At 66.0% G+C, this 57,054-nt stretch carries 51 protein-coding genes (2 of these 51 only partly in view); 18 read left to right on the top strand and 33 right to left on the bottom strand.

All coding sequences use genetic code 11. The features are described from left to right. Both NA2_RS14170 and NA2_RS14165 read right to left on the bottom strand, forming a co-directional pair. Positions 1–430 carry the 5' portion of a carbohydrate ABC transporter permease gene (locus NA2_RS14170; RefSeq protein ID WP_008597670.1) on the bottom strand. 398 nt of this gene lie to the left of the window's left edge, so 430 of the gene's 828 nt are visible here — the first part of the coding sequence; it begins with the start codon at positions 428–430; its stop codon lies beyond the left edge, outside the window. Beyond that, positions 423–1,325 (bottom strand): carbohydrate ABC transporter permease, encoded by a 903-nt coding sequence (locus NA2_RS14165; RefSeq protein ID WP_051011650.1) that lies wholly within the window; start codon positions 1,323–1,325, stop codon positions 423–425. Before NA2_RS14165 ends, NA2_RS14170 begins: the two co-directional genes overlap by 8 nt. A gap of 265 nt (positions 1,326–1,590) precedes the next feature. Here NA2_RS14165 and NA2_RS14160 point away from each other — a divergent pair, with 265 nt between their 5' ends. Next, positions 1,591–2,874 (top strand): ABC transporter substrate-binding protein, encoded by a 1,284-nt coding sequence (locus tag NA2_RS14160; protein ID WP_008597668.1) that lies wholly within the window; start codon positions 1,591–1,593, stop codon positions 2,872–2,874. A gap of 35 nt (positions 2,875–2,909) precedes the next feature. Here NA2_RS14160 and NA2_RS14155 read toward each other — a convergent pair whose 3' ends face one another. Both NA2_RS14155 and NA2_RS14150 read right to left on the bottom strand, forming a co-directional pair. Continuing rightward, on the bottom strand, positions 2,910–3,854 hold the full coding sequence (locus NA2_RS14155; protein ID WP_157188236.1) for a succinylglutamate desuccinylase/aspartoacylase family protein: 945 nt from the start codon (positions 3,852–3,854) through the stop codon (positions 2,910–2,912). A gap of 80 nt (positions 3,855–3,934) precedes the next feature. Beyond that, positions 3,935–4,978: a D-cysteine desulfhydrase family protein gene (locus NA2_RS14150; RefSeq protein WP_008597665.1), complete on the bottom strand. Its 1,044-nt coding sequence runs from the start codon at positions 4,976–4,978 to the stop codon at positions 3,935–3,937. A 175-nt stretch (positions 4,979–5,153) separates the two neighbouring features. On the opposite strand from NA2_RS14150, the gene NA2_RS14145 reads away from it, so the two are divergent. Genes NA2_RS14145 through NA2_RS14135 form a run of 3 tightly spaced genes read left to right on the top strand, consistent with a single transcriptional unit; the run spans position 5,154 to position 8,030 of the window. Then, complete coding sequence (locus NA2_RS14145; RefSeq protein ID WP_008597664.1) at positions 5,154–5,633, top strand: RidA family protein; 480 nt, start codon at positions 5,154–5,156, stop codon at positions 5,631–5,633. A 14-nt stretch (positions 5,634–5,647) separates the two neighbouring features. Then, positions 5,648–6,553: a MurR/RpiR family transcriptional regulator gene (locus NA2_RS14140; protein WP_008597663.1), complete on the top strand. Its 906-nt coding sequence runs from the start codon at positions 5,648–5,650 to the stop codon at positions 6,551–6,553. A 4-nt stretch (positions 6,554–6,557) separates the two neighbouring features. Further along, a complete protein-coding gene (locus tag NA2_RS14135) occupies positions 6,558–8,030 on the top strand; it encodes a M81 family metallopeptidase (RefSeq protein ID WP_040677939.1) in 1,473 nt (490 codons plus the stop codon). A gap of 24 nt (positions 8,031–8,054) precedes the next feature. Here NA2_RS14135 and ade read toward each other — a convergent pair whose 3' ends face one another. After that, entirely contained in the window at positions 8,055–9,755 is a 1,701-nt protein-coding gene (gene ade, locus NA2_RS14130) for an adenine deaminase (RefSeq protein WP_081582691.1), read from the bottom strand. A gap of 393 nt (positions 9,756–10,148) precedes the next feature. Here ade and NA2_RS14125 point away from each other — a divergent pair, with 393 nt between their 5' ends. Then, complete coding sequence (locus tag NA2_RS14125) at positions 10,149–11,468, top strand: O-antigen ligase family protein (RefSeq protein WP_051011648.1); 1,320 nt, start codon at positions 10,149–10,151, stop codon at positions 11,466–11,468. Positions 11,469–11,499: 31 nt separating this feature from the next. Here the strand turns inward: NA2_RS14125 and NA2_RS14120 are convergent, their stop codons facing one another. Beyond that, complete coding sequence (locus tag NA2_RS14120; RefSeq protein ID WP_008597659.1) at positions 11,500–12,258, bottom strand: class I SAM-dependent methyltransferase; 759 nt, start codon at positions 12,256–12,258, stop codon at positions 11,500–11,502. Between the two features lie 130 nt (positions 12,259–12,388). Between NA2_RS14120 and NA2_RS14115 the strand changes: the two genes are divergently transcribed. Then, on the top strand, positions 12,389–13,654 hold the full coding sequence (locus NA2_RS14115) for a glycoside hydrolase family 5 protein (protein ID WP_008597658.1): 1,266 nt from the start codon (positions 12,389–12,391) through the stop codon (positions 13,652–13,654). 14 nt (positions 13,655–13,668) lie between these two features. On the opposite strand, the gene NA2_RS14110 is transcribed toward NA2_RS14115, so the two are convergent. Beyond that, entirely contained in the window at positions 13,669–14,106 is a 438-nt protein-coding gene (locus NA2_RS14110; protein ID WP_008597656.1) for an Lrp/AsnC family transcriptional regulator, read from the bottom strand. Positions 14,107–14,232: 126 nt separating this feature from the next. Between NA2_RS14110 and rocF the strand changes: the two genes are divergently transcribed. The 4 genes from rocF to ftsZ all read left to right on the top strand — a co-directional run bounded on the left by rocF (position 14,233) and on the right by ftsZ (position 18,186). After that, the gene (gene rocF, locus NA2_RS14105) at positions 14,233–15,153 is read left to right on the top strand and encodes an arginase (protein ID WP_008597655.1); all 921 of its coding nucleotides are present in this window, start codon (positions 14,233–14,235) and stop codon (positions 15,151–15,153) included. A gap of 5 nt (positions 15,154–15,158) precedes the next feature. Next, the gene (locus tag NA2_RS14100; RefSeq protein WP_008597654.1) at positions 15,159–16,244 is read left to right on the top strand and encodes an ornithine cyclodeaminase; all 1,086 of its coding nucleotides are present in this window, start codon (positions 15,159–15,161) and stop codon (positions 16,242–16,244) included. 111 nt (positions 16,245–16,355) lie between these two features. Further along, positions 16,356–16,970 carry a glutathione S-transferase N-terminal domain-containing protein gene (locus NA2_RS14095; protein ID WP_008597653.1) on the top strand — a complete coding sequence of 205 codons (615 nt, stop codon included), beginning with the start codon at positions 16,356–16,358 and terminating at the stop codon, positions 16,968–16,970. 187 nt (positions 16,971–17,157) lie between these two features. Continuing rightward, complete coding sequence (ftsZ, locus tag NA2_RS14090; protein ID WP_008597652.1) at positions 17,158–18,186, top strand: cell division protein FtsZ; 1,029 nt, start codon at positions 17,158–17,160, stop codon at positions 18,184–18,186. A 37-nt stretch (positions 18,187–18,223) separates the two neighbouring features. Here ftsZ and nadE read toward each other — a convergent pair whose 3' ends face one another. From nadE to NA2_RS14060, 6 genes are all read right to left on the bottom strand, one after another. Continuing rightward, on the bottom strand, positions 18,224–19,201 hold the full coding sequence (nadE, locus tag NA2_RS14085; RefSeq protein ID WP_008597650.1) for an NAD(+) synthase: 978 nt from the start codon (positions 19,199–19,201) through the stop codon (positions 18,224–18,226). Beyond that, the gene (locus tag NA2_RS14080; RefSeq protein WP_008597648.1) at positions 19,198–20,739 is read right to left on the bottom strand and encodes a class I adenylate-forming enzyme family protein; all 1,542 of its coding nucleotides are present in this window, start codon (positions 20,737–20,739) and stop codon (positions 19,198–19,200) included. The genes nadE and NA2_RS14080 overlap by 4 nt, the downstream gene beginning before the upstream one ends. An 8-nt stretch (positions 20,740–20,747) precedes the next feature. After that, positions 20,748–21,011 carry an acyl carrier protein gene (locus NA2_RS14075; RefSeq protein ID WP_008597646.1) on the bottom strand — a complete coding sequence of 88 codons (264 nt, stop codon included), beginning with the start codon at positions 21,009–21,011 and terminating at the stop codon, positions 20,748–20,750. Positions 21,012–21,036: 25 nt separating this feature from the next. Continuing rightward, on the bottom strand, positions 21,037–22,977 hold the full coding sequence (asnB, locus tag NA2_RS14070) for an asparagine synthase (glutamine-hydrolyzing) (protein WP_008597645.1): 1,941 nt from the start codon (positions 22,975–22,977) through the stop codon (positions 21,037–21,039). Between the two features lie 42 nt (positions 22,978–23,019). Beyond that, on the bottom strand, positions 23,020–24,129 hold the full coding sequence (locus NA2_RS14065) for a hypothetical protein (protein ID WP_040677935.1): 1,110 nt from the start codon (positions 24,127–24,129) through the stop codon (positions 23,020–23,022). A gap of 234 nt (positions 24,130–24,363) precedes the next feature. After that, positions 24,364–25,749, bottom strand: a complete 1,386-nt coding sequence (locus NA2_RS14060; protein ID WP_008597642.1) for an aspartate aminotransferase family protein — start codon at positions 25,747–25,749, stop codon at positions 24,364–24,366. 316 nt (positions 25,750–26,065) lie between these two features. Between NA2_RS14060 and NA2_RS14055 the strand changes: the two genes are divergently transcribed. From NA2_RS14055 to NA2_RS14030, 6 genes are all read left to right on the top strand, one after another. Beyond that, positions 26,066–27,676 (top strand): ABC transporter substrate-binding protein, encoded by a 1,611-nt coding sequence (locus NA2_RS14055; protein ID WP_040677932.1) that lies wholly within the window; start codon positions 26,066–26,068, stop codon positions 27,674–27,676. Positions 27,677–27,712: 36 nt separating this feature from the next. Continuing rightward, the gene (locus tag NA2_RS14050; protein ID WP_008597639.1) at positions 27,713–28,702 is read left to right on the top strand and encodes an ABC transporter permease; all 990 of its coding nucleotides are present in this window, start codon (positions 27,713–27,715) and stop codon (positions 28,700–28,702) included. After that, the gene (locus tag NA2_RS14045; RefSeq protein WP_008597637.1) at positions 28,699–29,532 is read left to right on the top strand and encodes an ABC transporter permease; all 834 of its coding nucleotides are present in this window, start codon (positions 28,699–28,701) and stop codon (positions 29,530–29,532) included. Before NA2_RS14050 ends, NA2_RS14045 begins: the two co-directional genes overlap by 4 nt. Beyond that, positions 29,529–30,320: an ATP-binding cassette domain-containing protein gene (locus NA2_RS14040; protein WP_008597636.1), complete on the top strand. Its 792-nt coding sequence runs from the start codon at positions 29,529–29,531 to the stop codon at positions 30,318–30,320. Before NA2_RS14045 ends, NA2_RS14040 begins: the two co-directional genes overlap by 4 nt. Beyond that, positions 30,320–31,096, top strand: coding sequence for an ATP-binding cassette domain-containing protein (locus tag NA2_RS14035; RefSeq protein ID WP_008597635.1), 777 nt, complete (start codon positions 30,320–30,322; stop codon positions 31,094–31,096). Before NA2_RS14040 ends, NA2_RS14035 begins: the two co-directional genes overlap by 1 nt. A 95-nt stretch (positions 31,097–31,191) precedes the next feature. Next, on the top strand, positions 31,192–33,870 hold the full coding sequence (locus tag NA2_RS14030) for a bifunctional acetate--CoA ligase family protein/GNAT family N-acetyltransferase (protein WP_008597634.1): 2,679 nt from the start codon (positions 31,192–31,194) through the stop codon (positions 33,868–33,870). A gap of 132 nt (positions 33,871–34,002) precedes the next feature. Here the strand turns inward: NA2_RS14030 and NA2_RS14025 are convergent, their stop codons facing one another. The 7 genes from NA2_RS14025 to NA2_RS13995 form a co-directional block, all read right to left on the bottom strand. Beyond that, a complete protein-coding gene (locus NA2_RS14025) occupies positions 34,003–35,148 on the bottom strand; it encodes an iron-containing alcohol dehydrogenase (protein ID WP_008597633.1) in 1,146 nt (381 codons plus the stop codon). Then, positions 35,145–36,545 (bottom strand): aldehyde dehydrogenase family protein, encoded by a 1,401-nt coding sequence (locus tag NA2_RS14020; RefSeq protein ID WP_040677929.1) that lies wholly within the window; start codon positions 36,543–36,545, stop codon positions 35,145–35,147. The genes NA2_RS14025 and NA2_RS14020 overlap by 4 nt, the downstream gene beginning before the upstream one ends. A gap of 1 nt (position 36,546) precedes the next feature. Further along, positions 36,547–37,914: a glutamine synthetase family protein gene (locus NA2_RS14015; protein ID WP_008597631.1), complete on the bottom strand. Its 1,368-nt coding sequence runs from the start codon at positions 37,912–37,914 to the stop codon at positions 36,547–36,549. A gap of 214 nt (positions 37,915–38,128) precedes the next feature. Next, positions 38,129–39,181 (bottom strand): TRAP transporter substrate-binding protein, encoded by a 1,053-nt coding sequence (locus tag NA2_RS14010; protein WP_008597630.1) that lies wholly within the window; start codon positions 39,179–39,181, stop codon positions 38,129–38,131. A gap of 105 nt (positions 39,182–39,286) precedes the next feature. Continuing rightward, the gene (locus NA2_RS14005; RefSeq protein ID WP_008597629.1) at positions 39,287–40,609 is read right to left on the bottom strand and encodes a TRAP transporter large permease; all 1,323 of its coding nucleotides are present in this window, start codon (positions 40,607–40,609) and stop codon (positions 39,287–39,289) included. Beyond that, positions 40,606–41,115, bottom strand: a complete 510-nt coding sequence (locus NA2_RS14000) for a TRAP transporter small permease subunit (RefSeq protein ID WP_008597628.1) — start codon at positions 41,113–41,115, stop codon at positions 40,606–40,608. Before NA2_RS14000 ends, NA2_RS14005 begins: the two co-directional genes overlap by 4 nt. 57 nt (positions 41,116–41,172) lie before the next feature. Then, on the bottom strand, positions 41,173–41,973 hold the full coding sequence (locus NA2_RS13995; RefSeq protein ID WP_008597627.1) for an N-formylglutamate amidohydrolase: 801 nt from the start codon (positions 41,971–41,973) through the stop codon (positions 41,173–41,175). 168 nt (positions 41,974–42,141) lie between these two features. Here NA2_RS13995 and NA2_RS13990 point away from each other — a divergent pair, with 168 nt between their 5' ends. Next, complete coding sequence (locus tag NA2_RS13990) at positions 42,142–42,981, top strand: MurR/RpiR family transcriptional regulator (protein ID WP_008597626.1); 840 nt, start codon at positions 42,142–42,144, stop codon at positions 42,979–42,981. A gap of 178 nt (positions 42,982–43,159) precedes the next feature. On the opposite strand, the gene NA2_RS13985 is transcribed toward NA2_RS13990, so the two are convergent. From NA2_RS13985 to NA2_RS13925, 13 genes are all read right to left on the bottom strand, one after another. Beyond that, the gene (locus NA2_RS13985) at positions 43,160–43,924 is read right to left on the bottom strand and encodes an isocitrate lyase/PEP mutase family protein (protein ID WP_008597625.1); all 765 of its coding nucleotides are present in this window, start codon (positions 43,922–43,924) and stop codon (positions 43,160–43,162) included. Beyond that, positions 43,911–44,990, bottom strand: coding sequence for a bifunctional transcriptional activator/DNA repair enzyme AdaA (locus NA2_RS13980; protein WP_008597624.1), 1,080 nt, complete (start codon positions 44,988–44,990; stop codon positions 43,911–43,913). The genes NA2_RS13985 and NA2_RS13980 overlap by 14 nt, the downstream gene beginning before the upstream one ends. A gap of 76 nt (positions 44,991–45,066) precedes the next feature. Beyond that, positions 45,067–45,546 carry an SRPBCC family protein gene (locus tag NA2_RS13975; protein ID WP_008597623.1) on the bottom strand — a complete coding sequence of 160 codons (480 nt, stop codon included), beginning with the start codon at positions 45,544–45,546 and terminating at the stop codon, positions 45,067–45,069. 21 nt (positions 45,547–45,567) lie between these two features. Beyond that, positions 45,568–46,860: a TRAP transporter large permease gene (locus NA2_RS13970; RefSeq protein WP_008597622.1), complete on the bottom strand. Its 1,293-nt coding sequence runs from the start codon at positions 46,858–46,860 to the stop codon at positions 45,568–45,570. Beyond that, a complete protein-coding gene (locus NA2_RS13965) occupies positions 46,857–47,339 on the bottom strand; it encodes a TRAP transporter small permease (RefSeq protein WP_008597621.1) in 483 nt (160 codons plus the stop codon). The genes NA2_RS13970 and NA2_RS13965 overlap by 4 nt, the downstream gene beginning before the upstream one ends. Positions 47,340–47,341: 2 nt before the next feature. Then, the gene (locus NA2_RS13960) at positions 47,342–48,340 is read right to left on the bottom strand and encodes a TRAP transporter substrate-binding protein (protein WP_157188235.1); all 999 of its coding nucleotides are present in this window, start codon (positions 48,338–48,340) and stop codon (positions 47,342–47,344) included. A gap of 477 nt (positions 48,341–48,817) precedes the next feature. Beyond that, positions 48,818–49,465, bottom strand: a complete 648-nt coding sequence (locus NA2_RS13955) for a GntR family transcriptional regulator (protein WP_244423651.1) — start codon at positions 49,463–49,465, stop codon at positions 48,818–48,820. Positions 49,466–49,636: 171 nt separating this feature from the next. Then, a complete protein-coding gene (locus NA2_RS13950; protein ID WP_008597618.1) occupies positions 49,637–50,638 on the bottom strand; it encodes an ABC transporter ATP-binding protein in 1,002 nt (333 codons plus the stop codon). A gap of 9 nt (positions 50,639–50,647) precedes the next feature. Next, entirely contained in the window at positions 50,648–51,712 is a 1,065-nt protein-coding gene (locus tag NA2_RS13945; RefSeq protein ID WP_008597617.1) for a Gfo/Idh/MocA family protein, read from the bottom strand. Beyond that, complete coding sequence (locus NA2_RS13940) at positions 51,709–52,548, bottom strand: carbohydrate ABC transporter permease (protein WP_008597616.1); 840 nt, start codon at positions 52,546–52,548, stop codon at positions 51,709–51,711. The genes NA2_RS13945 and NA2_RS13940 overlap by 4 nt, the downstream gene beginning before the upstream one ends. 245 nt (positions 52,549–52,793) lie before the next feature. Further along, on the bottom strand, positions 52,794–53,723 hold the full coding sequence (locus tag NA2_RS13935; protein ID WP_040677923.1) for a carbohydrate ABC transporter permease: 930 nt from the start codon (positions 53,721–53,723) through the stop codon (positions 52,794–52,796). A gap of 64 nt (positions 53,724–53,787) precedes the next feature. Further along, positions 53,788–55,050: an ABC transporter substrate-binding protein gene (locus NA2_RS13930; RefSeq protein ID WP_008597613.1), complete on the bottom strand. Its 1,263-nt coding sequence runs from the start codon at positions 55,048–55,050 to the stop codon at positions 53,788–53,790. A 239-nt stretch (positions 55,051–55,289) separates the two neighbouring features. Continuing rightward, positions 55,290–56,546 carry an ABC transporter substrate-binding protein gene (locus tag NA2_RS13925; RefSeq protein WP_008597612.1) on the bottom strand — a complete coding sequence of 419 codons (1,257 nt, stop codon included), beginning with the start codon at positions 56,544–56,546 and terminating at the stop codon, positions 55,290–55,292. A gap of 441 nt (positions 56,547–56,987) precedes the next feature. On the opposite strand from NA2_RS13925, the gene NA2_RS13920 reads away from it, so the two are divergent. After that, positions 56,988–57,054: the 5' end (the start) of a glucosamine kinase nucleotide-binding domain-containing protein gene (locus NA2_RS13920; RefSeq protein ID WP_008597611.1), read on the top strand. It continues 836 nt past the right edge of the window; only the first 67 of its 903 coding nucleotides appear in the window; its start codon is at positions 56,988–56,990; its stop codon lies off the right edge, out of view.

The following is a 57,054-nucleotide window of genomic DNA, read 5'->3' as shown; positions in this document are numbered from 1 at the left end:
AGAGCACGATCAGCAGGATGTGCGTGTCGTTGAGGCGCAGCGCGTTGGCCACCGGGAACAGCGGAAGCGTGATGACGATCGGCGGAATGAGCCTGATGAAGATCAGGAAGAAGGCGCTGCCGGCCAGCGCGGGATGGCGGAAGCGCGAATAGGCATAGCCTGCCATCGCGCTTGTCAGGACGGCGAGCAGCGTGGCTCCCGTCGTGATGATCACGCTGTTGAGCAGCCCGTCGAAGAAGTCGCTCCACCGTGTCCACAGCCCCGTATAGTTTGACAGGGTCGGCTCGAAGAAGAGGCGCGGGGGCGCCGCGAAGATGTCGCGGTCGGCCTTGAGTGAGGACAGGGCGATCAGCATGATCGGTATCAGCGACCAGCTCAGCACGAGGAAGATCGCGAAACCCTTCAGGAATTTGCGGACGGTCTTACGCATAGGTCGCAAACATCTCCTTGTAGAGGCGGCGCAGGTACCACATGGCGAGGATCAGCGAGGCCACCACGAGCAGCCAGCCGGTTGCCGCGGCTTCGCCGAATGCGTTGTAGCGGAAGGCTTCGAGATAGAGATAAACAGCGAGAACCTCGGTCTGCCGGGCGGGGCCGCCGCCGGTCATGAGCCAGATCTCGGAAAAGAGCCTGAAGGCGAAGATGTAGCGGAACAGCATCGCGATCAGCATCGCCGGCATGAGCAGGGGCAGCGTGATCCGCTTGAACTGCTGGAACGGGCTGGCGCCGTCCACGCCGGCGGCTTCATAGAGGTCCTTGGGGATCGCCAGCCGCGCCGCGTAGAGAATGACAAAGGTGAAGGGCAGGTGCAGCCAGATGCTGAGCAGCGCCACCAGGATCAGCCCATGCGTCGGGTTGACCGACCATTCGAGGTCGGGCAGCCCGAGAAAGGCGAGGAACTGCGTGGCGAACCCCACGTCGTGATCGAACAGATAGCGCCACATGACGACCGCGCTGATCTCACTGACCGCATAGGGTGCTAGAACGGCGGCGAGCATGAACGGCCGGAACGGCACGCCGCTCGCAAAGAGCAGCGCGATGCCGAGGCCGATCAGCAGTTCGAGATGCACGACGATCAGGACGACGACGACGGTGTTGCGCAGCGAACGCCAGAAATACGGGTCGCTCAGCACCTTCACGTAGTTTTCGAACCCGACGAAAACCGGCGCCTGGCCAAATGACGACTTCGTCAGGCTGAGCCATGCGACATACATGACGGGCGCGAAGATCATCGAGATGATCAGCGCGTGCACGGGCGATATCAAGAAGAAGGCTGGTAGGCTTGCCGAAAGCCGCGAGGGCTTCTTCGCAGATCGCAATTTCATCAGCTGGTCCTGTGGTTTCCGCCGAAATGCAGCTTGTGTCGTTGGCGTCGAGGGCGAAAGCGGGTGTCCGCAGCCCCTGTCTTGTGATGTAGTAAAACTAAAAAATATGACCTGTCAACGTGGAAATCCGCTTGCCAAAACGGTGATTTCGTAATTATTCTACAATCCGTCTCGCACAACTGGAGGAGACGTCTCAGGCATAATCCGGCGCACAAGCGAGACCACGAAGCCGGTAGTGAGGGGACGGCCACGAAGGAGAAATCATATGCGCTTGACGAGAAGGGGCTTTCTCGCGGGGACGGCAGCCACCTGCGGTCTGTCCTATATCGGCGGTCCGGCATTCGCCCAGGCTACGGAACTGAATGTTTTCGCGCACCGGGTCCTGCAGAACGTCTCCAAGGGAACGTTGGGCGGAGACGCCACGTCCGCCTTCACAGAGGCGACCGGCGCCAATGTGACCTGGGTCACGTTCGAGACGGGACCGCTGCACGACCGTGTTTTCCGCGAGGCGTCGCTGAGCGAATCCACGGTCGATGTCGCGTTCCTGCTCAATACCTATGCGACGCCGCGCGTGACGGGTCTGTTCGAGCCGCTCGACGCTTATATGGAGAAGGACCCGATCGAGAATTTCGGCGACATTTTCCCTGGTCTGGTCGATGCGGTCACGTTCAACGGCCAGCTCTTCGCAGTGCCTTTCCGGCATGCCACGACGGGCCTGCACTACAATGAGGAAATCTTCGCCGAATGCGGCATTGAGGGGCCGCCCAAGACGATCGAGGAATTTGTCGACATCGCCAAGCGGTGCACCAAGACCCGGCCGGACGGCACGCCGGCGGTCGGGTTCATCATGCCGGGTCTCGCCTATCCAGAGGTGATCTCCTTCGCCCGCGCATGGGACGCAGATTTCATCACGCCGGACATGCAGGTGGTCGCCAACTCGAAGGGGATGGTCGCCGCACTTACGGCAATCCGCGATCTCTACGAGTCGGGCGCCGTGCCACGCAACATGGTCAGCATGAAGGCGGAAGACGCGAACACCTGGATGCAGACCGGGCGGGCGGCGATGAGCAAGGGGTCCTTCAGCCGCAACGCGCTCTACAACGACCCGCAGAAATCGCAGGCCGCCGGCAAGATCAAGACCACGGTGCTGCCGGTGACGGAAGCTCTCCTCGGCAAGTACGAGGTCGCCCCGGCCAAGGTCGAATTCTGGAGCATGGCCATTCCGAAAAACTCCCGCAACAAGGACCTGGCCTGGAAATTCATCAAGTCGATGTCTTCGCCGGAGGCCACCCTGTCGGCCGCGCTCAACGGCAACGGACCTGTGCGCAACGGGACCTATGACGATCCGAGGATCATCGAGAAACTGCCTTACTCGCAGGCGGAGCGCAGGGTGCTCGCGGTCTCGCGCGTTCCCCTGCCGGCTTTCGACGAGGCAGCGCGCGCAGCCGACTATTTCAAGGAAGAGGCGGAGGCCGCGGTCCTTGGCATGAAGACGCCGCAGCAGGCAATGGACGACCTGACGCGTCGGGTCGAGGAACTGCTGCAATAACCCGGGGGGTAGGGTGGGGCTTCGGCCCCCACCCTTTATCGGCCCAACAGCTCGTTGCGGGTCACGTCCTTTGCAAGGTGCAGCAGGACGTCCGCCTGGGCGCATCCAGCTGGCACGCGGCGGCAGACCAGAAGCCCGTCATCGGGCATGGCAAGCGCCTCGAGTTCGCGGTCGGGGCGCTCCAGATCCCAAAGGAAGCCGGCGGCCTCGCCCGCCTGGACGGCTGCGCCCAGGGTGTGCAGGGGTTCGAAGAATCCCGATCCCGGCGCGCGCAGAAAGCCGCCCGGCTCGACGCCCATCAGCCGCGTGTCGGCGGGCTTCGATCCGGGCCGTTCCATCAGGCCCAGATGCGCGAGCACGTTCATCAATCCCCGTTCGGCCACGGCGAGCGTACGCGGCGTGACGCCGCCCCCACCGCCCAGTTCCGTGGCCATCGCGGGAATACCTCTTTCCAGAGCCGTGGAGACCATGGTGCCGCTTGCCTCGGGGCTGCGCATCACCACCGTATGCGGAGCGGCGAAAGCCAGCATCAGATCCAGTGTCTTCTCAGCCAGGGGGCGGTCGCCCGGCAAGCGGCCGAAAGCGCAAGGCAGGTAGTCGAGCGTCTTGCCGCCGCTGTGCAGGTCGACGAGGCAGTCGGCCAGCGGCAGAAGCAGACGGGTGACGCCTTCCGCGACCTGTTCGCTGGGGGAGCCGTCGGCCCTGCCGGGGAAGCTTCGCGCGAGGTTCACACCGTCGATGGGCGAGGTGCGGGTCGCCGCCGCCGAGGCAGCCGGATTGACCACGGGCACCAGAATCAGACGCCCCGACAGGCGGTCGGGATGGATCGCGCGGGCGAGGCGCGAAAGGGCAATCTGTCCCTCATACTCGTCGCCATGGACGCCCGCGGTACACAAAAGCGTCGGACCCGGCGATCCGTTGAGTACAACCACCGGAACATTGATGCGGCCATAGGCGGAGCGGTTATGGGAGTGGGGCACGAACAGGCTCCCGAGGTGGCGGCCCGGTCGGTCGAGCTCGACGTCCAGGCGCGCCGGACCGGCAGCGGGAGGCGCAGCCCTCATCGGGCTGCCCGATGCGCAAACGCCGCGCTGTGCGTGAACAGGCCCGGGGTTCCTCCCGAATGCAGGAAGACCACGGAGGACTTGCCGTTGAGAACCTTGCGGCCGGCCTGTGCGATCAAGGCCGCCATGCCCTTTCCGGTGTAGACGGGATCCAGGACGAGGCCCTCAAGGCGTCCGGCCAGTTCCACGGCGGCGATGCTTTCCTCGGAGGGTATGCCGTATCCGGGGCCGACATGTCCGTCGATGATGTCGAAATCATCAGCGGCGAGGCGCTCGGGTATGCCGAGCGCGCCGGCGGCCTCGTTCGCCGTGGCGATGATCCATTCCCGCAACCGGGCCTCCGGCTGCTGGGCGCTGACGCCGATCACGCGGGTCTTGCAGTTCAGGCGCTTGAAGCCGAGCGCCAACCCGGCAGCCGTCAGGCCCGAACCGCTGACGACCATGATGGCGTCCGGCTGGCGGTCCAGCCGTGTGAAGTCCTTCACCAGTTCGGCCGCGCCGGCCATCCAGCCGACGACGCCGGTGCTGGCGCTGGTGCCGGTCAGTTGCACGATGAACGGCTTTCTTCCTTCGCCGCGGTAGGCTGCTGCGATGTCGTCGAGTTCCGCGCGGATGGCCGGATCCCAGGGGTCCGTCTGGCTGGTGAAGCTTTTCTTCGCGCCAAAGATGCCGTCGAGGAGCAGGTTTCCGACATGCTCCGTGCCCATCTTCGCCCGCAGATGAAGATGGCAGCCGAGGCCGATCTTGGCGGCTGCGCCGGCGAGGGAGCGGCAGAAGTTCGACTGGCTGCCCGCCGTGGCGATCAGCATGTCCGCGCCGTCCTGCAGCGCCTCCGCGAGAATGAAGTCGAGCTGGCGCAGCTTGTTGCCGCCAAGGGCGTAGCCGGCCATGTCCTCGCGTTTGATGTGAAGCGTCTCCAGGCCCAGATGACGGGCGAGGCGGGGCGCGCTTTCGAAAGGCGTCGGCAGGCTGGCCAGCGCCAGGCGTGGCCGCTGTGAAACCTCTTCAACCGAAATCGCGTGGCTTGGCTGTGATGACATGCACTCTCACCTGAAAAATTGTTGCGACACGGGCTTGCATTTGCGCAATCGAATCTTGCCATGTAGATAAATTACGAAGATACTCGCGTCAACGTGGTTCCGGTGCTTCTGATGGCAGCTGGAAACATGGTTCCAAGACATTTGCATCACGATGAAATCCAGGAGTGCCCCAGAATTGACCGCAGCTCACAGTATCGAGAAACGCCTTGCCGAAATGGGCCTTTCTTTGCCTCTTGTCTCTGAATCTAAAGGAAATTACCGATCCTATAAGATCGAGGGGAGCCTGCTTTTCGTATCTGGCCAGCTGTGTGTCGGTCCCGACGGGGCGATCGCTGAAGGGCACAAGGGGAAGATTGGGAGTAAAATTACGGAATCGGAGGGATATGCCGCCGCCCAGCTCTGCCTGCTGCAGGTTCTCGCCCATGCCCGCCTCGCCCTGGGATCGCTCGACCGTCTTCGCCAGTGTGTCAGGCTCGGCGGTTTCGTCAATGCGGAGCCCGATCTTCTGACGCCGGGGGCGGCTATGAATGGCGCTTCCGATATGATTGTTGAGATAATGGGCGAATCCGGCAAGCACAGCCGCACGACCATCGGCGTCGCGACCTTGCCCCTCGGGGCATGCATAGAGGTGGAAGGCGTGTTTGCATTCGACTGACGGAGAGGCTGGGCATGACGACCACAGATGAGATGGAACAGAGGCAGGCCGAGCTCGATGGCGAACGCTTCCTGGATCTTCTTGCCGCCCGCAAGGAGGAGCTGTCGCCTTCTGAAAAACGGGTCGCAGATTTCGTTCTCGAGGTGCCGGACAAGGTGATCCACATGTCGATCGGAACGCTGGCCGAGGCGGTCGGCGTCAGCCAGCCGACCGTCCTTCGTTTCGTGCGCACCATGGGACTGGCGAGCTATCCGGAACTCAAGCTCCGGACGGGACAGAGCATCGTCTCCGGCACGCCCTATGTGCACAGCGAAGTGGCTTCGGACGATCCCCTGGGGCAGATCATCGACAAGCTGCTCGATTCAAGCATCTATGCGTTGACAACGCTTCGCCGCTCGATCGACCAGACGGTTCTCGACAAGGCCATCGAGGTTCTGGCGAAAGCGCAGCGCATCGATTGCTACGGAACCGGCGCCGCGCGCATCCTGGCGATGGAGGCCCAACACAAGCTGATGCGCTTCGGCATTCCCGTCGTCACCTATGACGACACGCATCTGCAGCGCCTGGCGGCCGCGACCCTGCGGCCGGGTGACGTCGCGCTGTGCTTCTCCCACACAGGCATGGTGCGCGATACGGAGGCGATGGCGCTGAAGGCGCGCGAATGCGGCGCGACCGTCGTCAGCATCACGCGGCCGAGCACCGCGCTGTCGGCGGCCTCCGACATCGTGCTTGCCATCGATGCGCGTGAAAACACGGAGATCTATGCGCCGATGTCGTCGCGCGTGGCGCATGCCGTGCTGATCGACATCATCGCGACGGCGATTGCCCTGCGCGGCGGGCCGCAGCTGCTCGAGCGCCTGCGAGCGGCGAAGAACAGCCTTGCCGATTTGCGCATTTCCTCCCAGCCTTCCAGTGAGTAGCCACATGCGGAATCTCCGAGTGTTCGTCGCCTCGCTCGCGACCGAGACGAACACGTTTTCCCCCATTCGCATCGACCGCAGCGCCTTTGAAGACGCTTTCTATGCGCCTCCGGGCAGTCATCCCGAAACCCCGACGCTGTGCTCGGCGGCCTTCGTCGCCGCGCGTCGGCAGGCGCGGCTGCATGGCTTCACCCTGATCGAGGGGACGGCAAGCTGGGCGGAGCCGGCGGGCCTGGTGGCCCGGTCTGCCTATGAGGGGCTGCGCGACGAGATCCTCTATCAGCTGCGCGACGCCATGCCGGTCAATGTCGCGCTTTTCGGCCTTCATGGGGCGATGGTCGCAGAAGGCTATGACGATTGCGAAGGCGATCTTCTGGCGCGGGCGCGGGCGATTGTCGGACCCGATGCGGTCATCGGCATCGAGCTCGATCCGCATTGCCACCTCACCCAGGCGATGACCGATGCCAGCACAGTGCTGGTGACGTTCAAGGAAGTGCCGCACAGCGATTTCCTCGAGCGGGCGGAAGACCTGGTGGCGCTCGCCCTTAGCGCAGCGCGCGGTGATGTCAGGCCGCATGTCACGGTCCTCGATTGCCGTTCCATCGCCAATTTCCTGACCAGCCGCAGCCCCGGCCGCGAACTCGTGGATGACATCCTTTCGATGGAGGGGAAGAACGGCGTTCTGAGCATCTCCATCGTTCATGGATTTCCGGCGGCCGACGTCGCCGATGTCGGGACCAAGGTCGTGGTGATCACCGACGATGCCCGCGAGAAGGGGCGTGCGCTGGCGGCCGAACTCTGTACGCGGATACGGGCGTTCGGAGCCAACCGCATGCCCTACATGCCGGGTCCGGAAGAAGCGATCGATCTGGCGCTGGCAACCAAAGGCGGCCCGGTGGTGCTGGCGGATCGCTGGGACAATCCGGGCGGCGGCGTGGCCGGCGACAGCACGTTCCTGCTTCGCGCCCTGCTGGAGCGTCCGGAGATCGCCGCCGCCGTGGGCGCCATATGGGATCCCGTCGCCGTGACGTTCTGCCTGGCCGCCGGCTCCGGTGCGCGGCTGTCGCTGCGCTTCGGCGGGAAGGCAGCGCCCAGTTCGGGCGCCCCGGTCGATGCGGGTGTCGAGGTTATGGCCGTCACGCCCGACCATGTGGTGCCTTTCCAGGACAGCCGTGTTTCCCTGGGGGCGGCTGCCGCGGTCCGGATTGGCAGGCTCGACGTCGTGCTGGCGAGCAAGCGGGCGCAGACTTTCCATCCGGAAGTCTTCGAGAGCCTTGGAATCAGGCTTTCAGAGAAGAAAATCGTCGTGGTCAAATCGGCCAGCCATTTTCACACGGCCTTCGCGCCGATCGCCTCCGAGATCATCTATGTCAATTGCGGCGGACCCTATCCGCCGGACCCGGCCCGCATCCCCTATCGCCGTATCAGGCGGCCGATCCTGCCGCTGGAAGCAGCGGAACCGGTGTGGATGACGTAAAGCGCTTTGTTGTGCGGCAGGACCTCAGGGCACGATCATGAATTGGTCCACGTCGACCATGCCATGATCGGTGACCTTCAGATGCGGGATGACCGGAAGGGCCAGGAAGGCGAGTTGCAGGAAGGGTTCTTCCAGTGTCACGCCAAGCCCCCGGGCGGCATCGCGTAGGAGGATAAGCTCGGATTTGACCTGCTCGAAAGGCGCTAGGCTCATCAGCCCGGCGATGGGAAGCGCGAGTTCCGCGACGACCCCGCCGGCGCGGGTCACGACGAAGCCGCCCTCAAGCTCCTTCAGCCGGTTGGCCGCCAGCGCCATATCCTCGTAGTCGACGCCGACAACGGCGATGTTGTGATGGTCGTGGCAGACCGTCGAGGCGATGGCGCCCGCCTTCAGGTTGAAGCCGCGCACGAAGCCCGTGGCGATGTTGCCGTTCTTTCCATGACGCTCGATCACCGCGATCTTGACCAGGTCGCGCGCAATGTCCGGCTGCTTGTCGCCGTCGACGGGCTCGATCCTTTCCACCAGATGCTCGGTGATGATCTTGCCCGGCAGGATGCCGATGACCGGCGTTTCGGGCCTGTTGCCTGCGGTGCGGAAGGAGCGCGCCGAGATTTCCGGCGGCCTGACCGACCCGCGCGCCACCGGCGGAACGGTCCGGCGTGCTGCAAACGCTTCGGGCGTCAGGCGAACCCCGCTGCAGATCACCAGTTCGGCGCGGCATTCTGCGAGATCGTCGAGCACGACGATGTCGGCGCGCCTGCCGGGCGCGATCAGGCCGCGATCCTTCAGGCCGAACGCCTCCGCCGCCGAAAGGCTGGCCGCGCGGTAGACTGCGAGCGGTTCCGCGCCCAGCGCGATCGCGGTGCGGATCATGTGGTCGAGATGACCATGCTCGGCGATGTCGAGCGGGTTGCGGTCGTCGGTGCAGAAGGCGATGTAGGGCGAGTTTCGCTCGGTGATCAGGGGGTGAAGGGCATGCAGGTCCTTCGAGACGGACCCTTCCCGAATGAGGATGCGCATGCCCTTGCGCAGTTTCTCCAGCGCCTCGCCGGCGCTCGTCGCCTCGTGCTCCGTGCGGATGCCGGCTGACAGGTAGGCGTTGAGGTCGAGGCCGCTCACCAGCGGCGCATGCCCGTCGATGTGCCTGCCGCGAAAGGCTTCGAGCTTGGCCATCGCTCCCGGATCCTTGTGGATCACGCCGGGATAATTCATGAACTCGGCCAGCCCGATCACCGCGGGATGATCGCGATAGGGGACGAGATCCTCCGCCTCAAGCCGCGCGCCGGCGGTCTCCATCTCGGTCGAGGGGACGCAGGAGGAAAGCTGGACCTTTATGTCCATCAGCGTGTGGGCGCTCGCATCGAGAAAATAGCGGATCCCCTCGATGCCGGCCACATTGGCGATCTCGTGCGGGTCGCAGATCGCCGTCGTCACGCCGTGCGGCCCCACGCAGCGGTCGAACTCGAATGGCGTGACCAGAGAGCTTTCGATGTGCAGATGCGTGTCGATGAAGCCCGGAACCAGCACCTTGCCCGAAACGTCGATCGTTTCCCGACCCTCATAGGACGCGCAGGTCCCGACGATCATGCCGCCGCAGATCGCGACATCGCCGTCGAGCAGGTCGCCCGTGACCAGATCGAGGACGCGCCCGCCCTTCAGCACCAGGTCGGCCGGCTTGCGGCCATGGGCCTGGTCGATCATGTCCGGAAGCGGGGGCAGGGGCATGCTGGGCTCCATCATTCCTCGATCTGCGCCGGGATCAGCGACAGGCTGCTCCGTGGCCACCACTCCCTAGCACATCGCGACGGAGGGCTGCACGGCAATCCATGGTCGAGGCGGTTGCATGGAGCGGGCGGCCTCCGGCGGTGGATGCGCCGGAAACGGCTTCCACTTTCGGGTCCGATGCTCCGCGTGTCCGGGGAAACGTGTTTAACGCGGCCTTAATCGGCGCGGTCCCTTATAGGGGCAACGCACTCATGCGATGGCCGCGCCCTTGACCGAGAACTGCACAGAAGAGCGGGTTTCAATGCTCCCGCATGCGCTGCTTCCAGCAGGGGCGGCCATGCGGAGCGAATTTGCCTGCGGCCTGTGGCATTTCGGAAAGCCGGCCCGATGCGGATGAGCGGCGTGGCAACTCAGCGCGGGGCGGACTATCCGTTCGTCAAACGGCTCCTTGCCGCCGAGCATCTTCCGACGGTGATCGCCACGGTGATCCTCAGCACGCTGATCATCTCCTTCCGGCCCTTCCAGCCGAGCGGCGCGGAGCTGACCGGCAGCGGCGGCGACATCGTCAACCAGCTCGGCTTCGGCGGGCTTGGGGCGCTGTCGCTGGTCTCGCTGTTGACGCTGGTCGACCGGCGCGTGCTGTCGGCCCTTCTCAGCCCGTGGTGGCTGCTGCTTCTCGCCTTTCTGTTCCTGTCGATCCTCAACACGCCCGACCCGACCGCGACGATGCGCAGCGCGGCCTTCAGCGTGATCGGCATCGTGTCGGTGGCGGCCGTTCTGACCCTGCCGCGCTCGGCGGACGCGTTCTGCCGGGTGCTGGTCCTGGCCGGCTTCACGATCATCGGCCTCTCCTATCTGGGACTGGTGATCGTGCCGGAAGCGGCGATCCACCAGGCGGGGGACGTCGAGTACCAGCATTCGGGGCTGTGGCGCGGGGTGTTCACGCACAAAAACATCGCCGGTCCCGTGATGGCGAGCCTTTCCTTTGCCGGGATCTATCTCTGGCGGCGCGGCTGGCGGCGGGCCGGCGGCCTGCTGTTCGTGCTCGCCATGATCTTCGTTCTCAACACCGGGTCCAAGACCACGGCGGGGACCGTGCCGCTCGCCGGCCTGCTGATCGCGCTGCCTGGGATCTTCGGACTGCGCTTTCTCGTTCCGCTCTTCGTCGCTGCCGCGGTCTGCGGCATGGGCGTCGCGACGCTCGGCATCGTCTTCATCGAACCCGTGAAGCAGCTGGCGGCGTCGCTGGCGCCGGACCTCACCTATACGGGGCGCACCGCGCTGTGGGATTTTGCCGGCTCGATGCTCGCCCAGCGGCCGTGGACAGGCTACGGCTTCGAGAATTTCTGGCTGACGGAGACGGTGTTCACCTCAGATCACCCGTTCGACCGGGCCTGGGACGTGCGCGGCACGGTGCACAGCCACAACAGCTACATGGACCTGGCGATCGCCATGGGTTTGCCCGGGCTGGCCGTCGGCATCATCGCGTTCATCATCGTGCCGCTGCGCGACTACATGCGCGCGCCACTGCATCGCGAGAACGTGTTCCTCGCCGACTTCTTCATGATGATCGTGACGTTCGCCCTGTTCAACGCGTTCCTGGAAAGCTTCTTTTTCCGCAGGGCCGATCCGGTGTGGATGTTCTTCGTCATGGCGGCGCTCGGCCTTCGCCTGACGGCGCGCTTCATCGTGCCGGCGCATACGCGGCGTTGATGCTGCGCTCCAGGCCCCGCCTGCCTCAGGTCTAGGGATCGATCTCCATCGCCGCCGCGCGCTTCTGCGAAAACACCATCAGATTGGTGCGCAGGGCCGGAGGCATCAGCCATTGCAGGAACGAGACCACGGCAAAGCCGAGCGTCGTGCCGCCGTGATATTTCGGCGTGCCGTTCGAGATATATCCATGGTGCGACCAGCGTTCCTTGCCGAAGGCGCGCCGGATGCTGCCGGCAGTGTTCATCCGGTAGAATGTCGGGAAGGCGTCCTGCGCCGGGCGCTCTGGCCACACCAGCCGCATCAGGCCGTCCTTGACGATGTCGGGCACCATGTTGTTGCCGATCCCGACATAGCCGTAGGTGTTGGGCGTCAATGCGCAGAACCAGCCGCCGGGCTTGAGGACGCGCTCGATCTCCCGCGCGAAGACCTTCGGGTGTTCGACATGCTCGATGACCCATTCGCAGACGACGATGTCGACGCTGGCATCCGCCAGCGGCAGGGCGCCGCCGGGCTCGATGACATGCGCCTCGTCGAGATGGGGATGCTGCATCACGACCGGATCGACATCCAGGCCGATGACCCGCTTCACCCTGCCCTGGAAATTGCAGAAATTCCTGCGGAACGGCGAGCTTCCGTCGTCGAAGCGCGAGCCGCGTCCTGCGCCCAGATCGGCCAGCACCATGTCGGGGTGCACGAGGGCGTTGATGCGCGTGTAGAAGGCGATGTCCTCATCGTCGCGCGTAAATCCCCCGGCTGCCGTTTCCGGCCGCCATCGGTCAACAACAGTCATCGTCTGCCCCCTGAATAACACCATATGCCGCCCGCAACCGGCGCGTGCACCGTATCTTCAAAACCGCTAAAATTCGTTAATCGGCCGCCTGTATCCTGGCGATGCAGGAGATAGGACAGGGGGCCTCGGCATGGCAAGCAAGACCAAACGATTGAGCGGCAGTCCGGTCGCGGGTCTGCTTGCGATCGCTGCGCTTCTCGGTTGCCCGGCCAGCCCCTCCGAGGCGGCAACCTTCGCGCCGGGCCGCGGCGTCAATCTCGACCTCTGGGACACCTGGCCGAACGAGGCCGACTGGTCGCGCGAGGGCGTTCTGCTCCCTTATCCCGAATGGCGGCGCAAGATCGAGACCGAAGACCTGGCGCTCCTGAAGGGGACCGGGTTCGATTTCGTGCGCATGCCGGTGGACCCGATCCCTTTCCTTTCCCCCAACGCCCGCTCCTTCCGCGATCGCCTGTTCGGCTCGGTGCTGGAGGGGGTGCGGGCCATCAATGCGGCGGGGCTCAAGGTGATCGTCGACCTGCACCCGATTCCGCGCGGGGCGGATCGCTTCGCCGGCGTCGAGGAGATCCTGCGCGACGAGGCGCTGTTCGAACGCTATCTGGACCTGGTGCGGGAGATGGGACGGACGCTTTCCGGGGAAGATCCGGCACAGGTCGCCTTCGAACTCATGAACGAACCCGTCACCGGCTGCGAAGGCGCCGAGGGTGCGGCCTGGGACGACCAGCTCGGCCGCCTCTTCGCCGCGGCGCGTGCTTCCGCGTCCCGCATCACGCTGGTCCTGTCCGGTGCATGCTGGGGATCGGCGGAGGGGCTTGCCGCGCTCGATCCGAAGACCATTCCCGACGACAACATCCTGTGGGGTTTCCATACCTACCAGCCCTTCCTGCTCACGTCGCAGGGCGCGCTCTGGGCGGGTGATTTCATCCGCTACGTGACCGGCATTCCCTATCCTCCCCATGCCCACAAGGCGGAGCTGACAGATGCACTGGAGAAGGCGCGCGAGCGTATCCGCAGCGAGGCGCCTCTGCTGCGCCGCGCGGGCATGCTCGCCTATCTGGACGAACAGATCGCCCTGATCGATACGGAGGCCGAACTCGAGGAGCAGATGGCCGCGCCGTTCCGGGTCGTCGCCGACTGGGCCGACACGCATGCGGTCGATCCCGGTGACATCATCCTGAGCGAGTTCGGGATGATACGGCAGGAATACGAGAACCCGGTCGTCATGCCCGGCGAATGGCGGGCCGCCTATATGCGCGACATGATCGGGCAGGCGGAAACGCGCGGTTTCGCCTGGTCCATCTGGGGTTATGGCGGCGCGTTCGGCATCGTCGAAGAGTTCGGTGGGCGGCGCGCCGAAGACGATGTCCTGCGGATGATCGGAACGCTCGGGGAATAGACCGTCCGGCGACCCTACAGCCGCGCCCTGGTGCTGTGCGGCGTCGCCAGAAGCAGGTTCGTTTCGCTCGCCATGATGCCGGGAATGAGGCGGATGCGGCGCAGCACCGTGTCGAGGTCGGTCAGCGTCGCGGCGCCCAGTTCCACGATGATGTCCCAGCGGCCGTTGGTGGTGTGGATGGTCGAGACTTCCGGAAAGCCGCTCAGCGCATGGATGACGCGGTCCGCCATGCGTCCCTCGATCTCGACCATCATGACGCCGCGCACCGGCGAGCCGACGGCGTCGGCGCGCAGGACCACCGTATAGCCGAGGATCGCTCCAGCCTTTTCCAGACGGGCGATGCGGGTGCGCACGGTGGCGCGCGACACGCCGAGGTCCAGCGCCAGGTCGGAGATGCCGCGGCGTGCGTCGTGTCGCAGCAGCGTTATCAGGCGTTCGTCGAGCTGGTCCATTGTGTCATATCGGGCATCTGATCTTTCAAAACGATAGATCTCTCTGTCGTATTTGGCAAATTGCATTGTTCAAACTGCCGGTGAATCGCGTTCGAATGTTCAGGGTTTCAGGCGCGGGAGACGGCGATGCACTGCAAGATACTGGGCGCGCCCGTTCAGGACGGGGCGGGCCGGATGGGGTGCGAGATGGGGCCGAGCGCCCTCAGGACCGCGGGGCTGGCCGCGGCGCTCGGCGACCTTGGTCACCGGGTGAGCGATCTTGGCACCGTCGTGCCGGCCAGCGCCGGCCCGATCGTCCACGGAAACACCGCCCTGAAGGCGCTGCCGGAAATCGTCGCGTGGACGGCGGCGATCGCTGAGGCAGCCTATGCGGCGAGCGCCGACGGTATGCCGATCTTTCTCGGCGGCGATCACAGCATCTCGGCCGGCACGGTTTCCGGCGTCGCCCGGCGTGCTGCCGAGACCGGCCGGCCGCTGTTCGTGCTGTGGCTCGACGCGCATCCTGATTTCCACACGCTCGACACGACGCAGAGCGGCAATCTGCACGGCGTTCCCCTTGCCTATGCCAGCGGGCAGGCGGGCTTTTCGGGCTACTTCCCCGCCCTGCAGGCGCCGGTCGCGCCGGAGCGCATCTGCACCCTCGGCCTGCGCAGCGTCGATCCCGCCGAACGCGCCGCCCTCCAGGCGGCCGGCGTGACCGTGCACGACATGCGCGCCGTCGACGAGCACGGGCTGGCGCCGCTGCTGCGCGCCTTCCTCGAGCGGGTGACAGCGCAGAACGGGCTGCTGCATGTCAGCCTCGACGTCGATTTCCTCGATCCGTCCATCGCTCCGGCGGTCGGCACGACGGTGCCGGGCGGGGCGACGTTCCGCGAGGCCCATCTGGCGATGGAGATGCTGCATGACAGCGGCCTTGTCAGCAGTCTCGACCTGGTGGAGCTCAATCCCTTTCTCGACGAGCGCGGGCGCACGGCGACCCTGCTCGTCGATCTCACGGCAAGCCTGATGGGACGCCGCATCATGGATCGCCCGACAAGGAGCCATTGACCGTCATGACCGACCCCTTCGCCCACGGCCAGCTCAACCTCGTTCCCTTCGTCAGCGTCCATCACATGATGGAACTGGTCCTGGAGATTGGCGTCGAGCGGTTTCTCACGGAACTGACCGGCTATATCGAGGAGGATTTTCGCCGCTGGGAAGCCTTCGACAAGACGCCGCGCGTCGCCTCGCACAGCCGCGAGGGCGTGATCGAGCTGATGCCCACCAGCGACGGGAAGCACTACGGCTTCAAATATGTGAACGGCCACCCGAAGAACACCCGAGAGGGTCGGCAGACGGTCACCGCCTTCGGCGTCTATGCGGATGTCGGCAACGGCTATCCGCTGCTGATCTCCGAAATGACGATCCTGACCGCGCTGCGCACGGCCGCGACATCGGCGCTGGCCGGCAAGTACCTGGCGCCGAAGGGCGCACGGACGATGGCGCTGATCGGCAACGGGGCGCAGGCGGAGTTTCAGGCCATGGCGTTCAAGGCGCTGCTGGGCATCGACCGGCTGCGGCTCTACGACATCGACCATGCGGCGAGCGAGAAGTGCCTGCGCAATCTTGCCGGGCTGGGCTTCGATATGACGGTTTGCGGCACCGCCGAGGATGCTATGGAGGGCGCGGAGATCGTCACGACGGCAACGGCCGACAAGCAGTATGCGACGATCCTGACCGACAACATGGTCGGCGCGGGCATCCACATCAACGCGGTGGGCGGCGACTGCCCGGGCAAGACGGAACTGCACCGCGACATCCTCACCCGCTCCGACATCTTCGTCGAATACCCGCCGCAGACGCGCATCGAGGGCGAGATCCAGCAGCTCGAGCCGGACCATCCCGTCGAGGAGTTGTGGCGGGTCATCACCGGGCAGGCGGCGGGCCGGCGCGAGGCGGGCCAGATCACCCTGTTCGATTCGGTCGGCTTCGCGACGGAGGATTTTTCCGCGCTGCGCTATGTGCGGGACAGGCTTGCCGGCACCGATCATTATGTGAATCTCGACCTGCTCGCCGATCCCGACGAGCCGCGCGACCTGTTCGGCATGCTGCTGCGGTTTCCAGGCTCCTCGCTTCTGGCGAGCCGCAGGAGGGCCTGATCCGCCGCCGGCGCGGGCGCTGGCCTGGAACCCTCGGCTCGTGTAGGACGGTCGCGGTGCGGTCGTCCCGATCCCATGGACGGCGCGTGTTTCCGGCCGATGGAGCCATTCATGAAACTGTTCTACTCGCCTACTTCTCCCTATGTCCGCAAGGTGCTCGTCAGCGCCCACGAAAAAGGGGTGGCCGAGCGGATCGAGCGGCTCGGTTGCGCGGCAAATCCGATCAACCGCGACAAGACCATCGTCGCCAGCAATCCTTCCGGCAAGGTGCCGACACTCCTGCTCGACGATGGCCGGGTGCTCTACGACAGCCGCGTGATCTGCTCCTATCTCGACGCACTGACGGACACGCCGCGCCTGATGCCGGCGGAGGGCGGGGAGCGTTTCGCGGTCATGACGCTCGAAGCCCTGGCGGATGCGATCCTCGATGCGGCGGTCCTGGCGCGCTACGAAACGGCGGTGCGTCCGCGGGAGCTGTACTGGGATGCGTGGCATGCCGGGCAGATGGAGAAGATCGACAGCGGCCTCGATGCGCTGGCGGAGCAGTGGATGGCCTTGCTCGCGGGGCCGGTCAACGCCGGCGCCATCGCTGCGGCCTGCGCGCTCAGCTACCTCGATCTCCGCTTTCCCGAAAAGGACTGGCGGGCCGGGCGGGAAACGCTCGCCGGCTGGTTCGCCACGTTCTCGGAACGCGAATCGATGCGCATGACGGTCCTGCGGGGCTGATCCGTCTCCCAGATTGCCGTTCGTTACAAAACGTCATCCGGTTTTGCTGCGGCGGCGTGTCCCAGCGGTCCTATAGACGTGTCCCGCCCTTGATCCCGGCGGCGCTCTCTGATTCCTTCAGGCGGTCGAGCCCGCCCGGCGATTCGCAGTCGCCGGCGCCGCGGCTCCCCTAGAAGGACCTCGCCCAATGACGGACAACAAGAAGCCCGAGATCTCGGAGATGCGGCCGAAAATCACCATCATCGGTGTCGGCGGCGGCGGCGGCAACGCCGTCAACAACATGATCGCGCAGAAGCTGGACGGCGTCGATTTCATCGTCGCCAACACGGACGCTCAGGCGCTGACCATGTCGAAGGCCGAACGGCTGATCCAGCTCGGTGCCAATTCGACCGAAGGGCTGGGCGCGGGTTCGCTTCCCGAGATCGGTCAGGCGGCGGCCGAGGAAACCATTGCCGAGATCATGGATCACCTGTCGGGCACGCATATGTGCTTCGTGACGGCGGGCATGGGCGGCGGAACGGGGACCGGCGCGGCCCCCGTGATCGCCGCCGCGGCCCGCAATGCCGGCATCCTGACGGTGGCCGTCGTCACCAAGCCGTTCACCTTCGAGGGCAACCGCCGCATGGCCATCGCCGAGCGCGGCATCGAATTGCTGCGCGAGAGCGCCGACACGGTGATCGTGATCCCCAACCAGAACCTGTTCCGCATCGCCGACGCGAAGACGACGTTCGCCGAGGCCTTCGGCCTTGCCGACAAGGTGCTCTACTCGGGCGTCGGCTGCATCACGGACCTGATCGTCAAGGAAGGCCTGATCAATCTCGACTTCGCCGATGTGCGCTCCGTCATGCGCGATATGGGCCGCGCGATGATGGGGACAGGCGAGGCCTCGGGCGACGCGCGCGCGATGAAGGCGGCTGAGGCGGCCATCGCCAACCCGCTGCTCGACGAAGCCAACATGGCCGGCGCAAGGGGCGTGCTCGTGTCGATCTCGGGCGGTCGCGACATGACGCTGTTCGAAGTGGACGAAGCCGCCACGCGCATCCGCGAGGAGGTCGGCGACGATGCCGAGATCATCGTTGGTGCGATCTTCGACAACAGTCTCGAGGGCACGTTCCGCGTGTCGGTGGTGGCGGCCGGTCTGGCCGGGTCGGACGAGGCGAACAGGTCCGCCGAGCGCCGCGACCCGAACGACTTCCGCGTCCAGACCGTTCACTGACCTGAATTGCCGGGCTGTCCCGCCCGGCATTCCGCGTTCAGGCGACCACCTGCGGCGGCAGGTGCAGGTAGTGGGCGACCTTGCGCTTGGCCGCGATGTCGCGCCAGACCAGTTGCACCTGCTCTTCGCTCAAGCCGGTTGCCCCGGCCACGCCTGCCGCTTCGACGCGATGGTCGAGACCGTAGAGGCACAGATCCATCTCGCGGTAGGGAAGGGCGAAGTAGAACTCCTCCTGGGTCTGGGCGAGTGAATAGGTGTCGGTGGTCGGCGGACGGCGGCGGATTTCCTCCGGCACGCAGAGATACTCGGCCAACTGGTAGACCTGCGACTTGTAGAGATGGGCGATCGGTTTCACATCCGCCGCGCCGTCGCCGTTCTTGACGAAGAAACCCTGGTCGTGCTCGAGCCGGTTCGGCGTGCCGAGCACGGCGTGGTTGAGCCGGTCGGCATGATAATATTCGAACTGCTTGCGGGTGCGCTGCTTCATGTTGGTGGCGGCGACGATGCCGAGATAGACCTCCGGCGTCAGGCGATGCTTTCCGGTCGTGCCGTCGGGCGCGCGCACAACCAGCGAGGAGATGTTGTATCCGCCGGTTTCGAGCGCTCCGGCGATGACGATCTTCGAGCTCCAGCCCTCGCCATATTCCGGAACCACCTGGCGGATGAACGTGTCGCGCCGCGCGTAGCAGCCCATGGCGGCCAGCGCCGGGCCGATGTCCTCGACGACGCCGACGAGGCCGAAGGTTTCCGCGACAAGACGGCCGAGCCGCAGGCTCTCCGGATCGGAATCGTGCTCCGGCATGAACAGGCAGAAGACGCGCTCGGGGCCGACGGCGCGCGCGGCAAGCGCGGCGCAGACGCTGGAATCGATCCCGCCCGACAGGCCGAGCACGAGGCCGCGCTTGCGCACGGCCGCGCGCAACTGCGTGCGCAGGGCTGCGACGATGCGCTCCGTTTCGGCCGCCGGGTCGATCTCCAGCGTGGCGGCCGAGAATGATTGGTCGTTGATGGTCATAAAGCTTGCGTTGCCTCCATGGCGGCAAGGCGGCGGCTGATCTTGCCGCTCGCCGTTCTTGGCAGTTCGGATCTGAAGGTCACCTTTTTCGGCATCATCGCGTCGGGCAGGCGGCGGGCGCAGAACTGCATGACGGCTCGTTCGGTGAGCGCGTCGTCGTCGCGTATGATGAGCGCGTGAACGATGTGGCCCAGCACCGGCTCCGGTTCGCCGAAGACCAGCGCCTCGCGGACGCCGGGACAGGATTGAAGCACGTCCTCCACCTGCCTGGGTGGAACCTTCTCGCCGCGCACCTTGATGATGTCGTCCCTGCGCCCGACGAAATGCAGATAGCCTTCGGCATCGGTGCTAAACAGGTCTCCGGTGTGCAGCGCGATGCCCCTGCCGTCGGGCAGGGCGCGCAGAACGGCATCGGTTGCGGCCGGGTCGTTCCAGTATCCGCGCATCACATGCGGCCCCCGGACGACCAGCTCGCCGGTGACGCCCGCGGCCGCGGGGACGCCGTCCTCGCCGATGACGAAGGCTTCCGTTTCCGGCAGCGCCTTGCCGACCGATCCCGGATGCCGGTCGATTTCGCCCGGCGGCAGGAAGGTGGCGCGGGCGCATTCGGTCAGCCCGTACATCGCGTAGAACTCGGCCTTTGGGAAAAGCGCCCGCAGCGATGCCAGATGGGCCGGGGGCAGGGCGGCGGCGGCATTGGTGATGTAGCGCAGGTCCGGCAGGAAGCCGGCCGGGCTGTCCTTCATCGAGACGAGCATGGCGGCGATGGTGGGAACGAGCGGAAAGCCGGTCACGCCTTCCGCGCGTGCCGTCTCCAGAACGGTCTGTGGAAAGGCGAAGCTCTTCTCCAGGACGAGGCATGCACCCGCACGCACCGCGACGAGGAGCTGGTAGAGGCCGTAGGTGAAGGAAAGGGGAAGCACGCTCAGAACGACGTCGTCCGGCGTGTTTTCCAGATAGTCGCGGATGAGCCGCGACGCGGCATCGACATTGCGATGCGCCATCATCACGCCCTTGGCGCGGCCGGTCGAACCAGAGGTGTAGATGATCAGGGCGAGATCGTTTTCGTCGCCCGCTTCCCTGTCGAGGCGGTGGGATTCCTCCAGGCATTCCTCGAGGGCGACTGCTCCTTCGGGCAGGCTCTCGCCCGCCCTGGCGATGATGCGGGTTCCGGCAAGGGTTCCGCCGGGGTCCGCCTCCTGCAGCAGCGTATGATGGCGGGCGTCCAGCACGATGGCGCCGGGCCGGCAGTCGCCGAGCACATGCGCCAGACCGGGAGCCTTCACGCCGGGATTGAGCGGACAGACCACGGCGCCCGCCTTCAGAACGGCGAAGACCGCGACAGCCATTTCCCAGCAATTATCCATGAACAGCATGACCCGGTCGCCGCGCGCCACGCCCTGTTCTGCAAGGCTTGCGGCGAAGCGCTCGGAAAGCGCATCGAGATCGCCGTAGCGGAGCCGCATCCCGCCGGCGACGAGCGCCGTGGCCTGCGGCATTCTTGCCGCCTGCTCGCGCAAGAGGGTTTCGACGCGCATGGCCGTGGTCAGGCTTCCGCCGCGGCGCGCTTGCGCTCGACGAACGCGACGAGTCTCGCGACGGTGTCGAAATTGTCCGGCACGATCTCGGCATCGGCGACCGAGATGGCGAAGCGCTCTTCTAGGAACAGCACCATTTCCAGAATGCCGGTCGAATCCACCAGGTCCGTTTCGATCAGCGAGATTTCCTCCGCCGGCAACTGGCTCGCATCGCCGAACAGGAAGTTCTCGACGATGAAGGCATGGATCTCGGATTTCACGGAAGCGGACATGCTGGGTTTCCTTGTGGTCTTGGTGCTAGCCTGCACGCAAGGCGGTGTCATGCTGCGCGGCGGCCGCGAACTGGCGGTGCCAGAGCTGCGTTGAAAGGATGCCGACGAAGGCGGCGTTGTCGCGGAAGCCGGTCAACGCGCCCTTGCGGTTCTTTTCCATCAGCCGGCCGGTGGTCTGCGGGTTGAACAACCCCGTCTCCGTGATCGCCGCCGGGGTGAGCGCCGCCAGCAACCCGTCCGCCGCCTCGCCCAGGAAGGCGCTGCTTTCGGGCGCGCGGTAGGGCTGTTTCGGCCGCGAGCCGATGCGAGCGGGCAGAAGGTCGGCGGTTGCGCGGCGCAGCAGATGTTTTTCGCGCAGGCCCCGCAGCTTCATGTCGGCGGGAATGCGGGCGGCGCGTTCGACAAGGCGGTGGTCGAGGAAGGGAAAGCGCGTCTCGATGCCGTGTGCCATCGCCATCCGGTCGCCCTGGCTCGACAGGATGTAGCCGGGCAGCAGGAACCGGGTTTCCAGATACTGGGCCTGGTGCAAGGGATGCCAGCTCCCGAACGCGTCCGGCAGGAGCGCGGCCATCTCGTCCGCCGCGTCGTAGCCGTCCAGCCGCTCGCGCAGCGCGGCCGAGTAGAACAGCTTGGCCCCTGCCGTCGCACGAAAGCGCGGGCGGTGCGAGAACAGCGGGTCGTCCGACCGGTCGGCGCCGACGCCGAAGAATGCGCCGAGATACTCGGGGGTCTGGCGCTGCAGCGTCGACAGATAGGGATAGATGCGCCGGAACAGATGCGGCCGGAGGCGGGACCCCGGCTGGCGGGCGCAGAAGCGGCGGATGCGCGCTTCCTTGAAGATGTCGTAGCCGGCAAAAATCTCGTCGGCGCCTTCGCCGGAAAGCACGGCCTTGATGCCCACGTCCCTGACGAGCCGCGAGAGGCGGTAGAGCGGCGCCGGCCCCGTGCGCAGGACGGGTTGTTCCGCGTGCCGCACCACATCCGCGAAGACCGTGGCGATGTCGCCGGGGCCGCTGGTGATCCGGTGATGCCGCGTGCCGAGCGCTTCTGTCATGATCTGCTGGAACGCGCCCTCGTCGAACGCGTCGTCGGAAAAGCCGATGGCGAAGGTTCTGAGGCCGGCCGGCGCCATGCGCGCGGCCATGGCCGAGACGATGGACGAATCGAGGCCGCCCGAAAGGTAGGAGCCGACCTCGACATCGGCGCGCAGGCGGATGCGCGTTGCATCCTCGAGAAGCGCGCGCGCTTCTTCCGCATGCTCGGCTTCGCTGCGTCCCGCGGCGTCATCGGAAAAATCGAGCGCCCAGTAGGCGTGTTGCCGCGCCGCGCCGTCCTCGACGGTCATCACATGCGCCGGAGGCAGTTCCGCTATCCCGTCGAAGACCGTGCGCGGCGGGATCGGCGCCCACAGGGTGAAGATCTGGTCGAGCGCGATCGGATCCATGCGCGCCTCGATGCCGGGAACGGTCAGCAGCGCCTTCACCTCGGAGGCGAAGTGGAAGCGTCCGCCGTGCCATGTGTGATAGAGCGGCCGCACGCCCATGCGGTCGCGCGCCAGCACCAGACGGCGGCGGGGTTCGTCCCAGATGGCAAAGGCGAAGTCGCCGTTCAGCATGGTGACGCATCCGGCTCCCATCCGCTCGTAGAGGTGGAGGATCACCTCGGTGTCGCTGCCCGTGCGGAAGCGGCAGCCGCGGCTTTCCAGATCGCGGCGCAGCTCGATGTGATTGAAGATCTCGCCGTTGTAGGTAATGTGCAGCGTCCCGTCGGCATTCGCCATGGGCTGCTGTCCGTCGTCTAGGCCGACGACCGCGAGGCGGCGATGCGCCAGCCCAAAGCCGTTTCCGACGTGGATCCCGGCATCGTCGGGGCCGCGATGGGCAATGGCGTCGGCCATCGCCTTCAGCCGCGATGCCGCGTCGTCAGGTGTCAGGCCCGCGCCAACATATCCCGCGATCCCGCACATCAGCGGCGCTCGCCGGGCTGGATGCAAAGGCTGTCGGCGCGGCTAGTCAAAACGGTCTCCGAGCAGGCGCGACCAGGATTCGCCGGCGAAGCCGTTGAAGAAGGCCTGCCCGGCGCGGAACGGCGCGATCAGGCTCTGGTCCCGGGCGTGGACGATGCTCGAAGAGGCGTGGACGAAGGCGAAGCGGCGCCCGAGCATGGCGTCGAGCAAGGCCGGCTGGCTGCGGCCGCGCAGGGCGACCAGCCCGCGCTCGCAGGCATCGGCCAGCATGCTGTCGATCACCGCGCCTTCCTGGCCGGGCAGGGCAAGAACCTGGATGACCCGGCCGATCCGGGCGCGGTCGCCGTAGTAGAGGAACAGGCCGACCGGCGTGCCGTTGCGCGCCAGCACCTGGCGACGGACCATGCCGCCGTAATTCGCCTTCCGGCCGGATTCGGCGACCATGCGCTGCAGATCCGCCTCGGGCCAGTCGGGGTGCAGTGCGTGGAGTTCGACGAAGCGGCGAAACAGGGCGGCGGCCGTTTCCGCGTCGGCGTCGCTGCTCGGCAGGGCCTTGCCGCCCAGCGCCGCTGCGGGAAGATGCGCCCAGCCGGCTCCGGGTGCGATGCGTCCCAGCAGCGCGTCGATCGGACGGGCGAGCGGCGAGATCAGCCGAAGAGGGCCGAAGACGCCTGCCGCCATCTCGGAGACGAAGGCGGTGGGCCTGATGACGCGCAGCCACTCCAGGCTGTAGTCGGGCAGGATCGTGCCGCGCAGCTTGCGCCACATGGTGGTCGAGACGTCATTGGCCGTTTCGGTCAGCGAGAGATCCTGCGGACCGTTCTGAAAGGCGCGCAGGAGGCGGGCGCCGGCATAGGGATCGTCCTCGTGGTCCTCGACCATGAAGCTGCCGCCGATGGCGGCGCGCAACGGTCGTCCCTCGAAGGCCATCCGCATGGGCAGCACGCCCATGAAGCCGGAAACGCTTCCGTCGGCCCGCAGGTGGACCAGCGAAGCGATATCGGGATCGCGGTTGGGCGGGTCGAGGAAGAGCTTCGAGAGATAGGCGATCAGGTCAGGGGACGCAGCGCGCCGGTCCCGGCGCAGGATGCGCTGGAACATCGAAGCGATGACCGGCACGTCCTCCCGTGCCAATGGGCGAATCTCACTCACAGCAACACGCCAATACCGGTTTGCGACTGGCCCCCGTCAGATGCGGCCGAGGTGATGTGTGACTCAAAGTTGTTTAAGAAGTGTTTTTGCCCGCAGGGCGTTGGTGCCCCTTACCCTGCGGAATGCCGGTGTCGAAACGGCCGTGCCGGCTCCCGGCAAAGGATAGCGCTTCCGGTGAACAACGTACCGGAAGCGATGATTGCCGGCCGGCTTCGAAGCCTCCGCGCCGTGCCGTCAGGCCCGTACGGAGCCTTTCGGCAGAGCCGCCAGCGTCTTGTCCAGCCCTATCCTGAACAGCGACAGAAGTTCGTCGATCTCGCCTTCCGTGATGATCAGCGGCGGGCAGAAGGCGATTGCGTCGGTCATCGCGCGGCTGATGAGACCGGCCTCCTGCAGATGCGCATTCACCAGCGCTCCCAGCGCGCCGGGTGTCTCCAGCGCTGTGCGGGCCTCTCTGTCGGTGACGAGCTCGACGGCGGCGATCAGTCCGACGCCGCGCACCTCGCCGACCAGGGGATGATCCGTCAGGGCGTCCAGCCCGTCGCGCAGGCGCCGGCCCATGGCGGCGGCATTGCCGACGAGGTCGCGCTCCTCGATGATCTTCAGATTTTCCAGGGCGACCGCGGCGGCGACCGGATGGCCGCTCGCCGTATAGCCATGGCCGAGCGTGCCGATCCGGTCGCTTTCCTCCATGATCGGTCCGAACACCCGGTCGTTCATCATCAGGGCGGAGGCAGGCAGGTAGGACGAGGACAATTGCTTCGACATCACCATGATGTCCGGTTCGATGCCGTAGGTGGTCGAGCCGAACATGGTGCCGGTGCGGCCGAAGCCGCAGATCACTTCGTCGGCCACCAGCAGGATGTCGTACTTCCGGAGGACGGCCTGCACCTTCTGCCAGTAGGTGGCGGGCGGCACGACGACGCCGCCGGCGCCCTGGACGGGTTCGCCGAAGAAGGCGGCGATCGTCTCGGGACCTTCGGCGAGGATCGTGTCCTCCAGCTCCTTCGCCAGGCGGGTCGCGAAATCCTCCTCGCTTTCGCCGGGCAGCGCCTCGCGCCAGTGGTGCGGGCAGGTCATGCGCAGCACGTCCGGGACGATCAGGTCGAACGAGCGATGGTTGGCGGGCAGGCTGGTCAGGCAGGCGGCGGCGATCGTCACGCCGTGATAGGCGCGGTTGCGGACGATGATCTTCTTGCGCTCGGGCTGGCCCAGCGCGTTGGCGCGGTACCAGATCAGCTTCAGCGCGGTGTCGATGGCTTCCGAGCCGGAGTTCGTGAAGAACGCCTTGCTCATGGGCACCGGCGCCATGCCGACGAGCTTCTCGGCGAGTTCGATCACCGGCCCGTGCGACTTGTGGGTGAAGGTATGGTAGTAGGGCAGCCGCTTCATCTGCTCGGTCGCGGCGTTGACCAGCCGTTCCTCGTTGAAGCCGACGCCGACGCTCCACAGGCCCGCCATGGCCTCGATGTAGCGCTTGCCGTTGTTGTCGAAGACATAGATGCCCTCACCCCGATCGATCACCAGCGGTCCGGCCTCCAGATGCTTCTTCGCATTGGTGTAGGGATGCAGGTGGTAGGCGATGTCGCGGGCTTCGATGGAATTGGGCTTGTCGTTCATGACGTGTCCTCGCAGGCGTTCCGTGCGGTGAGGCCTACAGCATTTTTCGATCGCGTGGAATCACCCGCCCGCCTCGTTTCTCAGCGTTGAAGGACGTCCTCGATGCCGGCTCGCCGCCGGCGTCGTTTTCCGCGCGAGGCGCGCCGCGGGGAAAATTTCTCCCCGCTGGCGTCCGCCGACAGGGTTCTGGCCTATTGTCAAAGCACGCCGGAAGGCGTTCAAATCCCGTATCGAAACGGCGATCAGCAGCAGGCCCTCGGGCCGCTTCCATCGCGATCGTCGGCGCAGGCCGCGCCGCAAGCAATCGGGGGGTCTCATGTCCAGTTTTCAGATTTCACGCCGCGGATTGTTGCAGGGAGCGGCATCCATCGCATTGCTCTCGGCCCTTCCGGGAGCGGTTCATGCCCAGGAGGCGCCGCAGGGCGGCCGGCTGGTGGTCGCGGCGGATTCCGAACCGCGCAATCTGAACCCGGCCATCGTCGCCTCGAATGCCGTGTTCTTCATCTCCTCGAAGGTGATCGAGCCGCTGGCGGAGGCCGCGCTCGACGGCGAGGGCGCGCTGGCGCCGCGCCTGGCGACGAGCTGGGAAGGGGCGGAGGACGGGCTGTCGGTCACCTTCAAGCTGCGCGAGGGCGTTACCTGGCATGACGGCAAGCCGTTCACATCGGCCGATGTCGCGTTCTCGGCGATGGAGGTCTGGAAGCCGCTGCAGAATCTCGGGCGCATCGTCTTCGCCAATCTGGAGGGGGTCGATACGCCCGACGACCTGACGGCCGTGTTCCGCTTCTCCACGCCGACGCCGATCCAGATGATCCGCAACGCATTGCCGGTGGTGACGAGCGTGCTGCCGAAGCATCTCTACGAGGGGACGGACATCGCCAGCAACCCGGCCAACAACGCACCGGTCGGCACCGGCCCGTTCAAGTTCGCCGAGCACCGGCCGGGCGAATATTACCGCCTGACGCGCAACGACGCCTATTGGGGCGAGGGCCAGCCGAAGCTGGACGAGATCATCTTCCGCATCCTGCCCGACCGGGCAGCGGCGGCATCGGCGCTGGAAGCCGACGAGATCCAGCTTGCCGCCTTCTCGCAGGTGCCGCTGGTCGATCTGGAGCGCATCTCCAAGGTGCCGGGGCTGAAGGTGGTGACGGAGGGCTACGAGGCGCTGACCTACCAGCTCGTCGTCGAGATCAACCACCGCAACAAGATCCTCGCCGACCTCAAGGTCCGGCAGGCGATCGCCCATGCGATCGACAGGGACTTCGTCGTCGCGACGGTGTTCCTCGGCTTCGCCGCGCCGGCCACCGGACCCGTGCCGCAGAACGCGCCGGAGTTCTACAATCCGGATGTGCCCGAATACGCCTACGACGTGGACAAGGCCAACGCCCTGCTCGACGAGGCGGGCTATCCGCGCGGAGCGGATGGAAACCGGTTCCAGCTTCGTCTCCTGCCGGCGCCTTTCTTCAGCGAAACGCGCCAGTTCGGCGATTATCTGCGCCAGGCGCTGGCCGATGTCGGGATCGACGTGACCATCGTCGCCAACGACACGCCGGCGCATCTGAAGGCAGTCTACGCCGATCATGATTTCGACATCACGGTCGGCTCGCCGGTCTTCCGCGGCGATCCGGCGATCTCGACGACGATCCTTGTGCAGTCGGGCATCGCCGACGGCGTGTTCTTCTCCAACCAGGGCGGCTATGCCAATGCCGAGCTGGACGCGATCATCGCGGAGGCTGCCGAGACGGTCGACACCGAAGCGCGGACGGCGCTGTACAACGACTTCCAGCGCATCGTCGCCGGGGATCTGCCGCTGATCAACGTCGCCGAATGGGGTTTTACCACCGTCGCGAGCGCACGGGTCGCCAATGTCGGCAACAATCCCCGCTGGGCCGTGTCGAACTGGGCGGATACCGGGCTGCTGCCCTGATCGCAGGCAGCATGGCAGCATGAAGCAGACCCCCGCATGAAACGCGCCTGGACCCTTGTCAGGCGGCGCATGGTCAGCAGCATTCCGGTGCTGCTGATCGTCGTCGTGGGGACGTTTCTGCTGCTCGAGATGGCCTCCGGCGACGCGGTCGATGCCTATCTCGTCTCGCTCGGCGGCGGAGATGCCGGTCTCGCGCAGTCGCTGCGCGAGAGCTACGGCCTCGACCGGTCGGCGCTCGCCCGGCTGTGGCTCTATGTCAGCGCGCTGGCGCGGCTCGACCTCGGCGTCTCCGTCGCCTTCAACAGGCCCATCCTCGACATCATTCTCGAACGGCTGCCCAACACGCTGTGGCTGATGGGCAGCGCCACCGTGCTGGCGTTCACGCTCGGGACGCTCCTCGGCATCGTGGCCGGGGCGAAGCCGGGCGGGGCCGCAGACCGGGCGCTGTCGGTCGGTTCGCTGGCGCTGTACGCCATTCCGAGCTTCTGGCTCGGCCTTGTGCTCAGCTTGGTTTTCGCGGTGCAACTGCGCTGGTTTCCGACGGCCGGCATCGAGACCATCGCCTCGGGCAAGACCGGGCTGGCGCGGGCGCTCGACATCGCGCGGCATCTGGTGCTGCCGGTCGCCGCCCTCGGCATGATCTATCTGGCGCTGTTCCTGCGCATGATGCGGGCCGGGATGGCCGAGGTCTGGCGGCAGGATTTCGTGCTTGCGGCGCGGGCGAAGGGGCTGGCGCGGCGGCGGATCGTGCTGCGCCACGTGGCGCGCAACGCGCTGCTGCCGCTCGTCACCATGCTCGGCCTGCAGGCGGCCACCATGCTCGGCGGCAGCGTCGTGATCGAGAGCGTGTTCGCCATCCCCGGCTTCGGCCGGCTGGCCTATGAGGCGGTGGCGGCCCGCGACGCGCCCCTGCTGATGGGCATCATCGTCGTCAGCGCCGTGCTGGTCATCGTCGTCAACCTGCTGGTCGATCTCGCCTATGCCTGGCTCGACCCGCGGGTGGGAGCAGGGGAGGCCTCGTCATGAAGCGGTTCGTGCTGCGCTTCCTGCGCTCGCCCGAGGGCGTCGCCGGGCTGATCCTGCTCTCCTGCCTCGTCGCGATGGCGCTGCTGGCGCCGGTTCTCTTCCCGCGCGATCCGCTGGCCATCGTCGGTCGGCCGCTCACTGCACCGTTCACCGATGCATCGCTGCCACTCGGTACGGACCGGCTCGGCCGTGACGTGCTGGCCGGGCTGATGCACGGCGCGCGGGCGTCGCTGCTGGTCGGCATCTTCGCCGCGCTCGTGGCGATCCTCGTCGGCGCGGTGGTGGGAACGGTGGCCGGGTTTGCCGGCGGGCTGATCGACGAGGCCCTGATGCGCGTGGTCGACGCCTTCCAGATCGTTCCGGGGTTCCTGCTGGCGCTGGCCTTCGTCAGCGTAACCGGACCGTCGCTACCGGTCATCGTCTTCGCCATCGCGCTGGGGGCGTGGACCGGTCCGGCTCGGCTGGCGCGGGCCGAGGTCCTGTCGATCCGCGAGCGCGATTACGTTGCCGCCGCGCGGGTCATTGGCATGCATCCGGCTGAAATCGCCTTCAAGGAGGTGCTGCCGAACGCGCTGCCGCCGGTGCTGGCGCTCGTGTCGGTGATCGTGGCGAGCGCGGTGCTGATCGAGGCGGCGCTGTCCTTCCTGAATCTCGGCGACCCGAACATCGTCACCTGGGGATCGATGATCGCCGAGGGGCGCAACGTGCTGCGCACCGCGCCCTATCTGTCGATCGTGCCGGGTTTCGGCCTCGTGCTGACGGTGCTCGGGGTCTATCTGTTCGGTGAGGGGCTGGTCGAGGGCATGGCGCATCGCAGGAGGCGGCAATGACCGAGCCGCTCGCCACGCTTCGCGGCGTTTCCGTATCCTACGCGCGGGAGGGGGGTCGGGCGTTCGCCCTCAGGGAGGTCGATCTCGCGATCGCCAAGGGCGAGCGGCTGGCGATCATCGGCGAGAGCGGGTCCGGCAAGAGCACGCTGGCGCTGGCGCTGGCCGGACTGTTGCCGCCGGAAGCCGCGGTTTCGGGTCAAATCGACTGGCCGGGCTTTGCAGAGGGGCCGCGCGCCGGGCGGGACATCGGCATGGTGTTCCAGGATCCCGGCTCCAGCCTGAACCCGGTGCTCACCATCGGCGAGCTGGTTTCAGAGGGGGCCGTGCGTCATCTGCGGCTCGGGCGTGCCGAGGCGCGGCAGCGGGCACTCGACCTGCTTGCGCGGGTGCGCATACCGCAGCCGGAGGCGGCGCTGGATGCCTATCCGCACCAGTTCTCCGGAGGGCAGCGGCAGCGTATCGCGATCGCCTGCGCCATCGCCGCCAGCCCCAAGGTGCTGATCGCCGACGAGGCGACCAGCGCTCTCGACATGATCGTCCAGGCGGAAATCACCGCGCTGCTCGACATGCTGGTGCGCGAGGACGGGATGAGCCTCATCTTCATCACGCACGACATCGCGCTCGCCGCGAAGCTTGCGGACAGTATCGCCGTGTTCCGCGACGCCATGCTGGTCGAGGCAGGACCGGCGCGGCAGGTGCTGGGCCGGCCTGTGCAGGATTACACGCGCAGCCTGATCGCGACGCATATCGATTTCTCCTCGCCGCGGCTGATCGGGGAGCCGGCGTGATGCGGGAGCCGTTCGTCGTCGCCGAAGGGCTGCGCAAGACCTTCCGCAGTCGTGAGCGCGCGGTGATCGCGCTGGACGATGTCTCATTCTCGCTGGCACGGGGGGAAACGCTCGGCCTCGTCGGCCCTTCGGGCAGCGGCAAGTCCACTCTGGCACGGGCGCTGATGCGGCTGGTCGAGCCTGATGGCGGCTCCATCCGGATCGATGGTGAGGACTGGCTCGGCCTCAGCGGCAAGGCGCTGCGCAGGCGCCGGGGCGCCATCCAGATGGTGTTTCAGGACCCGCTTGCGGCCTTCAATCCACGCGCCACCATCGGCGGCGCGCTCGACGATCCCCTGCGCATCCACGGCATGGCGGACCGGGGAGAGCGGCCCCGGCGGATCGCCGAACTCCTGGAGCGCGTGGGCCTGCCTTCCGGTTTCGCCCAGCGCGCGGTGCATGAGGTGTCGGGCGGGCAGCGCCAGCGCGTCGCCATCGCGCGGGCGCTGGCGACGCGGCCGGCGCTGATCGTGCTCGACGAGGCCGTTTCGGCGCTGGACGTTTCGGTTCGGGGCAGGATCCTCGAACTACTGGCCGACCTCCAGAAGAGTGACGGCATCGCCTTTGTCTTCGTGTCGCACGACCTCGCCGTCGTGCGGGTCATCGCGCATCGCGTGGCGGTCATGGATGCGGGCCGCATCGTGGAGACGGGGAACACGCCCGATGTCATCGCCAACCCGCAATCCGCGACGGGCAGGGCGCTTGTCGCTGCCGTTCCGACGCTGAACCTCGGTTAAGCCCGTCGGAAACCGGCGCGGGGTTGCATTCCCACGGGGCGATGCGGCTATACTGCGCCGGGGTGCCGTGATGCTGCGAACCGGAGTTTCCGCCAATGACGATCCGCAATCTCGAGCACGCCGCCCGCCCGAACTCCGTCGCCGTCATCGGCGCTTCGACGCGAGAGGGCGCCGTCGGCAGGATCGTGATGCGGAACCTGATCGAGGGCGGTTTCGAGGGCGCGATCTGGCCGGTCAATCCGAAATATAAGAAGGTGGGCGACCGCCGCTGCTACGCCCGGGTCGGCCAGATACCCGAAGTGCCGGACATCGCCGTGATCGTCACGCCGCCGGAGACCGTGCCGGGCATCATCGCCGAACTCGGCGAGAAGGGCACACGCACGGCGGTCGTCATCACCGCCGGCCTGACGCGCGAGAACGGCTTGCGCCAAGCCATGCTCGACGCGGCGAGGCCGCATCTCTTCCGCATCATCGGGCCGAACACGATCGGCCTGATCGTGCCGCCGATGAAGTTCAACGCCAGCTTCGCCCACATGCAGCCAAAAGCCGGCGGGCTGGCGCTCCTGTCGCAATCGGGCGCCATCGCCACCTCGCTGGTCGACTGGGCGGCGGAGGAGGGCGTCGGCTTCTCGCATATCGTCTCGCTCGGCGACATGGCCGATGTCGATGTGGGCGACTATCTGGAGATGCTGGCCGGCGACGGAAAGACGCGCGCCATCCTGATGTATCTGGAGACCATTCCCAATCCACGCAAGTTCATGACGGCGGCGCGCGCCGCGGCGCGGCTGAAGCCGGTGATCGCCATCAAGTCCGGGCGGCATGCGCAGGCGGCCGAGGCCGCCGCCACCCATACGGGCGCGTTGTCGGGCGCCGACCGGGTGGTGGAAGCCGCGCTGCGGCGCGCCGGCATCCTGCGGGTGCTCGATCTCGGAGAGCTGTTCGACGCGGCCGAGGTCCTGGCGCGCTTTTCCCCACTGGAACAGTCGCGTGTCGGCATCGTCAGCAATGGCGGCGGCGCGGGGGTGCTGGCGGTCGACCGGCTGATCGACTTCGAGGGCGAGCTGGCGGCGTTCTCCGACGCGACGCTGGCGCGGCTCGACAAGGCGCTGCCGCCCAACTGGTCGCATTCCAACCCGGCCGACATCATCGGCGACGCGCCCCCGGACCGCTACAGCGAAGCCGTGCGCGCAGTGGGCGAGGACGAGGGCACCGATGCGGTCCTGGTGTTCAACTGCCCGACCGGCCTTGCCTCGCCGTCGGACGCGGCGCGGGCTGTCGCCGCCCTTGCCGAGCGCGGGCGGATCAACGGCAAGCCGCTGATCACCTGCTGGCTCGGCGAGAAGACGGCGCGCGAGGGGCGGCGCATCCTGCAGGACGCCGGCATCGCCAACTTCGCCACGCCGTCCAGCGCCACGGCGGCGCTGTCCTATCTCGGCGAGTGGTCGCGCGCGCAGAAGGCGCTGACGCGCGTGCCATCGAGTGGCAGCGAGGACGTGCGCGGCGACCGCGAGGCGCTGGCGGCGATCCTGCGCGGCGCGGCCGGCGAGAGGCGGCGCATGCTGACCGAGCCGGAGGCGAAGGCGGCCATCGCCGCCTATGGGATTCCCGTGCCGGCGACTAAGGTGACGAAGACGCCCGAGGCTACCGGAGAGGCGGCCGCGGAGATGCTCAATACCTCCGCGCGGGTGGTGGTGAAGCTCCTGTCGAGGGCGATCAGCCACAAATCGGATGTCGGGGGCGTGGTGCTCGACCTGAAGACACCGGAAGCCGCCGCCGAGGCGGCGCAGGGCATCGTCGCGCGGCTGAAGGATGCGGGTTCGGAAGATGCGCTGGAAGGCTTCGTCGTCCAGCCCATGGTGGTGCGCAAGCATGCGCATGAGCTGATCCTCGGCGTCAGCCAGGATCCGATCTTCGGGCCGGTGGTGCTGTTCGGCGCCGGGGGAACCTCGGTCGAGGTGGTCGACGACACGGCCATCGCCCTGCCGCCGCTCGACGACGTGCTGGCCGGCGACCTGATCGATTCCACCCGAATCGGCAAGCTGCTGGCCGGCTATCGCGACCGCGCGCCGGCCGACCGCGCGGCCATCGCCGGCGCGCTCAACGCCATGTCGCGGATGATCGTCGATTTTCCCTGCATCAAGGGCATGGACATCAACCCGCTGCTGGCGGACAGCGATGGCGTGGTGGCGCTCGACGCGCGCATCGAGATCGAACCGGAGGAAATCGACCGGCAGGGACCGAACCCGGATCTGGCGATCAGGCCCTATCCGGACGGCTGGGAGAAGGATGTGGACCTCGAAGGCCACCGCTATCATCTCCGGCCGATCAAGCCGGCGGATGTGGCGCTGTTCCCGGACTTCCTCGCGCGGGTTTCGCCGGAGGACATCCGCTTCCGCTTCCTCGCGCCGCGCAAGCATTTTCCCGACGAGATGCTTTTGCGCCTGACACAGCTCGATTACGAGCGCGACATGGCCTTCATCGCGCTGCGCGCCGAGGACGGCGAGATGGCAGGCATCGGCCGCCTTTCCGCCGACCCCGACAAGGAAATCGCCGAATACGGCCTTCTGGTGCGCACCGACCTGCAGGGGCACGGACTTGGCTTCGCCCTGCTCAAGCAGCTCATTGACTACGCGCGGGAGGAGGAGATCGGCGCCATCGAGGGGATCGTGCTGTCGGACAATACCAAGATGCTCTCTCTGTGCCGGGAATTCGGCTTCGAGGTGAAGGACGGCGCGTCCGAGCCGGGAGTGATCACGGTGTCGCTGGGGTTGTAGATGGTGGCGTCGTAAGATCGCCCCTCACCCTTACCCGACCGGGGTCGAGCCACGGGTCTCGACCCGTCCTTCGGACCCCCGCTTGCGGGAGAGGGGGGCTTGCGGATGAGGGGCGGGCGCCTGCCGCTTCCCTCAGATACACGCCTCGAACAGCGCCTTCGTGTTCTCCACGGTCATCTCGACCGGGTTGCCGCCGGCGCTCGGATCCTCCAGGGCCATTGCCACCATCTCGTCGATGCGGTCCGTGCCGACGCCGAGGGCCGACAGCCGGTCGGGAATGCCGAGACCGGCGCGCAGTTCCATGACGAAATCGTAGAAGCCGTCGAAACCGCCGGCGATCCCCAGATAGGCGGCGGCGGCGTTGATGCGGGTCTCGACCACCTGCCTGTTGAGCCGCAGAACCGGGGGCATCACCACGGCATTGGTGGTGCCGTGATGGGTGTTGTAGACGGCGCCGACCGGGTGCGACAGCGCGTGGATGGCGCCCAGCCCCTTCTGGAAGGCGACGGCGCCCATGGCGGCCGCGCTCATCATCTGCGCGCGTGCCTCGATGTCCGTGCCGTCGGCATAGGCGCGGGGCAGGTATTCCTTCACCAGCCGCATGCCCTCCAGTGCGATGCCCTGGCTCATCGGGTGGTAGAAGGGCGAGGAATAGGCCTCGAGGCAGTGGGCGAAGGCGTCCATGCCGGTGCCGGCGGTGATCGCCTTCGGCATGCCGACCGTTAGTTCCGGGTCGCAGATCACCACCGAGGGCAGGATCTTCGGATGGAAGATGATCTTCTTCACATGGGTTGCCGAGTTGGTGAGCACGCCGGCGCGGCCGACCTCCGAGCCGGTGCCTGCGGTGGTCGGCACGGCGACGTTGGGCGCGATCTTCGCGGCGTCGGCGCGGGTCCACCAGTCGCCGATGTCCTCGAAATCCCAGACGGGCCGCGTCTGGCCGGCCATGAAGGCGACGAGCTTGCCGAGATCGAGGCCGGAACCGCCGCCGAAGGCGATCACGCCGTCATGGCCGCCATCGGTGAACATCCGCACGCCCGCCGCGAGGTTCTTCTCGTTCGGGTTGGGGTCCACCTCCGAGAACATGGCGCGGCCGAGACCGGCGCCCTCCAGGAGGTCGAGCGCGTTGCGGGTGATCTCCATGTTCGCAAGGCCCCGGTCGGTGACGAGCAGGGGTTTCTTGATGCCGGCCGCCTTGCAGGCCTCGGCCAGTTCCTTGATGCGCCCGGCGCCGAAGCGGATGGATGTCGGGTAGGACCAGTTGGCGACGAGGCTCATGCTTGCTTCTTCCTGAGGTGGTAGGATTTGGGTCGGGTGAGGTTGTGGTAGCCGATCTCGGACAGCGCGCCGCCGCGGCCGGTGTTCTTGCAGCCGGTCCAGCAGAGCGCGGGGTCCAGATAGTCGGCGCGGTTCATGAACACGGTGCCGGTCTCGATTTCGGCGCCCAGCCGGGCCGCGCGCTCGGGATCGGCAGTCCACAGGGACGCCGTCAGGCCGAACTCGCAATCGTTCATCAGGGTCAGTGCCTCGGCGTCGTCCTTCACCGGCATGATGCCGACGACCGGGCCGAAGCTTTCCTCGCGCATCACGCGCATCTGGTGGTTCACGCCGACGAGCACCTGCGGCATCAGATAGGTGCCGCCGTCATCCTCCGGGAACAGCGTCGCGTCGATCAGCCTGCTGGCGCCCTGCGAAACCGCGTCCTCGGTCTGCGAGCGCACCGTGTCGGCAAAGCGGCGGTTGGCCATCGGACCAATGGTGGTTTCCGGTGAAATCGGGTTGCCGAGCTTGAGTTTCGACACCCAGGCAACGGATTTCTCGACGAAGGCATCGAACAGGGGTTCCGCCACATAGATGCGCTCGATGCCGCAGCAGCACTGGCCGGCATTGTACATCGCGCCGTCCATCAGCACGTCCACGGCCCAGTCGAGGTCGGCGTCCTCCATGACATAGCCGGGGTCCTTGCCGCCCAGTTCCAGCCCAAGGCCGGTGAAGGTGCCTGCGGCCGCCCTCTCGATGGCCTGACCGCCACCGACGGAGCCGGTGAAGTTGACGAAGTCGAAGGCGCGGGCGCCGATGAGCTTTTCCGTGCCCTGATGATCGAGGAACAGGTTGACGAACAACTCCTCCGGGATGCCCGCCTCGTGGAAGGCGCGGACGATGCGTTCGCCGACGAGCAGTGTCTGGGTCGCATGCTTCACGGCAACGGCATTGCCGGCGATCAGCGCGGGGACGATGGTGTTCATCGCCGTCATGTAGGGATAGTTCCAGGGAGCGATGACGCCGACCACGCCATGCGGATCGTGGGCGATGTGCCGGTCGAACGCCTCGGAATCCTCGATGACGATGGGCGCCAGCGCCCGCGCGGCGATTTCAGCCATATAGGCGGAACGCTCGTTCATGCCGCCGAACTCACCGCCATAGCGCACCGGGCGTCCCATCATGTGGGCGAGTTCCGGCACAACCTCGTCGGTCATCTCGTTGAGGCGCGCGACGCCGGCATTGACCAGCGCGATGCGCTCGTCGAGCGGGCGCCCTGCCCAGGCCTTCTGGGCGGGACGGGCGCGCGCGAGAAGAGCGGCCGCCTTGTCCGGGTCCATGACGGGACGTTCGGCATAGACCGAGCCGTCAATCGGGGAAATGCACTGCAATGTTCTGGATGGGGTGTTCGTCATCTCATGCTCTCTCGAAGCCGCGCCTGATCTCCCAATCGGTGACGCGGCGGTCATACTCTGTCTGTTCCCAGCGGGCCGCGTGGACATAATGGTCGATCACATCGTCGCCAAACGCCTTGCGCAGCATTTCGGAACTGTCGAGGGCGGTCGTCGCGTCGCGCAGGGTGGACGGGATCTCCCGGATCCCGCTGCCGTGATACGCATCGCCGACGAAGGCCGGTTCCAGTTCTCTCTCGTTTTCAATGCCATCCAGCCCTGCCGCGATCAACGCCGCAAACGCCAGATGGGGATTCAGATCCGCGCCGCCCACGCGGCATTCCGCCCGTACGGCCCTGGTGTCGCCGCCGCAGACGCGATAGCCCGCCGTGCGGTTGTCGAACGACCAGATCGCCTTCGTCGGCGCGAAGGTGCCGGCGGCGAAACGCTTGTAGGAGTTGATGTAGGGGGCGAGGAAATAGGTGATCTCTCCGGCATGCGCCAGCAGGCCTGCGAGATAGCGGCGCATCATCGCCGACATGCCGTGCTCGCCCTCGGGGTCGAAGAACAGGGGCTTGCCGTCGAGCGACCACAGCGACTGGTGGACATGTGCGGAGCTGCCGGCCGCCTGGTTGTCCCACTTCGCCATGAAGCTGACGGCGCGGCCCTTCTGCCAGGCGATCTCCTTGCAACCGTTCTTGATGATGGCGTGCCGGTCGGCCATGGTCAGCGCGTCGGCATAGCGCACATTGATCTCCTCCTGCCCGGCGTCCGCCTCGCCCTTGGAGTTCTCGACCGGTATGTCGGCACCGTTCAGCCCGTTGCGGATGGCGCGCATCACATCCTCTTCCTTGGTGGTCTGGAAGATGTGGTAGTCCTCGTTGTAGGCGCCGATCCGCTCCAGGCCGCGATAGCCCTTGGCGCTCGCTTCCTCGAAGGAATCGCGGAACAGGAAGAATTCTAGCTCCGAGGCCATCATGGCCTTCATGCCCATCGCCTCGAGCCTCGCGACCTGCCTTTTCAGGACGGCGCGCGGCGAATGCGGCACGTCCTCATGGGTGTGGTGGTCGAGCACGTCGCACAGCACCAGAGCCGTGCCCTCGAGCCAGGGAATGCGGCGCAGCGTGGAGAGATCAGGCTTCATCGTGTAGTCGCCGTAACCCGCCTCCCAGCTTGTCGCCTTGAAGCCTTCCACCGTGACCATTTCCAGATCGGTGGCGAGCAGGTAGTTGCAGCCGTGGGTCTCCTCGAAGCCGCTCGCGAGGAAGAAGTCCACATGGAAGCGCTTGCCCATCAGCCGGCCCTGCATGTCGACGAGGGCCACCAGTACGGTGTCGATCTCGCCCTTCTCGGCCGCGGCCTTCAGCCCTTCCAAAGTTAGTTTGCCCGCCATCTGGTCTGTCCTGTCTGTGTCTGCCTTGGTGGTGATCTTTAGTCTGCGCCCGCCCCTCATCCGCCTGCCGGCACCAACCGGGGCCGAGCCACGGGTCTCGGCCCGTCCTTCGGACCCCCATTCACGGGGAGAAGGAAACTCGTTGTGACGTTGGCGACCCCCTCTCCCCGTTTTACGGGGAGAGGGTAAGGGTGAGGGGCGAGTGCCCGTGTGTTCAGGTGTAGCGATAGGGCCGGCCCGCCTTGCCCATGGCGGCGTTGTAGTCCTTCAGGATCTTGACCACGCGGGCGCTGCGTTCGCTCTGCGCGGCGATCTCGTCCCAGAACTTCGCCGCCGCTTCCTCCACCTGCGCCCATTCGGCGTCGGGGATGGTGGTGAGCTGCAGCTTGGTGCCCTCGACGCGCAGCTTGGCCTCGCCGCCCCAGTACCACCACTGACGGTAGTAGTGGGAGGAGTCCATGCAGAGCTGGAACAGCGCCTTCAGGTGGTCCGGCACCTCGTTCCAGCGTTCGGTGTTGGCGAAGAAGGAGCCAATCCAGGCGCCGGTGATGTTGTTGGTCAGGAAGTAGTTGGTCACGTCGGCCCAGCCGACCGTGTAGTCCTCGGTGATGCCCGACCAGGCGATGCCGTCGAGCTCGCCCGTCTGCACGGCCACCTCGACATCCTCGTAGGGGATGGTCACCGGCACGACGCCGAACTGGGCGAGGAACTTGCCGGCTGTCGGGAAGGTGAAGACGCGCTTGCCCTTCAGGTCGGCGAGGCTGTTGATCGGCTCGACCGTGTTGAAGTGGCAGGGGTCCCAGGAACCGGCGGAGAGCCAGGTGACGTTCTCGACCTCGCTGTAGGCTTCCTCCCAGATCTCCTTCAGGCCCCACTGGTTGAACAGGACAGGCACGTCGAGCGAATAGCGAGTGGCGAAGGGGAAGTAGCCGCCGAAGACGGAGACGTCGACCGGTGCGGCCATGGAGTCCTCATCCGACTGCACGGCGTCGATCGTGCCGGCCTGCATGGCGCGGAACAGTTCGCCCGTCGGTACCAACTGGTCGGCCGTGTAGAGCTCGATCACCATCTCGCCATTGGCCACCTTGTTGAAAGCGTCGATGGCGGGCTTCACCACATGCTCGGCCAGCGCCGGTCCGGCATAGGTCTGCAGCCGCCACTTGATCTGGCTTTGCGCGCGGACGTGCGGCATGGCGAGCGCCGAGGCGCCGGTGGCGGCCGCCGAAGCGATGCCCGCCTTCTTGAGAAAATCGCGTCTGTTCTGCATCTCCGTTCACTCCTCTCATTGTTTTTCCGGCCGCTTGCCGGTTCCTTCTCGCGCAGGCTTCTGATCTCTTCCTCACCTCCTTTGCTCGGCCGGTCTCCCGTTTTCTCAGCGGATGTAGATGTGTTGCGGTAGCCACAGGGCGATCTGCGGGAAGGCCATGACGATGATCAGGGCCAGGATCATCACCGCGACGAAGGGTATGATGGAGCGGTAGATGTCGCGCAGGCTGACTTCCGGCGGCGCCATGGCGCGCATCAGGAACAGGTTGTAGCCGAAGGGCGGGGTCATGTAGGCGATCTGGCAGGTGATCGTGTAGAGCACGCCGTACCAGATCAGGTCGAAGCCGAGCAGCTTGACCAGCGGCACGTAGAGCGGCGCGACGATGACCAGCATCGCAGTGTCGTCCAGGAACATGCCCATGATCAGGTAGGAGAGCTGCATCAGGATCAGGATCTCCCAGGGCGAGAGACCCAGCTCGCCGATGAAGAAGCCCTCGATCGCCTTGACCGCGCCCAGCCCGTCGAACACCGCGCCGAAGCAGAGCGCGGCGAGTATGATCCACATGAACATGCACGAGACGGACAGCGTGTTGCGCACGGTGCTGTGGATCACCTTCAGCGTCAGGCGCCCGCGGATGGCGGCTGCGGCGGTCGCCGAGACCGCGCCGATGGCCGAACTCTCGACGAGGCTGGTCACGCCCATGACGAACAGGCCGGTCATCAGGAAGAAGATCATGAAGGGCAGGATGCCGGCCGACAGAAGCTTCAGCTTCTCGGAGAGCGGCATGGCCCGTTCCTCCGCCGGCAGGGCCGGGCCGAGCTTCGGCTGGAGCCAGCAGCGGACGGCGATGTAGAGGATGAACAGCCCGGCCATCAGCAGGCCCGGAAAGACCCCGGCGAGCCAGAGCTGGCCGACCGGCTGGCGGGCGATCATCGCGTAGAGCACCAGCACGACGCTGGGCGGCACGAGGATGCCGAGCGAGGAGCCCGCCTGGATGACGCCGGTCACCATCACCTTGTCGTAGCCGCGCCGCAGAAGCTCGGGCAGGGCGATGGTGGCGCCGATCGCCATGCCGGCGACCGACAGGCCGTTCATCGCCGAGATCACGACCATCAGCGCGATGGTGCCGATAGCCAGCCCGCCGCGCACCGGCCCGAACCAGACATGGAACATCTTGTAGAGGTCGTCGGCGATGCCCGATTCCGACAGCATGTAGCCCATGTAGATGAACAGCGGCAGCGTCAGCAGCGCGTACCATTTCATGAGCTTCATGGCGGCCGAGAAGGCGATCTCCGAGCCGCCCGTTCCCCACAGGAGAAGCGTGAAGACGACGGCGATGAAGCCGATGGCGCCGAACACGCGCTGTCCGGTCAGGAGCAGGCCCATCATGCCGGCGAACATCAGGATCGCGGTGAGTTCGTAGCTCAAGAGATTTCCTCCCCGCGCGCGATGGCGATGTCCTTGAAGAGCTGCGCGACCGCCTGTAGCAGCGTCAGGGCGATGCCGAAGCACATGATGATCTTGACCGGCGCCATGTAGGGCGACCAGGCCGAGTAGCTGGTCTCGCCGTATTTCAGGGCGTAGGAGGTGGAGGAGAACCCGCCATAGAGCAGCAGGCACAGGTAGAAGATCAGGAACAGGACGGTGACGGTGTCTATCAGCGCCTTGGTGCGGGGCTGCCAGTTGGCGTAGATCAGGTCCATGCGCACATGGGCGTCGTTCTTCAGCGCCCAGCCGCCGCCCACCATGTAGTAGGTGACCATCACGAACTGCGCCATTTCCAGCGTCCACAGGGGCGGGATGGCGACGGTCTTCATGATCGACGAATACAGAAGGATGCCGATCATCAGGAAGATCATGTACATCATGATCAGCCCGACGATCTCGTTGGTCCGGTCGATGAAGCGCACATAGCGCCTTATGGCGTTCGGCATCGGCTCCGGTCTCCCATTATCGAATCTCCCGTTCCCGCTTTGCCCTGTGTTTCTTCATCACGCTTTCGCCGGGCCGGCGGCGTGTGTTTCGATATCCAGATCGTCGAGTGCTGCTCCGAGGAGAAGCGCTAGGCGTTTCGCCCAGTCGTCCTGCTCCGCCGCGTCGCGGATCAGATCGCTGCAGATCTCGATCATCACATTGACGAGCCCGCGCGAAATCGCGTGCTCGCGCAAGGTGTGCGTGACCCCGTCATCGGGGCCGTAGGGGTAGTTGCGCAGGGCGTTGGCGATGCCCTCGCGCTCGCAGAGCGCCAGCATGGCATCGGCCAGCCGCCGGTCGCGGTCATGCAGGATGCCGACCGCCCGGTGTCGGGTGATGCCGAAATAGACGCGCGTGAAGGAATGGATCGTGACGATCACCGGTGCGGGCTTCATGGCCGCCCGTTCGTCGATCAGTGAAGCGAGCGCATCGCGAAAGGGATGGTAGATGCCGGTGACGCGCTGGCGACGCGCGGCCTCGCTCAGGCGGCGATTGCCGGGGACGGCGTGGACCTCGCTCATTTCCGGGATGGCGTCGGGCGCCTCGGGCGGACGGTTGCAATCATAGACGAGGCGCGAGAAGCGCTGGTGGATCAGCGGCGCGTCGAGCAGGGCGGAAAGCCGGCGGGAGACCTCGAGCGCGCCCAGGTCCCAGGCGGCGTGGCTGGTCAGGGTTTCGGGCTTCACGCCCAACGTGCCGAGGGCGCGGGGAATGGTTCGCGAAGCGTGCTCGCAGACGAGAATGACGGGCGAACGCCCATCCCGCCGCTCGATCGCGACGGGCGAACCCTCGGATGGGTCAAGCCACGCCTTTGCCACCAGAACGCTCTCCTCGCCTGCCAGTGATGCCCGTTTCCCGCGGGCGACCGCTTATGCCAATTTGTAATAATGATTAGCATTGCAGCTCGTTTGTCAATTGTGTAATTTTTATTACGGATCGATTTGATGTGCGCCGCGGAAGAACGGCGAGCGGGAAGGGGAGACGTTTTGGGGACCAGGGAGCAGGTGCACGAAGCGCTCGGCCAGATGACCGACGCGGAGCGGAAGGTGGCGCATTCCTTCCTGGCCAACTATCCGAGCAGCGGCCTTTCGACCGTCGCCGAGTTTGCCGAGCTTGCCGGAACCAGCGCGCCGACCGTGTTGAGGTTCGTCTCCCGCCTCGGCTTTTCCGGCTATCCGGAGTTCCAGCGCGCGCTGCGCGCCGAGATACAGGCGGAACTCCTGTCGCCGCTGGAGAAGGGCGAACGGTCCCATGCGGGGTCGGCGCTCGGCGCCTATTTCGACCGCGCGGCGGTGAACATCGCCGCGACGCTCGACGCGATTCCCGAGAGTGAGTTCGAGGCGGCCTGCGCGCTCCTGTCGGATCACAAGGCTGCCTGCTACTGCCTTGGTGGACGTTTCAGCGACGCCATCGCCCGCTACATGGCCGCGCATCTGCGCATCGTGCGGCCGAATGTGCGCCGCTTCCAGGACCAGACATCCACCTGGGACGACCAACTGCTCGACGTGAAAGCCAGCGACGTGGTGGTGCTGTTCGACATCCGCCGCTACCAGCGCGACCTGGTGCATCTGAGCGAGCTACTCGGCGAGCGCAGGGCGCGCATCGTGCTGATCACCGACAACTGGCTCTCGCCGATCTCGCGCTATGCGAAGGTGGTGCTGCCCTGCGCCATCGATGCGGGCCGCACCTGGGATTCCAGCGTCGCGCTCCTCGCGCTGGTGGAAGCCATCATCGACCGGGTGACCCACAAGGACTGGGACGCCTCGCGCGGCCGCATCCAGGCGCTGGAGCACATTCATTGGAACAAGCCGTCCGCGGGCGGGTGAGCGACGGACGCTTCTGGGTTGCCGGGGCGTGCCAGTGCCAAGCGCCCTCGTGGTTCGACAGGCTCACCATGAGGGCTACTGCCAAGTCTGGCTCATTCATTCACGTCAGGGCACCGATGCATCAACAGCCCTCATGGTGAGCCTGTCGAACCACTAGGGCACCATATGCAGGCCGAGCCTAGGCGTAAACCGCCGCCGCCTGTTCCTTCAGCCACGCCATCGCCGCGCGATAGGGGCCCGGCCCATGGCTGATGCGCGCCACGCCGAGCGCGCCGAGGCGCCGGGCGTCCGGCGCGTCTTTCATGGCCATGATGTTGACCGGCAGGTCGGTCGCGGCGCACAGATCGCCGATCAGCGCCTCGTCCACCAGCGCCGGCGCGAAGAAGCCGCTGGCGCCGGCTTCCGCATAGGCGCGGCCGCGCTCCTTCGCTTCGGCCAGCAGCGCGGCATGCCGGGTGCGGTCGCCCTCCTTCAGGAAGAGATCCGTGCGGGCGTTGATGTAGAAGGGCATGCCCCGCTTCTCCGCCATGGCGCGGATGGCGGCGATCCGCGCGGCCTGGTCGCGGATCGGATGAAGCCCGTCGCCGCCCACCATCTGGTCCTCGAGATTGATGCCGACCGCGCCCGCGTCGATGATGCGGCCGACATTCTCCGCCGCCTGTGCAGGCTCCACGGCATAGGCGCCCTCGAAATCGACCGAGAGGGGCAGGTCAAGCGCGCTTGCGATGCGCTCCGCTACGGTTACCAGCAGATCGAGCGGGATCTTCTCGCCGTCGCCAAAGCCGTGCGCGGCGGCGACCGACCAGCTTCCGGTCGCCAGCGCCCTGGCGCCGCCATCGGCGACGGCCCTGGCCGACCCGGCATCCCAGACATTGTAGAGGATCAGCGGATCGCCCTTCACATGCAGGGCGGCGAAGGCGCGGGCTTTGTCACTCTGGCTCATGGGACGCTCCTGTGCGGGAAAATTTCAGTTTCTCATGTTCGAGCAGCCAGCGCTTGCGCCACAGGCCGCCGCCATATCCGGTCAGGCTGCCATCGGCGGAGAGCACGCGGTGGCAGGGGATGACGATGGCGATCTGGTTGGTGCCGTTGGCCCGCGCCGCGGCGCGGGCGGCGTCCGGGCGGTCCAGCGCATGGGCGATCCCCGTGTAGCTCCGCGTCTCGCCGGGCGGGATCGCGCGCAAAACCCGCCAGACGTCGCGCTCGAAAGGCGTCCCGTGTCCGGCAAGCCGCGTCTCGAAGCGCGCCGAGCGGCCGGTGAAATAGGCATCGAGCTCGGCGGCGATCTGTTCGATCGGGGCGCTGCGACCGAGGGCGATGGCGGAGCCGGTCGCCTTGCGGAGCTTGCGGATTTCGGCGGGCAGCGCGGTCCGCTCGAGGAATTCCAGGATATGCAGTGCATGATCGTCGGCGATCGCCACCATCGTGCCGATCGGGGTCTCGATCCAGTCGGCGCGCAGGAGCGGCCGGCCGCGCATGCCGGCCGGCGCTTCGCCGAGCAGCCGGGTCACGGCGTCGCGAAAACCGCTGCCCGAGGCGAAGCCCGCCTCCTGCTGCGCCTCGATCACGCTTGCGCCGCCGGAAAGGGTCTCGACCGCCAGGCCGACGCGCCGCAGCCGCGCCATTTCGAGGAAGCTGATGCCGAAACGTCGGTTGAAGGCGCGCCGGACCGTGGAGGGATCGTGCCCCAGGCGGACGATATCCGCCTCGTACCAGCGGCGCTCCGGCCGGGCATCCAGCCGCGCCAGCAGGTCCTCCACCAGCGGATCGGCTGCGCCGGCGGCGGCGAGCGGCCGACAGCGCTTGCAGGGCCGCAGCCCCGCCTCGAAGCACTGCGCCACCGTGTCGTAGAACACGACGTGCTCGCGCTTCGGCTTGCGCGCCGGGCAGGTGAGGCGGCAGAAGACGCCGGTGGTGGTGACGCCGGCATAGACGAAGCCGTCGAGCGCCGCGTCGCGGGCTACAAGCGCTTCGTAGAGATGGTCGTCGTCGGGGCGTCGGAACAGCATGGGGCGAGACTAACGCAAACCCGCGCCGCCGCCGCCGGAAATCGGGCGTCTATTGCAAGGCTCCTGACAAAATCGCTCAGGGCGCGGGCCGCATCTTCGCTTCCGTCTCGATCTGCGCCTTGATCAGCCAGATCTCCGCCTCGTGCGTGGCACAGAGCCGCTGCCAGCGTGCATCGTCCATGCCGGCGCCGCGCCATGCCGTCAGCGTGGCATAGCAGGTGCCTTCCGGCAGGCCGCAGACCGTGTGCGGCACGACGCGGGCGCTGATGCGCGGCTGGAGGGTGTCCGGGGAGCCGATGTGGTAGTCGATGAGCATGAGGTCGCTTCTGGCGTCGATCCGCAGAAAGCCCTCGGAGCCGTCGAACAGCGACCGGCCCCGGTAGAGGCCGGTTTCCGCGTCCCTTCTCGTGCCGAAAGATCCGAGTGCCCAGCGGCCGAGTGCCTTGCCGTCCGAGAGGAAGGCGAAGACCCGTTCGGCGGGCGCCTCGACGAGGGCCGAGACGCTGTGGCCGATATTCGGGCCGACCGGCGGTGTTTTCTGGCGTTCGTCGCTCATGATGCTCTCCGCAAAGGCGTGTCAGAAGCCGAGGAGCCGGGGCAGCCAGAGGCTCAGGCCCGGCACGGCGGAAACGATCGCCAGCGCGATCAGGTTGACGGCAAGGAACGGGGCGGTGGCGCGCAGGAGCGCGCCGAGGCCGCAGCCGGCCATCCGCTCGGCGGCGAACAGGCAGACCCCGAGCGGCGGGGTCAGAAGCCCGATGTTCAGGTTGAGGATGGCAACGACGCCGAAATGCAGCGGGTCGATGCCGGCCGCCTGCGCCGCATGGGCAAGGATCGGCCCGAACAGGATGATCACGGCCGTCGGGTCGATGAACATGCCGAGCACCAGCAGCGCCGCGTTGAACACCAGCATGATGGCGAGCGGGCTCATGTCCCACCCCTCGATGGCGCCCGACAGGAGGCGTGGCACGTTCTCCATGCCCATCGCCCAGGAAAACGCGGCGCCGCAGCCGACGATGATCAGGAGCTGGCCGGAAAAGAGGGCAGAGCGTGAGAAGACGGCGGCCAGGGAGCGCGCGTCGACGGAGCGGTAGAAGAAGAGCGCGACCACCAGCGCGTAGACGCAGGCGATGCCGCCGGCCTCGGTGGGGGTCATGATGCCGCCGAGGATGCCGGCGAGGATGATGACCGGGATCATCAGCGGCACCAGCGCGGCGCCGGAAACCTTCGCCAGCGCCTTCGGCGAGCGGTCGGCCTGGACGGAGGGGAAATTGTGGATGCGGGCCTGTATGGCGACGAGGATCATCTGCGCCAGGCCGATCAGGAGGCCCGGGAAAATGGTGGCGGCCATCAGCGCGCCGATGGAGATGTCGGTGATCGAGCCGTAGATGACGGCGGTCAGCGACGGTGGCAACATCGGCCCGATGATCGACGACGAGGCGGTGACGGCGGCGGCATAGGCGCTGGTGTAGCCCTGCTTGACCATGGCGGGGATGAACACGCGGCCAAGGGCAGCGATGTCGCCCAACGCCACGCCCGTGATGCCGGCGAACAGGATCGACGCGCCGATGTTGACCTGCGCCAGCCCGCCGCGCATCGCGCCGAACCAGGCATTGGCGAAGGCGATCAGCCGGTCGGTGATGCGTCCGGCATTGACCAGCTCGCCCGCCAGGATGAACAGCGGCACGGCCATCAGCACGAAGCTGTCCATGCCCTGATAGAGGCGTTCGGGAACGATGGGCAGGAAGGCCCAGTTTCCGGTGATGGCCATCCAGGAGAGAACGCCGGCGATCATCGCCCAGGCGATGGGCAGGCCGGCAAGCAGCAGTCCGAGGAAGACGCCGAGAAGGGTCAGGAGGCCGATACTCATGAATGCCGCGATCCGGTGAGAAGGCGCAGCAAGGCAAACAGCGCCGCCAGCGCGAAACAGGCGGGCAGGGCCGCATAAGGAATGGAGAGCGGGATGCGCATGCCCTCGCTGGTCTGGCCGGCGGCGAAGCGCATCATGTCGACGCCATACCAGACGAGGACGAAGAAGACCGTCAGGGCGATCAGCTCGAGCAGGAATTTCAGGGCGCGGCCCAGCGCCGGCGCCTGCGCCGCCAGCACCGCCGGCACGAACTCGACGCTGATGTGGCTCGCCTCGCGCACGGCGACCGCGGTCGCGGCGAGCGCCATCCAGATCATGCCGTAGCGCGCCACCTCCTCCATGAACAGGGGAACGCTGCCGATGCCGTAACGCAGGAAGACCTGCGCGGCGACCAGCCCGAGAAGGACGACCAGACAGAGCGCGGCGAAGGCCCGCAGCGCTCCGTCCAGCAGGTCGAGCAGACGTTCGACGGCCGCCATGGTCAGTTGCGCGCTTCTTCGACCGCCTTGACGATGGCGTCGACACGCTCGGGCGTGTCGACATTCTGCTTCAGCCACTCGATCGCAGGCGGCTGGGCGATCGCCTTGAAGGCGTCGCGCGTCGCCTGATCGAGCTCGATCACCTCGGTGCCATTGTCGCTGGCCGTCTTGAGCGCCGCCGAAAGCGCGTTGCGCGAGGCGTCGCGGTTGAAGGCGATGGCCTTGGCGGCCGCGTCGTCGATCACCTTCTTCTGCTCGTCCGTCAGGCCCGAATAGAAGGCGTCGTTGATGCCGAGCGGGCCGAAGGCGAAGCCATGGCTGGTCAGGCTCAGATATTTCTGCACCTCGTAGAGCTTGACGAGGACGAAGATCGGCGCGGCGTTGTCCTGTCCATCGACGACGCCGGTGCGCAGCGCCGTGTACAGCTCGGCGAAGGAGATCGGCGCAGGCGAGGCGCCGAGCGCTTCGACCGGGATCGTCGCGAGCGGCCCGAGCACGCGCATCTTCAGGCCCTTCATGTCTTCGGGCGAGCGGATGGGCTTGTTGGAGCTATACTGCTTGAAGCCGCCGGAAGCCCACCAGCCAAGCACCCGGATGCCGGTCTTGGCGCGCAGTTCCTCGGCGAGTTCGGCGCCCACCGGTCCGTCGAGCAGCGCCCAGGCCTCGGTGTCGTCGGTGAAGAGATAGGGCAGGTTGAGGATCTGGATGTCAGAGAAGACCGTGGCGTAGTTGCCGTCGGCGGCGTCGCTCATCTGGATCACGCCGCGGCGCATCTGGTTGAGCCGCTCATTGGGCGCACCCAGTGCGCTGCCATAGGAGATTTCCACCGTCATGTCGGAATTGGCTTCGACTTCCTGCTCGAAGCGCTCATACATGCCGTTGATGAAGTCGTCAGGCCGGTCGCTCTTCGGCAGCGCCACGCCGACGCGAATTTCCTGCGCCATCGCGCCGGAAACGGCCAGAAGGCCGGCCATGATGCCAAGAACTATCTGTTTTCTCATGATTTTCGCTCCTCTGTGATCCCCATTCGGCCGGCCCGGCGGGATGTCAGGCGCGGCATCACTCACCGGCTTCTTGCGGGCCGGCCTGCGCATTCGATCAAATGATACTTTAAACTTAAAGCGTCGTCCAATGAAATTGCGACGGGCATGGGCGCGGCTTGGGAAGCCGCTGCCGGAACGGCGGGACCCGCCGAGCGATGTACGATACGGGAGGGCGTGGCCGGTTGCGTACAGACGCGACGATGGCCGGCACGGGACAGACACCGCGGGGACGTTAAGGGGCAGGATGTGCTTCGCTGCCAGGCAGCCTCGGATGCCGGGAGGCGCGCCTGTCGCAGCGTTCTGCGAGCGGCGGGAATCAGCTGACGTTGATCAGGTGAGGGCCGGTTTCATCTGCCGTTGCGGCGCGGCAGGCTATCGGTGCCAAAAAGTGCGGGGAGTTGCCCTGTGGCCTTCACACCTGCAGCACCGGCAATCTCAGTCGCAGAGCGTGCCGAGCAGTTCCTGCGTCGCAGCGATGTCGTCGATGATCGCCTGCCTGACGCCGGCGGCGTCCCGCGACCGCAGGGCGTCGATCGCCTCGTGGTGATGCTGCGAGTAGGTGACGGCGCCCTGCGACTTGAGGATCGGTTCCACATGGCGGGTCAGCATGCGCATATAGGGGCCGAAGCGCAGCCAGAGCGTTTCGATGAGCTGGATCAGCACTTCCGAGTTCGATCCCTGGTAGAGCGCGAAGTGGAATTCGCGGTTCTTGCCGAGCATCTCGTAGACGCTTTCATTGCGGCCGGAGGCCTCGTGGGCGGCAAGCAGAAGCTCCAGTTCGGCGATCTCGGCCTTGCCCAGATTGGCGGTGGCCAGTTCCGCCGCCAGGCCCTCGACGGCGATGCGGGCGCGGCAGAGATCATCGAGCCTCGCCCTGCTCACCGAGGGAACGCGGGCCGAGCCGTTCGGTGCGGTCACCAGCGCGTTCTCCGCGGCCAGCCGACGCAGCGCCTCGCGCACCGGCATGTGACTGGTGCCGAAGGTTTCAGCGAGAGACGAGATCGTCAGAACCTGTTCCGGCTCGAAACGGCCCGTCATCAGCGCATGGCGTAACTGGCGGTAGACGCCATCCTGTATCGTCACGCGCGATGAAACCGGAACAAAGTCGCCTTGCTGCACGACGCCTCTCCCATGAAGACCAAACCATTCTTCGCCGGACCCGCTTCTGTTGCAGGTCGCTCAGGATCGACTAAGGGGAGTTGCCGCGATGCGCAAGAGCCGGGCAATTGTGCCCGGTCATCTGCAATCCGGCGTTCAGCGGATGATGTCGCCCTTGTCGTCGAAACGGTATATGCGGCCCTCGTCGAACCTGGCGTGGATTTCGCTATCGATCTCGAATTGATGTTCGCCGAACAGGCGGATGCATAGAAGACCCGCCCGGCCACAGTCCAGATAGACATTCGTATCGGCGCCCAGATGCTCGACATGCGAGACGCGGCCCTTGAGATCGCCGCCGGTGGTGCTGACGGAGATGTGTTCGGGCCGGATGCCGATCGTCCTGGCGTCCTCGCGGCCGATGGCGGATGCCTCGACGAAGTTCATCTGCGGTGAGCCGATGAAGCCGGCGACGAACAGGTTGGCGGGGTCGTTGTAGAGTTCCATCGGCGTGCCGATCTGCTCGATGCGTCCGGCATTGAGCACGACGATGCGGTCGGCGAGCGTCATCGCCTCGGTCTGATCGTGCGTCACGTAGATCATGGTGGCGCTCAGCTCGCGGTGCAGGCGTGCGATCTCCAGACGCGTGTTGACGCGAAGCGCCGCATCGAGATTGGAAAGCGGTTCATCGAAGAGGAACAGCTTGGGCTTGCGCACCACGGCGCGGCCGATGGCCACGCGCTGGCGCTGGCCGCCGGAAAGTTCCGCCGGCCGCCGCTCGAGATAGGGTTCGAGCGACAGCATCTTGGTCGCCAGATCGACGCGCTCCGCGATCTGCGCCGGGGGGCGCTTGGCCTGTTTCAGGCCGAGGCTCATATTGTCCTTCACCGTCAGGTGCGGGTAGAGCGCGTAGGTCTGGAAGACCATGGCGATGCCGCGTTTCGAAGGCGGCGTCGCGTTGACGGCGTCGCCGTCGATCTCGACGCTGCCGCCGCTGGCATCCTCCAGCCCGGCGATGATGCGCAGGAGGGTAGATTTGCCGCAGCCCGAGGGGCCGACGAAGATGACGAATTCACCGTCCTCGACGTCCAGATCGACACCCTTGATGACGTCGACCTTGCCGAACGATTTGGTGATGTTTCTGAGTGCGAGTGAGCCCACTGGATCTTCCTATAATTCTATTTCCTTGCCGCTTCGCACGCTTTCGTCGGCGGCGAGGCAGATGTTGAGCGACTGGACGGCGTCGTCCATGTGGCGGGAGAGGTCGATGTCCTCGCGAATGGCCTTCAACACGAAGGCCTGCTCGCGGTCGCACAGCTCCTGGTGACCCGGTTCGTCGTCCATCGACAGCAGCGTGTCAGGGCTGGCGAAGCGGCCGGCGGCATCGGTCTCCGCGCGGTGGACGCGGATGGTCGATGTTTTGGTGTGCGTGTCGATGTCGTCGGAGCGGGCGCCTTCGGCCATGACGATCGAGACGCAGCCCTTCGGCGAGACGATGTCCTTCACGAAGAAGGCGGTCTCCGAGATCATCGGACCCCAGCCGGCCTCGTACCAGCCGAGCGAGCCGTCTTCGAACAGCACCTGGAAATGACCGTAATTATACATGTCCGGGGCGATCTCGTCGGAGAGCCGGAGGCCCATGCCGCGCACCTTGACCGGCTTGGCATCGGTGATCTGGCACATCACGTCCACATAATGCACGCCGCAGTCCACGATGGGCGGCGTGGTCTCCATCAACTGCCTGTGGGTGTGCCAGGTGGGGCCGGAGGATTGCTGATTGAGGTTGAGCCGGAAGACATAGGGACCGCCCAGCGCGCGCGCTTCCTCGATCAGCCGGATCCAGGAGGGGTGATGGCGCAGGATATAGCCGATGACCAGCTTGCGCCCGTTGGCGCGGGCCGCATCGACGACCCGCCGCGCATCGGCGACATTGGTCGCCAGCGGCTTCTCGACGAAAACATGCGCGCCGTGCTCGAGGGCGGCGACCGCGTAATCCGCATGGCTGTCCGAGTAGGTGTTGACGGACACCAGGTCGGGCTTCAGCCGCGCGAGCGCCTCGGCGTAGTCGGTGGTTAGCGGATAGGAGCCCAGCCCGGCGGGGAGGTCGGGCCGCGAACGGTTGACGAGGCCGACGATCTCGAAGCCGGGGTTCTCGTGATAGGCGAGCGCGTGGCTGCGGCCCATATTGCCGAGGCCGGCGACCAGCACGCGGATCGGGGTTTCTCCGCCGCTCATTTGACTGCTCCCGAGGTGATGCCGCGGATCAGCTGGCGTGAGAAGATGAGGTACAGGACCAGTACCGGCAGGATGGCCAGCGACAGCGCCGCCAGCACGGCGTTCCAGTTGGTGACGAACTGGCCGATGAAGACCTGCGCGCCGAGCGTGATGGTCTTGGTCTCCTCGGCAGGCGCCAGGATCAGCGGAAACCACAGGTCGTTCCAGATCGGGATCATGGTGAAGACCGCCACCGTCGCCATGGCCGGACGGACCAGCGGCAGGACGAGGCGGAAGAAGATGCGGTATTCGCTCAGCCCGTCGATGCGGCCGGCATTCTTCAGGTCGTCGGAGACCTGGCGCATGAACTCCGACAGGATGAAGATGGCGAGTGGCAGGCCCTGCGCCGTGTAGACCAGGATCAGCGCCGTGCGCGTGTTGACGAGACCCGAGGCCACCATCATCTGCAGGATCGCCACCGTGCCGAGGCGGATCGGGATCATGATGCCGAGCGCCAGATAAAGGCCCATCAGCGTGTTGCCCTTGAAGCGGTATTCCGACAGGGCGAAGGCGGCCATGGCGCCGAACAGCAGGACCAGGAACAGCGAGACCACCGTGACGATCAGGCTGTTCTGGAAGTAGAGCAGGAAATCGCCCTGTTTCAGCACCGTCTCGAAGCCGATCAGGCTGAAGCTCTCGGCATCGGGCAGCGCCAGCGGCTCGCGGAAGATCGCCTTGCGCGACTTGAAGGCGTTGACGACGATGACGAACACCGGAAACAGCGCGATGATCGTGTAGAGGATCAGGATCGCGTGCGCGGCAGCCGAGTGGAATGGGGAGTGCCTTGCGGTGCTCATGGTTGCGGCCTGCCTGCGGGGTTGTTGTTCCGTGCCTTGGCGGTGCCCGTCATCACCCCCCTCTGCCCTGCCGGGCATCTCCCCCTCATGGGGGGAGATTGACGGGTCGACGGATTTCGCCAGTCGCTGGTTTGTGAAAGGATCCACCGCTTCCCTGCCAGCCGATCTCCCCCCGTGAGGGGGAGATGCCCGGCAGGGCAGAGGGGGGTATCAAGAACGCCGATGTAAGACATGGTTCTCTCCCCTCAGAACTGATACCGGCGCAGGCGCCGCTGGATGCCGAACAGGTAGATCGACACGCCGATCAGGATGATGACGAACATGGCCGTCGCGATGGCCGCGCCCAGGTTCGGATCGCCGAGCTGGAGCTGGAAGCCGAAGAAGGTGCGGTACATGAAGGTCCCAAGGATGTCGGTCGAGAAATCCGGCCCGGCGAGGGCGCCCTGCGTCGAGTAGATCAGGTCGAAGGCGTTGAAATTGCCGACGAAGGTCAGGATCGAGATGATGCCGATGGCGGGCAGGACAAGCGGCAGCTTGATCTTCCAGAACTGCGCCATGCCGGTGATGCCGTCGCATTCGGCCGCTTCCAGAAGTTCGTCCGGGATCGACAGCAGTGCTGCGTAGATCAGCATCATCGGAATGCCGACGAACTGCCAGACCGAGATCAGCGCAAGCGTGGTGAGCGCATAGGCCTCCTTGCCGAGCCAGGGCTGGAACAGGCTTTTCAGCCCGACCAGGTCGAGCAGGTTCGGCGCGACGCCCCAGAGCGGGCTGAGGATCAGCTTCCAGGCGAAGCCGGCGATGACGAAGGAAAGGATGGTCGGGATGAAGATCGCGGTCCGATAGAAAGCGCGCATCCTTAGCCGCGGACTGCTCAGGATCGCCGCCAGCAGGATGCCGATCGGGTTCTGCACCAGCATGTGGATGACGAAGAACCAGACATTGTTGCCGAGCGCGTTCCAGAACTGCTCGGCCCAGCGCGGATCGCCGAAAAGGGTGCGGAAATTGCCGAGGCCGACAAACACCTGGCTGTTGTTGATGTCGCTGAACAGCGAAAGCTGCAGCGTGCTGAACAGCGGCAGGATCATGACCGCGGTGTAGACCAGCACCGCCGGCGCCAGGAACACCGCAATGTGCCATCGAATGGGTGGTTTCGTCGTTTGCTCTACGGCCATGCTCGCCCCTCGGCATGATTGGCCGCCGGACGGGGAGACCCCGCCCGGCAGCATTTTCAAGGTTCTACTTCTGCTGCGGCTCGTACCAGCTCGCCAGGCCGTCCTGCAGCGTGGCCCCGCCTTCCTCCGGCGTCTGCGCGCCGCGCAGGACGTTGGCCGAGACGTTCCACATCTCGTTCCACAGGTTTGGCGTGCCGCGCGACAGGATCTGGTGCGCCGGGCGGATGGTCGACTTGCAGCTCTCGCGCCAGGAGACGAACTCCTTGGCCAGCGGGTCCTCCATCTCGACCGTCTCGTTGGACAGCGAGAAGAAGCCCGGCAGCGAATTGGCGTAGAGCGTCGCGAACTCGGCCGAGCCGACCCAGTTCAGGAAGGTGCGGGCCGCTTCCGGATTGGCCGACTTGGCGTTCATGCCGATGCCGATGTCGGTGTGGTCGGAGATGTAGCACTCGTCGCCGGCATTCTGTACCGGCGGCGCGAAGGCGCCCATCTTGAAGTCGGCCTGCTCGTTGAAGATCGAGATTTCCCAGGAGCCGGCCGGGAAGATCGCCGCGCGGCCGAGGGTGAACAGGTTCTGGCTGTCCGGATAGGCCTGCGCCTCGTAGCCGTCGCCCAGATAGGGCGCCCATTTGGCGAGCTGGCGGAGCGGTTCAACCCATTGATCGTCGCTCAGCTTCTCGCCGCCCTTGATGAGTGCCAGCCGGCCTTCCTCGCCCTTCCAGTAGTTCGGGCCGATATTGGTGTAGCCCATGGTGGCGGCTTCCCACTGGTCCTTGGCGCCCATGGCCATGGGAATGTAGGAGCCCTCCTCCTTGATCTTGTCGAGCAGGGCGAAGAACTCGTCATTGGTCTTCGGCGGCGTCAGGCCAAGCTCCTCGAAGATCTCGGCATTGTAGATGAAGCCGTGGATGACCGAGGCCATCGGCACGCAGAAGGTCGCCGAGCCGTCATCCGTGCTCCAGGCGGCCTTCGCTACGTCGCCGAAATTCTTCATGTTCTCCAGGTCCTGGATCGCCGCGAGGTGACCCTTCTGGTAGAGGCTGAGCGAGGCATCGAAGGGCCGGCAGGTGATCAGGTCGCCCGCCGAACCGGCTTCCAGCTTGGAATTCAGCACGGCGTTGTATTCGGTCGGAGCCGAGGGCGCGAAGGTCACTTTGATGCCGGGATGGGCGGCCTCGAAGGCGGGAATCAGCTTTTCCTGCCAGATGGTCAGGTCGTCGTTGCGCCAGCTTTCGATGGTCAGGGTCGCGTCCTGCGCCATCGCCGTGCCGGCCGAGCCAAGCACGGTTGCGGCGAGGAGCGCGAGTTTTACATGTCTTGCAGTCATTTTCTTCTCCCTTTTTTGTCTTGGCGGCTTCCGAGAGGCGCCTACCGGCCGGTCTTGCGCGGGGCGATCACGAACGCCAATGCCGGGGCAGGCCGACCATAAGGGGCCTGCCCTGCACCGGAGCATCGGACCGAAAAGCGGATCCCCGATTTCCGGTTGTTCCGATGCTCCATCAATCGTCCGGATCGTCCTTGTGCATCCCAGCGGACACAGGGCGATCCAGGTCCGTGGACCGTCCCTTACTTCTGGGGATCGTACCAGCTGGCGAGACCCTTTTGCAGCCGTTCCGCGGCAGCTTCCGGCGTCTCGGTTCCCTTGATCACGTTGGCCGAGGCGTTCCAGGTCTCGTTTTCCAGGTTCGGCGTGCCGCGCGACAGGATCTGGTAGGTCGAGCGAATGGTCGACTTGCATGTCCCGCGCCAGGAGACGAACTCCTGCGCCAGCGGGTCTTCCATCTTCACGTCGTGGCTGGACAGGGAGAAGAAGCCCGGCAGTGCATTGGCGTAGAGCGTGGCGAATTCGGCGGAACCGACCCAGTTGAGGAAGGTCTTCGCCGCTTCCAGGTTCTTGCCGTTGGCGTTCATGCCCATGGCGATGTCGACATGGTCGGAGATGTAGCACTCGTCACCGGCGTTCTGCACCGGTGGCGCGAAGGCGCCCATCTTGAAGTCGGCCTGCTCGTTGAACACGGAGATTTCCCAGGAACCGGCCGGGAAGATCGCGGCGCGGCCGAGCGTGAACAGGTTCTGGCTATCGGGGTAGGTCTGGGCCTCGAAGCCGTCGCCCAGATAGTCCTTCCACTTCGCCAGTTGGCGGAAGGGCTCCACCCAGGCGTCGTCGGTCAGCTTCTGCTCGCCCTTGATGAGCGCGTTGCGGCCTTCCTCGCCTTTCCAGTAGTTGGGGCCGACATTCTGGTAGCCCATGGTGGCGGCTTCCCACTGGTCGTTGGTGCCCATGGCCATCGGAACGTAGGTGCCTTCCTCCTTGATCTTGTCGAGGGCGGCGAAGAATTCTTCATTGGTCTTCGGCGGCTCGACGCCGAGCTCTGCGAGGGCGTCGGCATTGTAGATGAAGCCGTGGATGACCGAAGCCATCGGCACGCAGAAGGTCGCCGAACCGTCATCCGTGCTCCAGCCCGACTTGGCGACGTCGCTGAAGTTCTTCATGCCTTCCAGGTCCTGGACGGCGGACAGGTAGCCCTTCTCGTAGAGGCTGAGCGAAGCGTCGAAGGGGCGGCAGGTGATCAGGTCCCCGGCGCTGCCGGCTTCGAGCTTGGAGTTGAGAACGGCGTTGTATTCGGTCGGCGCGGTGGGGTTGAACTTCACCTTGATGCCGGGATGGGCGGCCTCGAAGGCGGGGATCAGCTTGTCCTGCCAGATGGTCAGGTCGTCATTGCGCCAGCTCTCGATGGTCAGCGTCGTGTCCTGCGCCATGGCGGCGCCCGAAGAGGCGAGCATGGTCGCGGCGAGTAGCGCCAGTTTCACTTTCTTGGTCATGTCCTTCTCCCTGTTGTGCCTGTAGAATGCTGTTTGCCATGCGCGCGCGGTCGAACCGACGCGGGCGCAGCGTCGTGCTGCGGAACATTCCGGTGGGGATGGCCTGTTTGTTGGGGTCGTGCGGGCGGCGGCAGGCGAACCTCCTGTCTCCGCTGCGGTGCTGCGCGCCGTTCGACCGGCGTCGGAGTGCAAGCCGGCGAAGCATGCTTCGCGGATGCCTTTCCACTTTCCAGCGAGACCCGTTATCATAACTCCTCCACCCGACAAATTAAGGCCAAAAAAATACCATTTGTCTAGTGGGATTCCGGATTGTTCTGCCGCATCGGCCTCTTGATGCGGGAAAAGCGCATATTTTTCAATAAAATCCAGCTGCTTGTCGTTTGTGCATTTTTGCGGTTTCGCAAAGGTATCTTTTTGGTATTATATGGTGGAGGAGCGCCTATGACCGATTACGTGATTGCCATCGATGGTGGGGGGACGAGCTGCCGGGCCGCGGTTGCCGACAGGG

Source organism: Nitratireductor pacificus pht-3B (assembly GCF_000300335.1).
Classification (GTDB): domain Bacteria; phylum Pseudomonadota; class Alphaproteobacteria; order Rhizobiales; family Rhizobiaceae; genus Nitratireductor; species Nitratireductor pacificus.
Note: the sequence above shows the minus strand (reverse complement) of the source record. Positions and strands in the feature narration are given on the sequence as shown.

Excerpts from the sequence above, each read along its gene's own strand:
- NA2_RS14095 (WP_008597653.1), top strand. The coding sequence starts at position 16,356 with ATGAAACTGTTCTACTCGCCTACTTCTCCCTATGTCCGCAAGGTGCTC.
- NA2_RS14055 (WP_040677932.1), top strand. The coding sequence starts at position 26,066 with ATGTCCAGTTTTCAGATTTCACGCCGCGGATTGTTGCAGGGAGCGGCA.
- NA2_RS14060 (WP_008597642.1), bottom strand. The coding sequence starts at position 25,749 with ATGAACGACAAGCCCAATTCCATCGAAGCCCGCGACATCGCCTACCAC.
- NA2_RS13930 (WP_008597613.1), bottom strand. The coding sequence starts at position 55,050 with ATGACTGCAAGACATGTAAAACTCGCGCTCCTCGCCGCAACCGTGCTT.
- NA2_RS14000 (WP_008597628.1), bottom strand. The coding sequence starts at position 41,115 with ATGCCGAACGCCATAAGGCGCTATGTGCGCTTCATCGACCGGACCAAC.
- NA2_RS13945 (WP_008597617.1), bottom strand. The coding sequence starts at position 51,712 with ATGAGCGGCGGAGAAACCCCGATCCGCGTGCTGGTCGCCGGCCTCGGC.
- NA2_RS14140 (WP_008597663.1), top strand. The coding sequence starts at position 5,648 with ATGACGACCACAGATGAGATGGAACAGAGGCAGGCCGAGCTCGATGGC.
- NA2_RS14135 (WP_040677939.1), top strand. The coding sequence starts at position 6,558 with ATGCGGAATCTCCGAGTGTTCGTCGCCTCGCTCGCGACCGAGACGAAC.
- NA2_RS14080 (WP_008597648.1), bottom strand. The coding sequence starts at position 20,739 with ATGCGCGTCGAAACCCTCTTGCGCGAGCAGGCGGCAAGAATGCCGCAG.
- NA2_RS14110 (WP_008597656.1), bottom strand. The coding sequence starts at position 14,106 with ATGGACCAGCTCGACGAACGCCTGATAACGCTGCTGCGACACGACGCA.
- NA2_RS14040 (WP_008597636.1), top strand. The coding sequence starts at position 29,529 with ATGACCGAGCCGCTCGCCACGCTTCGCGGCGTTTCCGTATCCTACGCG.
- NA2_RS14020 (WP_040677929.1), bottom strand. The coding sequence starts at position 36,545 with ATGACGAACACCCCATCCAGAACATTGCAGTGCATTTCCCCGATTGAC.
- rocF (WP_008597655.1), top strand. The coding sequence starts at position 14,233 with ATGCACTGCAAGATACTGGGCGCGCCCGTTCAGGACGGGGCGGGCCGG.
- NA2_RS14035 (WP_008597635.1), top strand. The coding sequence starts at position 30,320 with ATGCGGGAGCCGTTCGTCGTCGCCGAAGGGCTGCGCAAGACCTTCCGC.
- NA2_RS13970 (WP_008597622.1), bottom strand. The coding sequence starts at position 46,860 with ATGAGTATCGGCCTCCTGACCCTTCTCGGCGTCTTCCTCGGACTGCTG.
- nadE (WP_008597650.1), bottom strand. The coding sequence starts at position 19,201 with ATGACCATCAACGACCAATCATTCTCGGCCGCCACGCTGGAGATCGAC.
- ade (WP_081582691.1), bottom strand. The coding sequence starts at position 9,755 with ATGCCCCTGCCCCCGCTTCCGGACATGATCGACCAGGCCCATGGCCGC.
- ftsZ (WP_008597652.1), top strand. The coding sequence starts at position 17,158 with ATGACGGACAACAAGAAGCCCGAGATCTCGGAGATGCGGCCGAAAATC.
- NA2_RS13985 (WP_008597625.1), bottom strand. The coding sequence starts at position 43,924 with ATGAGCCAGAGTGACAAAGCCCGCGCCTTCGCCGCCCTGCATGTGAAG.
- NA2_RS13960 (WP_157188235.1), bottom strand. The coding sequence starts at position 48,340 with ATGAGAAAACAGATAGTTCTTGGCATCATGGCCGGCCTTCTGGCCGTT.
- NA2_RS14025 (WP_008597633.1), bottom strand. The coding sequence starts at position 35,148 with ATGAGCCTCGTCGCCAACTGGTCCTACCCGACATCCATCCGCTTCGGC.
- NA2_RS14010 (WP_008597630.1), bottom strand. The coding sequence starts at position 39,181 with ATGCAGAACAGACGCGATTTTCTCAAGAAGGCGGGCATCGCTTCGGCG.
- NA2_RS13925 (WP_008597612.1), bottom strand. The coding sequence starts at position 56,546 with ATGACCAAGAAAGTGAAACTGGCGCTACTCGCCGCGACCATGCTCGCC.
- NA2_RS13965 (WP_008597621.1), bottom strand. The coding sequence starts at position 47,339 with ATGGCGGCCGTCGAACGTCTGCTCGACCTGCTGGACGGAGCGCTGCGG.
- NA2_RS14125 (WP_051011648.1), top strand. The coding sequence starts at position 10,149 with ATGAGCGGCGTGGCAACTCAGCGCGGGGCGGACTATCCGTTCGTCAAA.
- NA2_RS14160 (WP_008597668.1), top strand. The coding sequence starts at position 1,591 with ATGCGCTTGACGAGAAGGGGCTTTCTCGCGGGGACGGCAGCCACCTGC.
- NA2_RS13980 (WP_008597624.1), bottom strand. The coding sequence starts at position 44,990 with ATGCTGTTCCGACGCCCCGACGACGACCATCTCTACGAAGCGCTTGTA.
- NA2_RS14100 (WP_008597654.1), top strand. The coding sequence starts at position 15,159 with ATGACCGACCCCTTCGCCCACGGCCAGCTCAACCTCGTTCCCTTCGTC.
- NA2_RS14150 (WP_008597665.1), bottom strand. The coding sequence starts at position 4,978 with ATGTCATCACAGCCAAGCCACGCGATTTCGGTTGAAGAGGTTTCACAG.
- NA2_RS14015 (WP_008597631.1), bottom strand. The coding sequence starts at position 37,914 with ATGGCGGGCAAACTAACTTTGGAAGGGCTGAAGGCCGCGGCCGAGAAG.
- NA2_RS13975 (WP_008597623.1), bottom strand. The coding sequence starts at position 45,546 with ATGAGCGACGAACGCCAGAAAACACCGCCGGTCGGCCCGAATATCGGC.
- NA2_RS13940 (WP_008597616.1), bottom strand. The coding sequence starts at position 52,548 with ATGAGCACCGCAAGGCACTCCCCATTCCACTCGGCTGCCGCGCACGCG.
- NA2_RS14115 (WP_008597658.1), top strand. The coding sequence starts at position 12,389 with ATGGCAAGCAAGACCAAACGATTGAGCGGCAGTCCGGTCGCGGGTCTG.
- NA2_RS14030 (WP_008597634.1), top strand. The coding sequence starts at position 31,192 with ATGACGATCCGCAATCTCGAGCACGCCGCCCGCCCGAACTCCGTCGCC.
- NA2_RS14050 (WP_008597639.1), top strand. The coding sequence starts at position 27,713 with ATGAAACGCGCCTGGACCCTTGTCAGGCGGCGCATGGTCAGCAGCATT.
- NA2_RS14075 (WP_008597646.1), bottom strand. The coding sequence starts at position 21,011 with ATGTCCGCTTCCGTGAAATCCGAGATCCATGCCTTCATCGTCGAGAAC.
- NA2_RS13935 (WP_040677923.1), bottom strand. The coding sequence starts at position 53,723 with ATGGCCGTAGAGCAAACGACGAAACCACCCATTCGATGGCACATTGCG.
- NA2_RS14165 (WP_051011650.1), bottom strand. The coding sequence starts at position 1,325 with ATGAAATTGCGATCTGCGAAGAAGCCCTCGCGGCTTTCGGCAAGCCTA.
- NA2_RS14120 (WP_008597659.1), bottom strand. The coding sequence starts at position 12,258 with ATGACTGTTGTTGACCGATGGCGGCCGGAAACGGCAGCCGGGGGATTT.
- asnB (WP_008597645.1), bottom strand. The coding sequence starts at position 22,977 with ATGTGCGGGATCGCGGGATATGTTGGCGCGGGCCTGACACCTGACGAC.
- NA2_RS14045 (WP_008597637.1), top strand. The coding sequence starts at position 28,699 with ATGAAGCGGTTCGTGCTGCGCTTCCTGCGCTCGCCCGAGGGCGTCGCC.